The sequence below is a fragment of the Marinococcus sp. LNHM4E3-1 genome (genome assembly GCF_056034405.1).
Window position 1 is genome coordinate 173,015 of record NZ_JBQLID010000006.1, and the last position, 46,489, is coordinate 219,503.

Annotated in this window: 49 protein-coding genes (1 of these 49 only partly in view); 31 read left to right on the top strand and 18 right to left on the bottom strand. The window is 46.5% G+C overall.

From position 1 onward, the window contains the following. Window positions 1-850, top strand: the 3' portion of a protein-coding gene (gene fabF / locus ACTRXI_RS08660) for a beta-ketoacyl-ACP synthase II (protein ID WP_474262032.1). It extends 395 nt beyond the left edge of the window; the window shows 850 of its 1,245 coding nt (coding positions 396-1,245); the start codon falls outside the window, past its left edge; it ends in the stop codon at window positions 848-850. 38 nt (window positions 851-888) lie between these two features. Here fabF and ACTRXI_RS08665 read toward each other — a convergent pair whose 3' ends face one another. The 5 genes from ACTRXI_RS08665 to ACTRXI_RS08685 form a co-directional block, all read right to left on the bottom strand. Next, on the bottom strand, window positions 889-3,444 hold the full coding sequence (locus ACTRXI_RS08665) for a CBS domain-containing protein (protein WP_474262033.1): 2,556 nt from the start codon (window positions 3,442-3,444) through the stop codon (window positions 889-891). A gap of 13 nt (window positions 3,445-3,457) precedes the next feature. Next, window positions 3,458-3,736 (bottom strand): hypothetical protein, encoded by a 279-nt coding sequence (locus ACTRXI_RS08670; protein ID WP_474262034.1) that lies wholly within the window; start codon window positions 3,734-3,736, stop codon window positions 3,458-3,460. Between the two features lie 83 nt (window positions 3,737-3,819). Further along, entirely contained in the window at window positions 3,820-4,809 is a 990-nt protein-coding gene (trpS, locus tag ACTRXI_RS08675) for a tryptophan--tRNA ligase (RefSeq protein ID WP_474262035.1), read from the bottom strand. A gap of 28 nt (window positions 4,810-4,837) precedes the next feature. Further along, the gene (locus ACTRXI_RS08680) at window positions 4,838-5,014 is read right to left on the bottom strand and encodes a hypothetical protein (RefSeq protein WP_474262036.1); all 177 of its coding nucleotides are present in this window, start codon (window positions 5,012-5,014) and stop codon (window positions 4,838-4,840) included. Between the two features lie 7 nt (window positions 5,015-5,021). Next, window positions 5,022-6,017 carry a sodium:calcium antiporter gene (locus ACTRXI_RS08685; protein ID WP_474262037.1) on the bottom strand — a complete coding sequence of 332 codons (996 nt, stop codon included), beginning with the start codon at window positions 6,015-6,017 and terminating at the stop codon, window positions 5,022-5,024. Between the two features lie 176 nt (window positions 6,018-6,193). Between ACTRXI_RS08685 and ACTRXI_RS08690 the strand changes: the two genes are divergently transcribed. Together ACTRXI_RS08690 and ACTRXI_RS08695 are read left to right on the top strand one after the other, a co-directional pair. Then, window positions 6,194-6,475 carry a YciI family protein gene (locus tag ACTRXI_RS08690; RefSeq protein WP_474262038.1) on the top strand — a complete coding sequence of 94 codons (282 nt, stop codon included), beginning with the start codon at window positions 6,194-6,196 and terminating at the stop codon, window positions 6,473-6,475. A 5-nt stretch (window positions 6,476-6,480) separates the two neighbouring features. Continuing rightward, window positions 6,481-7,356, top strand: coding sequence for an NAD(P)-dependent oxidoreductase (locus ACTRXI_RS08695; protein WP_474262039.1), 876 nt, complete (start codon window positions 6,481-6,483; stop codon window positions 7,354-7,356). 54 nt (window positions 7,357-7,410) lie between these two features. Here the strand turns inward: ACTRXI_RS08695 and ACTRXI_RS08700 are convergent, their stop codons facing one another. Beyond that, window positions 7,411-7,938: an HD domain-containing protein gene (locus tag ACTRXI_RS08700; protein ID WP_474262040.1), complete on the bottom strand. Its 528-nt coding sequence runs from the start codon at window positions 7,936-7,938 to the stop codon at window positions 7,411-7,413. Window positions 7,939-8,260: 322 nt separating this feature from the next. Here ACTRXI_RS08700 and ACTRXI_RS08705 point away from each other — a divergent pair, with 322 nt between their 5' ends. The 7 genes from ACTRXI_RS08705 (at window position 8,261) to pepF (ending at window position 16,837) form a co-directional block, all read left to right on the top strand. Beyond that, entirely contained in the window at window positions 8,261-9,469 is a 1,209-nt protein-coding gene (locus ACTRXI_RS08705; protein WP_474262041.1) for a putative glycoside hydrolase, read from the top strand. Between the two features lie 203 nt (window positions 9,470-9,672). Further along, entirely contained in the window at window positions 9,673-10,245 is a 573-nt protein-coding gene (locus tag ACTRXI_RS08710) for a GNAT family N-acetyltransferase (RefSeq protein WP_091614512.1), read from the top strand. 269 nt (window positions 10,246-10,514) lie between these two features. Then, the gene (aldA, locus tag ACTRXI_RS08715) at window positions 10,515-11,966 is read left to right on the top strand and encodes an aldehyde dehydrogenase (RefSeq protein WP_474262042.1); all 1,452 of its coding nucleotides are present in this window, start codon (window positions 10,515-10,517) and stop codon (window positions 11,964-11,966) included. 381 nt (window positions 11,967-12,347) lie between these two features. Then, window positions 12,348-12,743, top strand: coding sequence for a transcriptional regulator SpxA (gene spxA / locus ACTRXI_RS08720; protein WP_022795164.1), 396 nt, complete (start codon window positions 12,348-12,350; stop codon window positions 12,741-12,743). Window positions 12,744-13,044: 301 nt separating this feature from the next. Beyond that, window positions 13,045-13,707: an adaptor protein MecA gene (gene mecA / locus ACTRXI_RS08725; protein WP_322526415.1), complete on the top strand. Its 663-nt coding sequence runs from the start codon at window positions 13,045-13,047 to the stop codon at window positions 13,705-13,707. Between the two features lie 95 nt (window positions 13,708-13,802). Further along, complete coding sequence (locus tag ACTRXI_RS08730) at window positions 13,803-14,993, top strand: competence protein CoiA (RefSeq protein WP_474262043.1); 1,191 nt, start codon at window positions 13,803-13,805, stop codon at window positions 14,991-14,993. Between the two features lie 29 nt (window positions 14,994-15,022). Next, entirely contained in the window at window positions 15,023-16,837 is a 1,815-nt protein-coding gene (pepF, locus tag ACTRXI_RS08735; protein ID WP_474262044.1) for an oligoendopeptidase F, read from the top strand. A gap of 45 nt (window positions 16,838-16,882) precedes the next feature. On the opposite strand, the gene ACTRXI_RS08740 is transcribed toward pepF, so the two are convergent. The 4 genes from ACTRXI_RS08740 to ACTRXI_RS08755 all read right to left on the bottom strand — a co-directional run bounded on the left by ACTRXI_RS08740 (window position 16,883) and on the right by ACTRXI_RS08755 (window position 19,776). Continuing rightward, window positions 16,883-17,803: a ClpXP adapter SpxH family protein gene (locus tag ACTRXI_RS08740; protein WP_474262045.1), complete on the bottom strand. Its 921-nt coding sequence runs from the start codon at window positions 17,801-17,803 to the stop codon at window positions 16,883-16,885. A 21-nt stretch (window positions 17,804-17,824) separates the two neighbouring features. After that, window positions 17,825-18,211, bottom strand: a complete 387-nt coding sequence (locus tag ACTRXI_RS08745) for a globin domain-containing protein (RefSeq protein ID WP_474262046.1) — start codon at window positions 18,209-18,211, stop codon at window positions 17,825-17,827. Between the two features lie 182 nt (window positions 18,212-18,393). Continuing rightward, window positions 18,394-19,113, bottom strand: a complete 720-nt coding sequence (locus ACTRXI_RS08750) for a lytic transglycosylase domain-containing protein (protein WP_474262047.1) — start codon at window positions 19,111-19,113, stop codon at window positions 18,394-18,396. Between the two features lie 84 nt (window positions 19,114-19,197). Then, window positions 19,198-19,776: a CYTH domain-containing protein gene (locus ACTRXI_RS08755; protein WP_474262048.1), complete on the bottom strand. Its 579-nt coding sequence runs from the start codon at window positions 19,774-19,776 to the stop codon at window positions 19,198-19,200. Between the two features lie 150 nt (window positions 19,777-19,926). Here ACTRXI_RS08755 and ACTRXI_RS08760 point away from each other — a divergent pair, with 150 nt between their 5' ends. The 4 genes from ACTRXI_RS08760 to ACTRXI_RS08775 are packed head-to-tail and all read left to right on the top strand — an operon-like array spanning window position 19,927 to window position 22,692. Next, window positions 19,927-20,304 carry a UPF0738 family protein gene (locus tag ACTRXI_RS08760; protein ID WP_474262049.1) on the top strand — a complete coding sequence of 126 codons (378 nt, stop codon included), beginning with the start codon at window positions 19,927-19,929 and terminating at the stop codon, window positions 20,302-20,304. Between the two features lie 33 nt (window positions 20,305-20,337). Then, entirely contained in the window at window positions 20,338-20,973 is a 636-nt protein-coding gene (gene yjbM, locus ACTRXI_RS08765; protein WP_474262050.1) for a GTP diphosphokinase, read from the top strand. Window positions 20,974-20,996: 23 nt separating this feature from the next. After that, window positions 20,997-21,791 (top strand): NAD kinase, encoded by a 795-nt coding sequence (locus ACTRXI_RS08770; RefSeq protein WP_474262075.1) that lies wholly within the window; start codon window positions 20,997-20,999, stop codon window positions 21,789-21,791. A 4-nt stretch (window positions 21,792-21,795) separates the two neighbouring features. Further along, window positions 21,796-22,692, top strand: coding sequence for an RluA family pseudouridine synthase (locus ACTRXI_RS08775; RefSeq protein WP_474262051.1), 897 nt, complete (start codon window positions 21,796-21,798; stop codon window positions 22,690-22,692). Here the strand turns inward: ACTRXI_RS08775 and prpE are convergent. Beyond that, entirely contained in the window at window positions 22,668-23,405 is a 738-nt protein-coding gene (gene prpE, locus ACTRXI_RS08780) for a bis(5'-nucleosyl)-tetraphosphatase PrpE (protein ID WP_474262052.1), read from the bottom strand. The genes ACTRXI_RS08775 and prpE overlap by 25 nt on opposite strands. A 117-nt stretch (window positions 23,406-23,522) precedes the next feature. Between prpE and fabI the strand changes: the two genes are divergently transcribed. The 5 genes from fabI (at window position 23,523) to ACTRXI_RS08805 (ending at window position 28,072) form a co-directional block, all read left to right on the top strand. Next, on the top strand, window positions 23,523-24,305 hold the full coding sequence (fabI, locus tag ACTRXI_RS08785) for an enoyl-ACP reductase FabI (RefSeq protein ID WP_474262053.1): 783 nt from the start codon (window positions 23,523-23,525) through the stop codon (window positions 24,303-24,305). A 30-nt stretch (window positions 24,306-24,335) separates the two neighbouring features. Beyond that, on the top strand, window positions 24,336-25,172 hold the full coding sequence (glcT, locus tag ACTRXI_RS08790) for a glucose PTS transporter transcription antiterminator GlcT (RefSeq protein ID WP_474262055.1): 837 nt from the start codon (window positions 24,336-24,338) through the stop codon (window positions 25,170-25,172). A gap of 187 nt (window positions 25,173-25,359) precedes the next feature. Beyond that, window positions 25,360-27,396, top strand: a complete 2,037-nt coding sequence (ptsG, locus tag ACTRXI_RS08795; RefSeq protein WP_474262056.1) for a glucose-specific PTS transporter subunit IIBC — start codon at window positions 25,360-25,362, stop codon at window positions 27,394-27,396. 98 nt (window positions 27,397-27,494) lie between these two features. Beyond that, entirely contained in the window at window positions 27,495-27,719 is a 225-nt protein-coding gene (locus ACTRXI_RS08800) for a hypothetical protein (protein ID WP_474262057.1), read from the top strand. 53 nt (window positions 27,720-27,772) lie between these two features. Then, window positions 27,773-28,072 (top strand): HNH endonuclease, encoded by a 300-nt coding sequence (locus ACTRXI_RS08805; protein WP_474262058.1) that lies wholly within the window; start codon window positions 27,773-27,775, stop codon window positions 28,070-28,072. Between the two features lie 10 nt (window positions 28,073-28,082). On the opposite strand, the gene ACTRXI_RS08810 is transcribed toward ACTRXI_RS08805, so the two are convergent. Further along, complete coding sequence (locus ACTRXI_RS08810; RefSeq protein ID WP_474262076.1) at window positions 28,083-28,511, bottom strand: GNAT family N-acetyltransferase; 429 nt, start codon at window positions 28,509-28,511, stop codon at window positions 28,083-28,085. A gap of 19 nt (window positions 28,512-28,530) precedes the next feature. Continuing rightward, the gene (locus ACTRXI_RS08815) at window positions 28,531-29,256 is read right to left on the bottom strand and encodes an alpha/beta hydrolase (protein WP_474262059.1); all 726 of its coding nucleotides are present in this window, start codon (window positions 29,254-29,256) and stop codon (window positions 28,531-28,533) included. Between the two features lie 127 nt (window positions 29,257-29,383). On the opposite strand from ACTRXI_RS08815, the gene ACTRXI_RS08820 reads away from it, so the two are divergent. The 3 genes from ACTRXI_RS08820 to hemG all read left to right on the top strand — a co-directional run bounded on the left by ACTRXI_RS08820 (window position 29,384) and on the right by hemG (window position 31,978). Then, a complete protein-coding gene (locus ACTRXI_RS08820; RefSeq protein WP_022795240.1) occupies window positions 29,384-29,938 on the top strand; it encodes a phosphatidylglycerophosphatase A family protein in 555 nt (184 codons plus the stop codon). 144 nt (window positions 29,939-30,082) lie between these two features. Beyond that, the gene (locus ACTRXI_RS08825; RefSeq protein ID WP_022795241.1) at window positions 30,083-30,268 is read left to right on the top strand and encodes a hypothetical protein; all 186 of its coding nucleotides are present in this window, start codon (window positions 30,083-30,085) and stop codon (window positions 30,266-30,268) included. A 324-nt stretch (window positions 30,269-30,592) separates the two neighbouring features. Then, a complete protein-coding gene (gene hemG / locus ACTRXI_RS08830) occupies window positions 30,593-31,978 on the top strand; it encodes a protoporphyrinogen oxidase (protein ID WP_474262060.1) in 1,386 nt (461 codons plus the stop codon). 36 nt (window positions 31,979-32,014) lie between these two features. Here hemG and ACTRXI_RS08835 read toward each other — a convergent pair whose 3' ends face one another. Then, window positions 32,015-32,482: an NUDIX hydrolase gene (locus ACTRXI_RS08835; RefSeq protein ID WP_474262061.1), complete on the bottom strand. Its 468-nt coding sequence runs from the start codon at window positions 32,480-32,482 to the stop codon at window positions 32,015-32,017. A 238-nt stretch (window positions 32,483-32,720) separates the two neighbouring features. Between ACTRXI_RS08835 and ACTRXI_RS08840 the strand changes: the two genes are divergently transcribed. From ACTRXI_RS08840 to ACTRXI_RS08850, 3 genes are all read left to right on the top strand, one after another. Beyond that, window positions 32,721-33,143, top strand: a complete 423-nt coding sequence (locus ACTRXI_RS08840; protein ID WP_474262062.1) for a universal stress protein — start codon at window positions 32,721-32,723, stop codon at window positions 33,141-33,143. A gap of 164 nt (window positions 33,144-33,307) precedes the next feature. Next, window positions 33,308-34,783: a Na+/H+ antiporter NhaC family protein gene (locus ACTRXI_RS08845; protein ID WP_474262063.1), complete on the top strand. Its 1,476-nt coding sequence runs from the start codon at window positions 33,308-33,310 to the stop codon at window positions 34,781-34,783. A gap of 282 nt (window positions 34,784-35,065) precedes the next feature. Next, on the top strand, window positions 35,066-35,728 hold the full coding sequence (locus tag ACTRXI_RS08850) for a type 1 glutamine amidotransferase domain-containing protein (RefSeq protein WP_474262064.1): 663 nt from the start codon (window positions 35,066-35,068) through the stop codon (window positions 35,726-35,728). Window positions 35,729-35,803: 75 nt separating this feature from the next. Here ACTRXI_RS08850 and ACTRXI_RS08855 read toward each other — a convergent pair whose 3' ends face one another. Continuing rightward, window positions 35,804-37,183 carry a Glu/Leu/Phe/Val family dehydrogenase gene (locus tag ACTRXI_RS08855; protein ID WP_474262065.1) on the bottom strand — a complete coding sequence of 460 codons (1,380 nt, stop codon included), beginning with the start codon at window positions 37,181-37,183 and terminating at the stop codon, window positions 35,804-35,806. 206 nt (window positions 37,184-37,389) lie between these two features. Here ACTRXI_RS08855 and ACTRXI_RS08860 point away from each other — a divergent pair, with 206 nt between their 5' ends. Next, the gene (locus tag ACTRXI_RS08860; protein WP_474262066.1) at window positions 37,390-38,502 is read left to right on the top strand and encodes an NADH:flavin oxidoreductase; all 1,113 of its coding nucleotides are present in this window, start codon (window positions 37,390-37,392) and stop codon (window positions 38,500-38,502) included. Between the two features lie 129 nt (window positions 38,503-38,631). Further along, complete coding sequence (locus ACTRXI_RS08865; RefSeq protein WP_474262067.1) at window positions 38,632-39,864, top strand: YeeE/YedE family protein; 1,233 nt, start codon at window positions 38,632-38,634, stop codon at window positions 39,862-39,864. Window positions 39,865-39,916: 52 nt separating this feature from the next. Here the strand turns inward: ACTRXI_RS08865 and fumC are convergent, their stop codons facing one another. Beyond that, entirely contained in the window at window positions 39,917-41,305 is a 1,389-nt protein-coding gene (gene fumC / locus ACTRXI_RS08870; protein ID WP_474262068.1) for a class II fumarate hydratase, read from the bottom strand. A gap of 209 nt (window positions 41,306-41,514) precedes the next feature. Here fumC and ACTRXI_RS08875 point away from each other — a divergent pair, with 209 nt between their 5' ends. Together ACTRXI_RS08875 and ACTRXI_RS08880 are read left to right on the top strand one after the other, a co-directional pair. Next, the gene (locus ACTRXI_RS08875) at window positions 41,515-42,366 is read left to right on the top strand and encodes a 50S ribosomal protein L11 methyltransferase (protein ID WP_474262069.1); all 852 of its coding nucleotides are present in this window, start codon (window positions 41,515-41,517) and stop codon (window positions 42,364-42,366) included. Beyond that, entirely contained in the window at window positions 42,363-43,331 is a 969-nt protein-coding gene (locus ACTRXI_RS08880; RefSeq protein WP_474262070.1) for a 2-hydroxyacid dehydrogenase, read from the top strand. Before ACTRXI_RS08875 ends, ACTRXI_RS08880 begins: the two co-directional genes overlap by 4 nt. Before the next feature lie 48 nt (window positions 43,332-43,379). Here ACTRXI_RS08880 and ACTRXI_RS08885 read toward each other — a convergent pair whose 3' ends face one another. Then, entirely contained in the window at window positions 43,380-44,744 is a 1,365-nt protein-coding gene (locus tag ACTRXI_RS08885) for an alanine/glycine:cation symporter family protein (protein WP_474262077.1), read from the bottom strand. Window positions 44,745-44,994: 250 nt separating this feature from the next. Here ACTRXI_RS08885 and ACTRXI_RS08890 point away from each other — a divergent pair, with 250 nt between their 5' ends. Beyond that, window positions 44,995-45,297 carry a hypothetical protein gene (locus tag ACTRXI_RS08890; RefSeq protein ID WP_322527282.1) on the top strand — a complete coding sequence of 101 codons (303 nt, stop codon included), beginning with the start codon at window positions 44,995-44,997 and terminating at the stop codon, window positions 45,295-45,297. Between the two features lie 138 nt (window positions 45,298-45,435). Here ACTRXI_RS08890 and ACTRXI_RS08895 read toward each other — a convergent pair whose 3' ends face one another. After that, window positions 45,436-45,822 carry a sulfurtransferase gene (locus ACTRXI_RS08895; RefSeq protein ID WP_474262071.1) on the bottom strand — a complete coding sequence of 129 codons (387 nt, stop codon included), beginning with the start codon at window positions 45,820-45,822 and terminating at the stop codon, window positions 45,436-45,438. Window positions 45,823-46,039: 217 nt separating this feature from the next. Between ACTRXI_RS08895 and ACTRXI_RS08900 the strand changes: the two genes are divergently transcribed. Then, the gene (locus ACTRXI_RS08900) at window positions 46,040-46,375 is read left to right on the top strand and encodes a metal-sulfur cluster assembly factor (RefSeq protein ID WP_022794038.1); all 336 of its coding nucleotides are present in this window, start codon (window positions 46,040-46,042) and stop codon (window positions 46,373-46,375) included. The last annotated feature ends 114 nt before the right edge of the window (window positions 46,376-46,489 follow it).

Genomic DNA, 46,489 nt, shown 5'->3' on the forward strand with positions numbered 1-46,489 from the left:
CCCGTTCTTTGTACCGATGATGATCCCGGACATGGCTTCCGGCCAGGTGTCCATTTATACAGGGGCCAAAGGAGTGAATTCCTGTACGGTTACGGCCTGTGCCACAGGCTCTAACTCGATTGGAGACGCATATAAAGTGATTCAGCGCGGTGATGCCGATGCCATGATTACAGGCGGCACAGAAGCTCCGATTACAAAAATGGCGATTGCAGGCTTTAGCTCGGCCAAGGCAATTACGATGAATGAAGACCCAAATACGGCGTCCCGTCCGTTTGATAAAAACCGGGACGGATTTGTAATGGGCGAGGGAGCGGGCATACTGATGCTTGAAAGCCTGGAGTCCGCCGAAGCGAGGGGCGCGGAAATTTATGCTGAAATCGTCGGATACGGTTCTACCGGAGATGCGTATCATCTGACAGCTCCGGCTCCGGACGGCGAAGGCGCTCAGCGCTCCATGCAGATGGCTATGGACGATGCAGGGCTTACAGCAGAAGACATTCAGTACATTAACGCTCACGGTACCAGCACGCAATACAATGATAAATTTGAAACGACAGCTGTACGAAAGGTATTTCAGGATCATGCGGACAGTGTATGGATGAGTTCAACAAAATCGATGACTGGTCACCTGCTCGGGGCAACCGGAGGTATTGAAGCTATATTCAGTATTCTTTCTTTAAAGGATAATGTAGTGCCGCCGACTATTAACCTGCACGAGCCGGATCCGGAATGTGATCTCGATTATGTTCCAAACGAAGCCCGGAAAGGTGATATTCAAGCCGTTTTAAGCAATACCTTTGGATTTGGCGGACATAACGCTACCCTGGCATTTAAAAAATGGCAGTCATAAAAAAAGTCTGGGCGCGTTGGCCCAGACTTTTTTTGCATTTAGGACTGATAGCTGTGAATAAGGGATTCAGCATAATCCAGTGCTTCTCGGGATGAATTGATTTCTTCGTTAATAATGCCTTTTTCGGTTTCGCTTATAATGAATTTATAAAGCGGCCCGGGGCGGAGGCCGAGACGTTGAAGTTCAGCGCCGGAAACCCACGGTGGCAGGTCCTGCCATTTGTCCTGGTATTGTCTGAGCAAAGCCGCTTTTCCCGGCTGCCCGGCGCTGTACTCAAGGCAGTAAGCAGCAATTTCAACAGAAAGAGGAGACACATGGGCAGCAGTGCGGTGAAAATCACCGGGTCTTTCGATAGAGACGTCCCAGCTTTCATCGAGCAGGTGGTGCACGTGCCGCACGAGCTGTTTATCCTGCTTCCGCACGGCGACCCGCTCGGCAGAAAGCACCCGGCCGCTTTCCTGCAGAAATAATGGCAGCAGGGTCATAAACAAAGATGATTGGAGCCCGGTAATATAAGGCAGCAGTCGCTCGGCTGTATCGTCCCATACGGCACCAGGGAGAAATGCCGATAAAACGTCAAGCTTCTGGAGACGATAAAACAACTGGGCAGGAGGCATTTCTGCAGTCAGACGCTGAAATTCAGCGAGTATTCTATCTGTAGACAGGGCATGAATCGCGTTAACCGCCTGCGCAATAAACGCTTCTGTTTCATGATCCATCGCAAATCCAAAACGGTGTTCAAAGCGGACGGCACGGAGAATACGGGTCGGGTCCTCCACAAAGCTCAAATTGTGCAGCACCCGGATGGCTCCCCGTTTTAAATCCTCAAGTCCTGAAAAGTGGTCGATGAGATCCCCAAACTCTTCGGGATGAAGGGCAAGGGCCATGGCATTGATCGTAAAATCCCTTCGGAACAGATCTTCTTTCAATGTAGAGCTCTCCACGTCTGGCAGAGATCCGGGTTTTTCATAAAATTCGGTCCGGGAGCTTGCGATATCCATTTTTAATCCGTCCGGCCAGATGATCGTAGCAGTGCCAAATGCTTCGTGCTTGTGGAGTTCTCCGTTCCATTTGGAGGCAATGTCTGAAGCAAAGGCTATGCCGTCACCTTCAACGGCAATGTCGATATCCTCATTTTCCTTTTGCAAAATAATATCGCGAACGACTCCACCAATCAGATATGTGCGCAAATGCTGGCGGGCGCCTTCTTCTCCGACAGCCCGAAGCCACTGCTGGATGGAATCCGGCAAAGTCGTGCGCATGCTTTCTTCCATATTGACGGTTTCTGATGCAGTGGAGTCTTCACGAAGCCGGGCAATGATATCGCTGCGCGAGACGAGACCGATTAATGCACCGCGGTGATCAATAATGGGAAGCCGGCCAACGTTATGGTGGACCATCTGCTGCTGCAGTTCTTCAAACCGGTGATAGGGGGAGGCGGTATGAAGGTTGGAGCTCATGTAGCCTTTGACAGGGGCGTGCCCGAGCTGATGATGCATGGCTTTATCAATGTCGCGCCGGGAAATAATGCCGACTAATTCATACTGGTCGTTTACTACCGGAAAGCCGCTGTGGCCGTAACGAAGAACCATATCTTCCGCTTCCCTGATTGTCGTTTCCGGCTTCAGTGTTTTTACCGGCCGGCTCATCAGCTCTTCAGCCGTAATGGAGCGGCCGACTGCAGATTGAAGCTGTGATTTGATCTGGTCGTAAACGTCGTCGAGCAGCTGATCCTTGATAGTGGCCGACCCGGCCCGGGAATGCCCGCCTCCGCCGAACGGGGCTAAAATGTCCGGGAGGTGAATGCGGTCGGTGGCCGAGCGCCCGATAACAAATATTTTGCCCTGTGCTCTGGTTAAAGTAATGACAGCGCTCGCACCGGTCGTTTCTATTAAATTGGAGGTAACGGTGTTCAAGCCGCCGATATGCTTGTCGCCGGAATCAAATTTTGTAATCAACAGCTGAAGCCCTTCGCGCTCAATGACCTCTGCTGCCCCGAGGTAAGCTCGCAGAGCATACTGCTGATCCGGAGAAAGCGACTCCTCCATGTATTGGCCGACGGTATCTAAATTCATGCCCTGCTCCATTAAAAATACAGCAGCCTGCAGATCCCGAAGCGTTGTACTCGGATAAACGAGCGACCCGGTATCAGTGTAAAGCCCGAGAGCAAAAAGGGTAGCTTCGACCGGAGTAAGGGAAAGCTGGCGCTGCATCAATTCTTCAATGAGGATAGTGACAGCGGCGCCTGTTGGTTCAATCCGGGCATCAATGGCCGCTTCTGTGGAATCAGGCGCTTCCTTATTTGTGTGGTGATCATAAATGATCCAGTACGGAGCTGAGGAAAAGGTAAGGCCGTCCCTGGCCCGATCCGGCTCGGAGACATCGGTTAAAATTACCGTATGCAAATTATCCCAATCGATATGCCGGGAAGAAACAAACGGGAATTCATCCTTGAAAAGAGCGAGGTACTCGTTGACTTCCTCGGACTGGTCGTCCTGCAAAACGAGGCGGGCCTCCGGATAAAGTCTGGAAGCAGCTACAGCAGAAGCGAGGGCGTCAAAGTCCATATGGCGGTGCGTTAAAATTACATCCATGGCAGCTGCCTCCTTAGTCATTATTTTTCACATGCATTAAATGGTTGTGGAAGTGATTGAGAGCCATAGTGAGAATGGCTTCGGGGCGCGTCTGATCGGCCTCCATGTTCACTTCATCAAAATACCGGGTGATATCTTCAAGCTGGTCTTTCTGTTCTTTGTATAAGTGCACCTGCAGAACCCGGGTTTCGTTCGCAAGCTCCCGGGCAAGCTGATTGATTGAATGCTGCAGCTGTTCAGACTCCTTCAGCAGTTCACGCAGCTGTTTTTGCTTTTCTTCTCGTACAGTCACTTGCGACCCTCCATGTGCTGGATGTGTTTTCCCTATACTAATACCCGGGAAGAAAAAAATAAAAGCTCCCGACTTGGGAGCTCCTACCGTTTTTTTCGTTCAAGCCCCATGGCACGCTCTGCTTTTGCGAGCATTTTTGAGGAAGCCTGACGGGCTGTTTCTGCGCCTTTGTCCAGGATGTCATCGAGTTCTGAAGAGTTCATCAGCTCCGAATGGCGCTCCTGAAGTGGTACGAGAATATCAGCAACGGCGGCGCCGGTTTCTTCTTTAAGAGAGCCGTAGCTTTCTTGGCTGAGCTTTTGTTCTGCCTCTTCGATACTGATGTTTTTAGAAATGGCGTAAATTGTGAGGAGGTTGCTTACTCCAGGTTTGCTTTCAGGATCGTAGCGGATCTCGCGTCCGGAATCAGTCACAGCGCTCTTCATCTTCTTCATGATCGTCTTTTCATCATCAAGCATGGAAATAAAAGCCTTTTGATTGGAGTCGGATTTGCTCATTTTTTTCTCTGGATTTTGAAGAGACATAATCCGCGCTCCGCTGCCCGCTATTTTTGTTTCCGGGACGGTGAATATATCGTTGTACTGTTGATTAAACCGTTCCGCGAGCGTCCGCGTCAGTTCGAGGTGCTGCTTCTGGTCTTCTCCGACAGGAACAATATCTGTGCCATATAAAAGGATGTCCGCAGCCATCAGCGGCGGGTAAGTCAAAAGAGCACCGGGAACACCGGAGCGGCCCTCTGCCTTATCTTTAAACTGGGTCATGCGCTCAAGCTCCCCAATATAGGCAATGCATTGCAGCATCCAGCCAAGCTGGGCGTGAGCAGGAACCTCCGATTGAACAAAAATAGTTGCTTTTTCCGGATCAAGTCCGGCAGCGATGTATAAAGCCGCGAGACTCCGGGTGTTGTGCTGAAGCTCCTGCTTATTTTGAGGCACTGTAATAGCGTGCTGGTTCACAATACAAAAAAAGCTTCGGTAGTCTTTCTGTAAATCCACAAAGTGTTTTATCGCCCCTAAATAGTTACCGATGGTGGGCGTGCCGCTCGGCTGAACACCGGAAAAAACGGTTTTCATAAGTATACATCCTTTCGTTGTCAAAAACTTATTTCTGCCGGCTTTTATACTTAAGGACAAGCACGGCGGCCCATTCAAGCACGAGTAAGATAAAAAGCAGAAGTCCCGGCCAGGAGGGGAAGTCTGACAATCTCACCTGAAGGACAAGTGCTGCTGCCCACAAGAAAGCTGTAACGGCCATCCAAAAACGTATCTGATCTGTCATAGCTTCATCACCACTCTGACCCGAGGCCAATAAAAGTTAAATAGGAAGCAATAAAATAAACGACGACAAGAGTGATGGAGGGCCAAAGATAAATGGCCGGTGTTTTTCGTTTACTGCCCCGGAGAACAGCGTAAAATACTATGGCTGCGAGCAGCGTAATGCCGAGAGAAGTCACCAGATTCGTCCGGCTTGCTGCGGAAATGATCGGTTCGCCTCTATAGAAAATATCGCTCAGGGCAAGCAGAGTCAAATTGAAGAGGTTGCTGCCCAAAATGGACCCCAGGGCCAGATTATAGTTTCTCAGCTTCATTGCTACAAAAACAGAAACGGCTTCGGGGAGGGACGTCGAAGCAGCGATTAAAAAACTTCCGATAAAGCTCGACCCGAGTCCGGTGATAACAGCGATCCTGTCACCGGTGGTAGTTAGAACAGTACCGGCAGCGAGCGTAAATAAAGCAGCGATTATAAATCCCGTACCAGCCTGTCGCAGTGAGAGATCGGGCTTTGGCACGTCCTGTTCTTCTTCGTCAGGAATCACGCCTTCGTTCTGGCGGTTTGCCCAGACAATTCCTACCGCATAGAACACCAGAAGGATAAGCGCATCAACACCGACGCCAAAAACGCTCCAGGAAAGCTGGAGGAGAAAAGCCGCCCCCGTGACAAAAGCAAGCACGGCCCCCAGCCCGGCAGTATATGTATGACCAGGGGAGACGCGGTTGAACAGCTGCTTGCGCCGATAAAAAATATCAAATACAGCAATGATAAGAATGTTAAATAAGTTACTCCCAAGCACGTTGCCCACTGCAATGTCCGGGTTATCCAAAAACACAGCCGTTAAGCTGGTGGTAACTTCGGGCAGGGAAGTGGCCCCGGCCAACAAAAGGGTGCCGACCATCATACCGCCAAGCGAAGATTTTTCACTAATGATGTCAGAGTATGAAGACAGCTTGGTGGCTGCGATAACTGTAAACACCGCTGCCAAAAGAAAGAATAAAAAGACCAACGATGGTGTCCCCTCTCACAAACGATAATTTCAGCATAAAACGCTTTAGAACAGGGTTAGTGTATCGTAACTTACCCCGAAGGTCAAAAGGAAGCCGTGTGAAAACCCCTTCATCTATGTAAATATTGGATAACAACGACTATAATAAAGTAGAAAGAATTCAAAGGAGGGCTACAATGAAGATATTTGCCGTATTTCTTACAATGAAGGATGAAGAAAAATCACAAAAGTTCCGCTCGCAGCACTTGAAATTTCTCGAGGATGAAGAGCTGAACGGAAATGTGATTGCTTATGGACGTTTTGTCGATGGTACCGGCGGCTTAATCATGTACCGCGGAGAAGAAGAGGAAGCCGTCCGGGAAATTGTAGAACAGGATCCTTACATACAGCTTGGTGCCCGGGATTATCATATGCATGAGTGGGATATGAAATCACATGTCTGGACGAAGGGAGAATAATACTTATGAAAAAAGCTGCTTTTATCGGACTTGGAAACATGGGCATGCCAATGGCTGTGAATATTTTGAATAAAGGATTTGACGTCTACGGGATTAATAAAGGAAATGAAAAGGAAGACCGCTTTCAGGAAGCAGGAGGTACTGTCGGTATTACACCGGCAGAGGCAGCTGGACAGATGGATATCGTTATGACCTGCCTGCCGAAGCCAGAGCATGTAGAAGAAATGATGCTCGGTGAAAACGGCGTTATTACAAATGCCTCACCAGGACTTCTTGTAATTGATTTCAGTACCGTGTCTGCAGAGCTTCATGAAAAGATTGAAGCAGAGGCAGCGCAAAAGGGTGTAGACTATCTGGATGCTCCGGTTAGCGGGGGAACGACAGGAGCAGAAGCTGGAACACTTGCTGTGATGGTGGGTGGAAGCAAAGAGGCCTTTGAAAAAGCCAGACCGATTTTTGAAGCGGTAGGAAAAAATATTACGTATGCCGGCAGTATTGGCAAAGGTACGAAGGTGAAGTTGATTAATCAGTATATGGTCGGTATGCATACTGCAGCGGTAAGCGAAGGATTAACGATGGCGGAAAAAGCAGGAGTTGATCTGGAAATGCTTCATTCCGTTATCACAAATAGTATGGGGCAGAGCAAAATCTACGACCGGCACTATACGGAATTCATTCAGGAAAACAAAGAGGAACCCGGATTTGCTCTGGAACTGCTTTTAAAGGATCTTGGTCTGGCTAATGAAATGAGTAATCGTGTAGGAGTAATTCCAAAGGCAGGAAAGGAAGTTTTATCCTTATTCGAAGAGGCGGATCGCGAAGGGTTTGGAGAAAAAGACATGAGCAGCCTTTTTTACTACGTGAAAAACAACAAAAAATAAAAAATATGTAGACACGGAACCTGCCTTCCTTCATGAAGGCGGGTTCTTTACGTTTTACGAATGCATAGTTTCAGCAACGGCCTGCTCAACGCGTTCGTCGAGGGAATGCAGTCGGGTGAATGCATCTTCATCAGTAATAGTCCGGTAGTGATGGCGTCCGGATGGCTCTTCATCGAGTTCATCTGCATCGGCAACTACCTGCTGCAGCGGCGTTCGCTGAATATTGGCAGCCGGGAGATACGAATCAGTATGAAGTAAAACAGCCATACTGACTTCCTTTGCCCTCGAAGGTTCTTCGCCGAGCCGGATTAAGAGCTTGTGCGCCCGTTCTGCTCCTTTGATAGCGTGAATATCGTTCGTCTGATATTCTTCGAAGTCCCATTTTCCGTTTTTGTAAAAAAGATAATGGCCCATATCGTGCAGAAAACCGGCTTTTACTGCTAAATCAACATCTACATTTCGTTCTCTGGCAAGCTCTAATGCTATATCAGCCACGCGAATGGCATGGGCAAGTCCGGAACGGCGGACATATTTTTGAGTAATAGGGTGTTTGTAAATATCAATCATCGTCACTCTGCTCATTGGTGCTCCTCCTTTATAGATTATTTTGCAAAAGGGGCCCCGGCCAATAAAGGCTGAGGACCCTGTGAAAGTCTCGCAATTTTTAAAGATATTTTTAACATTATAATAACTATGCGACTGGAATGCAAGGGAAATGAAAGATTAACTAACATTCAATTATCATTTTGAATATAAATTTTAATTAATAAAAAAATAGCGGAAAATAAAAAATATGGTTGGTAACATGTGTATTTAAACGTATAATTAAACTAAGAAAAATATTCCATTAAATAGTGACTATTAGAGTGTATTTTTTAAAAAAAATAATGAAGGCAGGGACAATATGAAAAAAAAGTTGGGTATTTGGGCCTTAACTGCTGCATTGACTGCTACATCGGGATTAACTGCAGCGGAGGCAAACGCGGAAGAAGGAAACGGGAACGATCTGGCATCAATGACGACTGGTGGACATACATTAACGCTTGAAGGCAGCATGCCGCGATTTACATATGATTCCGGTCTTAATTTCAGCTATCCAGAGGAAGGGGTCAAAGGGATATATGTTACTGGTCACTCGGCCGGAGGCGACAGAATGGATAAATTAATTGACCTTATTGATTCGACGGAATTGAACGCTATGGTAATAGATATTAAAGATGATCACGGCAACTTAACATTCAATGTACCGGAAGGATCAAATCTGCCTGATATAGGAAAAAATATGATCAAGGATCCCGAAGCGCTAATGAAAAAATTGGAAGAGCACGATATATACCCAATCGCACGCATTACAGCTTTTAAAGATAATGTACTTGCTAAAAAGCATCCGGAATACTCCTACCAGACAAGTAACGGGGATACATGGTCGAATGGAAGCGGCCATATGTTTACAAACCCGTTTATGAAAGAAGTATGGGATTACAATCTTCAAATAGCGGAAGAAGCAGCCAGGCTCGGCTTCCAGGACATCCAGTTCGATTATATCCGGTTCCCTGAAGGATTTGAAAGGAGAGATGACCAGCTCACTTATTCCACAGGGGACTATGACAGCGGCGACGACAACGTGCAGGAAAGAGTAGATGCTGTTACGGATTTTGTCGCCTACTCTGAAGAGGCGCTTCAAACAAAATACAATGTAAATGTATCGGCGGATATCTTCGGCTATTCTGCGACTCAGGAACGGGCCCCGGGCATCGGACAGGACTTTCGGTTAATCTCTGAAAATGTAGATGTCATCAGCTCCATGATTTACCCAAGCCATTGGGGAAGCGGTTATTTTAATATCGATAAGCCGGATACAAAGCCGTACGAGGTTATCGATGCTTATGCGAAGGCAGAGACGAAGATTTTATCGGATCTTGATGAACAACCGATAACCCGGCCCTGGATTCAGGACTTTACAGCAAGCTATTTAGGAAGCGGTAATTATCTGCAGTACGGAAGCACCGAGGTGGAGGCGCAGATTCAGGCGCTGCAGGATAATGGTATTGAAGAGTATCTGCTGTGGGACGCCCAGAACTCTTATTCCAAAGGTACAGATTATACGCCGTAAAAAACAAAACCAAAGGAGCGGGAGTCAAAAACCGCTCCTTTTTGCTGTATGCAAAGCTGAGAAAGAGCAAATGCAACCACAACCCTCCGGGAAGTCAATATCCCGTAAAGAGCGCGCTTAAGCGTCTTAAATAAGTGCTGAAGGCACTTACTATATACAGAATTTCGCGTTATAATATATGTAACACAAATTTGGGGGTCATTATGTCTAAACTAAACTGGTACGAAAAATTGAACCAATACTTTCCAGTTGAAGAAATGAAATCGAAAAAACACATGGAAGTGCTGCTGGATGAAAAAGGTGATATTTACCATAAAGATGAAGGACCTCTTCATGTTATGATGTATGTAGAGACAGAGGAATTTGTTTTTATCGATTATTTGTTGGTATCGAAAGAAGCAAGAGGGGAAGGACTCGGTCAGAAATTACTTGATAGCCTGAAAAGTAAGAATAAACCGATTATTCTGGAAGTGGAGCCTCTCGATTATGAAGAGAGTGATACAACAAAACGGTTCCGTTTTTATGAAAGAGCCGGCTTTCGTCAGGCGAAATCCATTGGCTACAGCAGAATCTCTCTGGCAACCAATGAAGTGAATACGCTCGAAATTTTATATTGGTCGCCGGACGATGCGTCGGAAGAAGTTATCTATGAAAAAATGAAGCATACGTATAAAAACATTCATACGTATAAAGACGAAGAGATCTACGGAAAAGCCTATCAGGACGTTACGGAAGTTCTTACGTATGATGACAAAGACGAATTGAAGAACGCTTAGAAAGGAGGGCGAAGAGGTTATGAAAAACGCAGTTGCAAAAAAACGCAGGAAAATGAAAAGAGAAGTACTCCGGGACATGCTTAAAAAAAACCTCAAGGGCCTGAATAAAGAAAAATCGCCCGAAAAGGGCGTTCCGACTCCTTCAAGACACTCCGCTTAATACATTGCATGCGCAGTTCAGACGGGCTGCGCTTTTTTATGCTGGAAGGTTTAAAAGTTAAATTAAGGTGGAACACTCTAACCTGTGAAGAAAAATTGGAGGGTTCCTGATGCAAACACATCAATTGTACATTAACGGAGAATACGTAAACGCTTCTAGTGATGAATATATTGAAATTGAAAATCCGGCAACGGAAGAAACTATTTCACGAACGGTAAAAGCGACAAAAGAGGACGTGGATAAAGCTGTTGCTGCCGCCTCTGCTGCTCAAAAAGGGTGGGAGCTGACACCAAATATCGAACGCGGAAAAATTGTCCGTGCTCTCGGAGATAAAATTGAAGAAAACAGAGACCGGTTTATTGACCTTCTTCAAGAAGAGCAGGGAAAAGATTACGGATTGGCGAGCGGTGAAGTGGATCTTGCCATTGACTATTTCCGCTACATGTCCGAATGGGCAAGAAGAATAGAAGGAGAAATTCTGCCAAGTGACCGGGAAAATGAGAATATTTTCATTTACAAAAAACCTATCGGCGTTGTAGGCGGTATTGTGCCATGGAATTTTCCCGTGTTTATCCTGGCCAGAAAAGTAGCAACAGCTCTTGTCACCGGCTGTACGATTGTGCTGAAGCCAAGCCAGCAGACACCAAATACAGCTGTTGAATTCACAAAGCTCATCGATGAAATGGATGAAGTACCAAAAGGGGTTTATAACCTGATTACAGGTACAGGTTCAGAAATAGGAAACGCTCTGGCTTCGCATGAAGATGTAGATATGGTAACAATGACTGGCAGCGTAACTGCGGGAACAAAAGTTATGGAAGCTGCGGCGCAGAACATTACAAAAGTTAATCTCGAACTCGGCGGAAAAGCACCGGCTATTGTAACAGCGAACGCAGATATTGATACTGCGGTGAAGCATATTACAACCTCCAGACTTGCCAATAATGGCCAGGCCTGTACGAACGCAGAGCGGGTGTATGTGCATGAAAGTATTGCTGAAGAATTCACCAAACGACTGCAGGAAGCATTTGAACAAAAAACAATGGGCGATCCGCGCGCATCCAAAAATGCTGACGTTGGCCCTCTTGTAAGCAAAGACCGCCTCGATGAAGTGCATGCGATGGTGGAAAATGCTAAAAAAGACGGAGCGAAGGTAGTAGCTGGCGGTGAACCAGGCGATCAGAATAATGGTTATTTTTACAAACCAACAGTAATCAGCAACGCCCGGCATGAGATGGAAATTATGCAGGAAGAAATATTTGGTCCGGTTATTCCTATCGATACGTTCCAAACGCTTGATGAAGCAATAGAGAAAGGCAACGATACCGTATTCGGTCTTTCTTCCTCCGTTTACAGTGAAGATATGAACGAAATTATGAGAGTGGTAAACGAACTGCGCTTTGGCGAAACGTACGTTAATCGGGAGAATTTCGAAGCTGTGCAGGGCTATCACGCCGGTTTCCGGAAATCCGGACTTGGCGGCGCCGATGGCAAGCACGGAGTGGAAGACTTTTTAGCCACTCACGTTGTTTATATGCAGTACAATAACGAAAAAAATTAAAGAAATTTGGCTGGAGGGTGAACCTCCAGCCATTTTCTAACGTATACATAATAAGGGCGGAAACAATTATATGAGTTGTTGAAAAACAAAGCAGGTAATTGAGAATCGTTCATTTAATGTAAAAAGTGAACAGTTTAAATGAATTGTCACAAAACGTTAACAAATTGTGCGCTCAGAAAGTTTCAAAACCATGATGAAGAGGAATAAATAAAGTATTGTTGAATTAAAGTCCAAAATTACAATCATTCACAAACCAGTTAAAACCTCTTTTCAAATTAGAATAATTATTGTATAATAATCTTGTGACTAAAAAGCAGAGAATATTATACGTTGTTTTCGCCCATTTTACTCCCATAGTTGGGGAAGGAGAGATTTGTTAACATGGTGACATTGCTTACATCTCCAAGTTGTACATCCTGTCGGAAAGCGAAAGCATGGTTGGACGAACATGAGATTGCTTATAATGAAAGAAACATTTTTGCGGAGCCATTAACAGTGGATGAAGTAAAAGAGATTGTGCGTCTGACGGAGGACGGCACTGATGAAATCGTTTCCCGTCGTTCGAAGGTGTTTCAGGAATTAGACGTGGAAATGGAAAACCTTCCACTGCAGCGCCTGTTCCAATTAATCAGCGAACATCCCGGTCTATTAAGACGGCCGATCATTTATGATGATAAACGTTTACAGGTGGGCTACAATGAAGCTGAAATTCGTCGTTTCCTTCCAAGAAAAGTTCGTACTTTTAACTTGATGGAAGCGCAAAAAATGGTAAACTAAAAAGAAAGAAAAATTTCGGCGCCGGTCGGAATTTTTCTTCTTTTTATAATTACGCTTTGTTTTGCTAAAATGAGTTTCTTTCCTTGACATGAGTGTGATTTTATCTGAAAATATAAAACCAAACCAGTGTTAAATTATTGATGCTCCGCTCCCTCAACGAACGTTGCATCCTGGGATGAGCACAACTCACAAAGGGTCCTGTACAGTGCTATGATTAAAAGGATTACTATATGTTATTGTTAGGGTATAGTATTTCATAGTAAGTAGAAGACCGACCCTAGCTTGAGGAGGGAGAAAAATAGTGGAAATCGAAAGAATCAACGAGTCGACAGTGAAGTTTTACATTACGTACACGGATATCGAAGACCGTGGTTTCGACCGGGATGAGATTTGGTATAACCGTGAACGTGGAGAAGAATTATTCTTTGATATGATCAACGAAGCTCACGACTTAGAAAACTTTGAAATAGAAGGACCTTTATGGATTCAGGTACAGGCACTCGATCAGGGCATGGAAATCGTAGTTACCAGAGGACAGGTTACCGATGGAAATGTGAAGCTGGAAATTCCGGTATCAGAAAACAAAGAGGAACCTCCGGTGGACGATAACATTGTGGATATGCTTGATGAACAATACCGTTCGTCCAAATCAGACAGAAATGGCTCACTTGAGTCGGAAGACCTGGAAATTGTTATTTCCTTCCAGGATATGGAAGACTTAATCAGTTTGAGTAAGGCCTTCCATGTATCGGATGTCCACAACGAAGTATACTTCTTTGAAAATCGGTATTATCTTTATTTAGTATTTGATCAGCGTTATACAGAGGATGAACAGGACAACATGGTAAGTCATGTGCTGGAGTACGGAAATGAATCTGACCTGTCCATTTTCCGTATACGTGAGTACGGTACGACAATTGCATCTGAATATGGTCTTCAAACCTTCAATGAAAACTTCTCATAAGTGTGTGTATCTCTAAAAGGCTGGCGTGTGACGCTAGCCTTTTTATTTTATAAAAAATCCCCGTGTTACACCCCCTCCTGGAAAGGCTGATACTCATGTTTAATGCCCTCATTGCGAACGGCCGGGCGGTTTCAAGCCTGGATCCCACTATTTATCCCCCTTACTATTGCCCGGACTGCGGGCACGAAGTGCATCTGCGTAACAAATCAAATACCCGTCCTCATTTTGTTCACTCCCGGCGTGCAGACTGCCGCCTGCTTGGTGGAGAATCCGAAGAGCATACTGAAGGGAAAGCTCTGCTCGCCAGCTGGCTTAAAGAACAGAATCTTTCTCCCGTTATTGAGAAACAGTTACCTCAGGAAGGGAGAAGGGCAGACGTATTCGTTCAGTGGAGAAGACAAAACGTAGCACTCGAGATACAGAGGAGTGCGATTGATTCCCCGCAGCTTTTGACGAGAAGCCGAACATATACAGAAAAAGGAATCCTTCCACTTTGGTTTTTTGCTCCTAAATTAGTGCAACGAAAAAATGCCGGGCGCTGGTTTTGGAATGAAGCGGTGTGGTCTTCCATATTCTCCGGATATTTTAATGCAGTACCTGTGCTGATGCCATCCTCCCGGGAGCTTTTAATCGTGCAGCCATTATTTGAAGCTTCGCCCAAGCGTATCGTAGCCCATGCCTTAAGATTGCCGGTAGCCGACATAAAGCTGGATTATTTTTTCGCCCCTGCACAGCTGTCATTCAGCTTTATTGATAAAATACTGGCGCATAAAAATAGTTGGCGCTTTTCGTCTTATCAATTTTCCGGGTGCGAAAAGTATTGGGACAGCCTGGAGATATATACCCGGCACCTCTCTCATATTAGTAGGCATCCTGCGGACCTGGGCTGGCCGACGCCGTATTGTTACGTTTTCCGCGGACCGCCGCTCTTGTGGCAGACCCTGCTGTTTTACCGGATTATTCGCCAAAAAAGTGATACATTAAACAATATTTTAATTTTAGTGCAAAAAGATCCACTGATTGCTCCGTTAATACGTTCTGGTCTGCGTGCAGAGGTTTACCTGCGTCAGGCAGTCTGGCATTTTTTGCAGTGGCTGAAGGTTCGGAAGACGGTTTATTTTCATCACGGGCACTGGTATTTGAAGAAAGATCTGCTGCCTGAAGCATTGGCGGAAACGGGATGGTCGCAGGATCAAAGCATCGCTGGAATATTTACGGCTTATATCAAAAAGCTTGAAGCAGAAAAACGATTCATTGGAACAACTGGAAATAGTTCGATACAATAGGAGAGAAAGATAAAGGGAGGTGCGTTCCATTGAGTTCATCTGCTGTAGAACAACTGCCAAAACGCGAAGAAATCAGTGAACAGTATAAATGGAATTTAGAGGATATTTTTTCAAGCAATGAAGAATGGGAAGAAGAATTTAAACACATTCAAAGTATGATTCCGGCAATCGAGTCATATAAAGGGCGCCTCGGAGATTCGGGTCATATGCTGTATGAAGCCCTGCAGCAGCAGGATAAAATTACAGAGCGGTTCAGCCGTTTATTTGTTTATGCGCATATGCGTTATGATCAGAATACAAACGAATCGCTGTATCAGGGAATGGAGGACCGTGCAAGAAGACTGGCCAGCCAGCTCGGACAGGCAACGGCTTTTCTCGTGCCTGAAATCCTGACTATTCCTGAAAAAACGATTAAAGCATTTTATGAGGAAGAGCCGGAGCTCCGGTTATACGAACACGCCCTTGATGCGATCAATAAAGAACGTCCGCATGTTTTGACAGAATCAGAAGAAGCACTGCTCGCCCAGGCTTCTGAAGTGATGGCTGTGCCGGGCAACACTTTTGGCATGCTCAATAATGCTGATCTGGAGTTTCCGTCCATAAAGGATGAGAACGGAAATGATGCCCAGGTGACCCACGGGCGTCTGCTTAACTTTTTGGAAAGTGACAACCGTCGTGTGCGGGAAGAAGCTTTTAAGGCTGTCTACAGCACATACAGCAGGTTTAAAAATACCATTTCAAGCACGCTTGGCGGACAGGTGAAAAAGAATACGTTTAATGCAAGTATTCGTAAGTACCGTTCAGCCAGAGAAGCTGCGCTAAGCAATAATCATATTCCGGAAAAGGTTTATGACCAGCTTGTTTCGACCGTTCATGATTACCTGCCGCTGCTCCACCGTTACGTAAAGCTGCGTAAGCAGGTGCTTGAACTTGATGAGATTCATAACTATGACCTGTATACCCCGCTTGTTAAAGATATTGATATGAAAATGACGTACGAGGAAGCAAAAGAAACCGTTCTCGAAGCACTGCAGCCGCTGGGAAAAGAATATACAGAAACGATTGCCGGCGGATTTGAAAAAGGCTGGGTGGACGTTTATGAAAACGTTGGGAAACGGAGTGGAGCCTATTCCTCCGGGGCATATGGAACAATGCCATACATTTTGATGAACTGGCAGGACAGTATAAACAATGTGTATACGCTGGCCCATGAACTCGGGCATTCAATGCACAGCTATCTGACTCATCAAAATCAGCCGTACCCTTATGCTGATTACACCATCTTCGTGGCGGAGGTAGCTTCTACTGTCAATGAAGCACTGCTTACCCGTCATTTACTGACAAAAACGACAAGCAAAACAGAAAAAGCGTATTTATTGAATCAGTACCTCGAAGGCTTCCGGGGCACGGTTTTCCGCCAGACGATGTTTGCTGAGTTTGAACAGTTAATTCATGAAAAGGCAGAAGCAGGGGAAGCACTGACTCCGGATCTGCTGAATGCTCTTTATTATGAGTTGAATGAACAGTATTTCGGGCCTCATATGACACTCGATGATGATATTGCGCTGGAATGGGCAAGAATCCCTCATTTTTATATGAACTTTTATGTATATCAGTATGCCACCGGCTACAGCGCTGCTGCTGCTTTGTCCCAACAGATCACAGAGGAAGGGGAGCCTGCAGTGGAGCGCTACCTGCAGTTTCTGAAATCCGGCAGTTCGGATTATCCAATCGAGGTTCTGAAAAAAGCAGGGGTCGATATGACTACCTCCAAGCCGATTGAACTGGCCATGAAGTCGTTTGAAGATACCTTGAATGAACTGGAAGAACTGCTGCTTCAATAAAAAAATCCGCGGAGATGTAAAGCATCTCCGCGGATTTTTATTTTTTTAGGTAAAGGAAGGTACATACTCCCAGTAGGCCCCATTCTTTAGTGGGACATGCTTCATCTTTCTCATCAGCAGAAGCTGCTTCAGCTGCTTTTCAGCCTCTTTTTCACTCCAGTCGAATACAACAGAAACTTCTTTCGTCGTAATTCGCGGATAGCGGGAGAGAAACTTTTCAAGCGTTAATGAGTGAGAAGGCTCCGGCACATGTCCTAGCATGTCGGAGAGGATTTCTTCGTAAACCTGGTAGGGATACAGCCCGGAAACCTTCAGTCCTCCATCCTCAACATGATCGTTAAAGAAAACGAATGTTGGCGCCTGATCGACCTCCATTTCACGGGAGGTCCTGATATCACAATTCAGGGCTTTCCGGGTACAGGCAGAATGTATATCGCGCTGAAATTCTTCAATGTCCAGTCCGGTCGCTTCCGCGATCTGGACAAGCGTTTGTTCCGTGGAGATGTCCCGGCCGTGCAGAAATAAATTCTCTCTGATATTCCGAAAAAAAACCGAAGCCAGCTGCTTTCCCTGCATTTCCGCTGCTTTCATGGCTAGTGCAGGAATGTAGGCAGAAGGAGCAGAGTGCTTCAGCCACACGCTTCCATCTGCCGGCATGCCGGTCCGGGTGGCCACTTCCTCATAAAACAGGGCCATTTCTTTTTTCATCTCTTCTTTCACTGGCTTTTGTGTCTCTTCACTCCAGCATTCAATGTTTGAAGTGAGCAGAAGCTTTGGCGTGAAATAGTGGCCGTATTCAATGAGCAGCTTTTTTAATACAGGTTCAAATGCCCAGCACTCCGGACACAATGGATCCATAAAAATATATAATTCAAGCGGCTTTTTCGATAAATGTGTGTCGGTAGACTGCGGCAGACTGCAGGAACCGGAACTGTCATCACAAAAAGAAAAATGCTCGTTGCCCATGACCAGTTCACGCTCCTTTCGTTATGAATTTTCTTCGGTAGTATTTATCATGTGCTGTGCTGTCACCACAAGCCGCTGAAACATTTCCTGTCTAACGTCATTGTCGAGGTTGATTTCTTCCATCGCTTCATCCATGCATAACAGCCAGGCTTTCGCTCGTGTTTCCGTAATTGGAAACGGGAGATGGCGGGCCCGCAGACGTGGGTGGCCGTGTTTTTCTGTATACAAAGGCGGACCGCCTAAAAATTGTGTCATAAACTGCTTTTGTTTACGGGCGGTTTCTGTAAGGTCCTCCGGAAAAATAGGAGCCAAATCCGGATGATCGCCAACCTTTCTGTAAAACGTATCAATAAGTTCAGAAAGTTTTTCTTCGCCAAGCTTATCAAAGCTGGATTTAAAACCTGTCATTGTAAACCTCCGGAACAACGTTTTAACGTTTATGCTTACAAAGACAGAGCAATAGCGCCAAACGCAATTATTATATTTCAGTTTTTATTCTAGCAATGAGACCCGGCAACCGCAAATATTTTGAATGGCAAATGGCTGCCGGGGCAAAAAAACAACCCCGAAGACGGGATTGTTTTTTCAGGCTATACAAGATCCTGATAGTTGGCAAGCACATTTGGTACGTATTTTTGGGTTTCTTTAAACGGTGGAATACCATCATATTTATCAACATTACCCGGGCCGGCATTATAAGCGGCAAGGGCAAGCGTTTTATTGCCATTGTATTTATCGAGCATGTCTCTTAAATAGCGAATACCTCCGTCAAGGTTTTGTTCAGGGTCCATCGGGTCTTTTACTTTCAGCATAGAAGCAGTGCCCGGCATCAGCTGCATCAGCCCCATAGCGCCCGCATGGCTTTTAGCGTTTGGATTAAAGCCGGATTCCTGCTTTACCAGTGCGCGGACAAGTTTACTGTCTACCCCGTATTTTTCCGATAAACGCTCAATCGTCTGCACAACGCCCGAACCTGAAGTCTGTTTAGATGAAGAAGGATTTTCAGAGGCAGCAGCGGTTTCCTTTTTTACTTCCTTTGCGGCAGACTCAGCCGGATTACTGGATGCTTCGTCACCCAAATGACTGAAATAGCTGCTTGCGCTCACCGGGTTTAAGAACAACGAAGAAGAGACCGGACTGAAGCCGCTGCTGTTCTGTTCGGCCATGATAGCCTGGGTTGATTTCAAAGAATCGTATAAAAAAGAACCGAAACGGCCGGCAGCAGAAGCTGTCTGCGAAGGAACGGACGGCTGGCTGCTTCCGGCAGCTGCATTGGTTGAAGATGGGAAAAGAGAGGAAGAAATCGTCAAAAAAATTCACCCCACTAATAAAATTCAGATAAGAAAAATATACCAGTATTTCAAATGAAGAACAATGCGCGGATGTTACTGTTTTTAATCCTGCTGCCGGCTGCGTTGGAAAAGTCGTTCAATTTTGTTCGGTGTGCTGCGGAGAGGAAATTGATGTTTGTCTGCCAGTTCATTCATCCAGGCATAAACCTCTTTTTCACTCGGTCCTTCTATTTCGAGCTCATAATCTGTGATCCCTAAATAATGACTCCGGTCAAAAAAGATTTCTCCTGTACGAAAGGTCTGGGAGGCCCGGTAGGTGGTCAGTGTGCCTACACTTTCAACGCGCACGGAACCAATCAGTGCCTGAAGACGTCCGGAGACGTCACCGGCAGGCAGTGTTCCGGCTGTGATAGCCTCCTGAGCCTCCTGTGCTGTGACAGTCTGATTCCATTCAGTGAGTCCTTCCGGAGCCGGCTCTTTCAATGTCAGGGTGTATGAGTCGCCCCGCTCGCGTATACGCAAAGCGGATTTGCGGGAACGAAGGTCGAAGCTGTCAGTATCAAAATATGTATTTTTTTGCGAAGAAAAATCATTTTCCTGAATCGCGAAGTCAGCTGTAAGAGAGGCAAACTCCTGCTCCGTCAAAAGGTTCTTCGCTTCAATTTCCTGTTCTTTCGCCACGGAGAATCATCCTTTCTAATACCGAATTACTGGAAAAACGCTATGCATTATCTTATCATATGGTTTGCGCTCTGTCTGTTTACATAAGTTATGATAAAATTAGATACAGATAAGAAACGTATACTTGCCCTGTTTTGGAGGAATTATGACATGCAGCATATATTGACTGTGAATCATTACGAAGAAGACAATGACTCATTAATGATGTATCCGGTGGAAGAATGGCCGGAAAAAGAATGGCAGAAATTAAGCGACGGCGGACAGATGCTCGCAGATTCCGATGCTCTCACGCTTGTTTATGTACTGGATATGGAGGACGAATTTGTGCAGCTCCGTATTCCAAAAAGAGTATGGCCCCTTTTGAAAAAGGCTTACGATAATGGAAAGCATGTCTATGTAAAAAGCGGAAGTGCCCTGCATTTAGAAAACTTTCATGAAGAAATTGAATATTTAATGGATAATGTGCCTGGAAACGGGAATTACGGTACTGAAATGGTATCTGCATTTGAAGAAGCATTCAACGTATAACCTCATAATAATGTAAATGAGTGGTGGTAAACCATGAGTAACTGGCAGACGTTTCTTTCGCCATACATGCAGGCGGTAGAGGAAATAAAGGTGAAATTAAAAGGATTAAGAGAGCAGTACCAGATGTCTTCACAGCACACTCCGATTGAGTTTGTTACCGGGAGGGTCAAGCCGGTAACGAGCATTCTTGATAAAGCCCAGCGCAAAGATATTCCGCTCGATGAAATCGACACGAAAATGCAGGACATTGCCGGTATTCGTATCGTCTGCCAATTTGTCGGTGACATTGATACCATTGTGGATTTGATGCGGACAAGACAGGATTTTGAGGTTTTGGAGGAGCGGGATTACATTAAGGAAAAAAAAGAGAGTGGCTACCGATCTTTTCACATGGTCGTTTCCTATCCTGTGCATACGATTGACGGCCGCAAAGACGTGCTTACAGAAATTCAGGTGCGGACAATGGCGATGAATTTCTGGGCGACTATTGAACATTCTTTAAACTACAAGTACAGCGGTGAAATTCCGGAGGATATTAAGCACCGGCTGCAGCGCGCTGCAGAAGCTGCATTTCAGCTCGATGAAGAAATGTCTAAAATAAAAGGCGAGGTACGGGAAGCGCAGCGTATCTATATGCAAAATAGGGAAAGTGAGGGTCCAAATACATGAGTATCCCGTCCACCGATGAAAACATGCGATACAACGTTACGTCCCGCGGAGACGACACCTCCAACGAAATCAGGGACAAAGTGCTTTCCTATCTGAATGAATTCGGCCTGATCCATGACGAAGTCCATCCTGATATTGTGATCACTGTGGGGGGCGACGGCACGCTGCTGCAGGCGTTCCATCATTATTATGAATCACTTGAAGATGTATGCTTTGTAGGTATACATACCGGTCACCTCGGTTTTTATGCAGACTGGCAGCCGGAAGAAGTGGAAAAGCTGGTGATTCATCTTGCAAAAACGCCCTTCCAGGTAGTGGAGTACCCGCTGCTTGAAGTAATTGTCCGCTATAATGAACATACGAGGTTCGAACGGTACTTAGCCTTAAATGAATGCATGGTAAAAACGCTCGAAGGGTCTCTCGTATGCAATGTAGATATTAAAGGCGATCATTTTGAAACGTTTCGCGGAGACGGCCTATGTATTTCCACGCCTTCCGGAAGCACGGCGTATAACAAATCTCTGGGCGGGGCGATTCTGCACCCTTCCTTATCAAGTATTCAAATATCTGAAATGGCAAGCATTAATAACCGGGTTTACCGGACGATCGGCTCGCCTTTAATTCTGCCGCAGCACCATACCTGTCTTCTGCGCCCGGTGAATGATGTGGACATGCAGATTACTATTGACCATATCACTCTTGTCGACCAGGGGATTGAGTCCATTCAGTACCGGGTGGCAGAAGAAAAAGTGCGATTCGCCCGCTTCCGTCCGTTTCCTTTCTGGAAGCGCGTGAAAGAATCGTTTATCGGAGAATAAAAGGATGCGGACAATTACATGGAGCGTGCCTGCCGGGGCAGAAAACCTGGAGGTAAAAAGATTTTTGAGCCAGTACAAAGATGTCTCACGGAGAGTATGGAAAAAAGTAGATACACTCCCCATGTATATAAATGGGAAAGTAAGCCGGGGAAATGACCGGTTAAGCGCCGGGGATGAGCTGCAGATAAGCATCCCGTCAGGAACCGTTCCTGCTCATTTTAAAGAGTCCCAGGAGCAGCTGGAAGTGCTCTATGAAGATAAAGACGTTATAGTAATCAACAAGCCTGCGGGCCTGCCAACCATTCCCGGAAGAGCAGCAGGAGAGGAGTCACTGGCAGGGAGACTGGCTGGTTATCTGCGAAACAAGGGCATACAGTCTGCCATTCATCCTGTTTCAAGGCTCGACCGCGGAACAAGCGGTATCGTTCCTTTTGCCCGTCATGCATATGCCCACTCCCGCATGGAAAAACATATGAATGCCGGAGCGAAAGAGTATATCGGGATCGTTGAAGGCAGATGGCCGAGGGCATTCACGCGTATAGATATTCCGATCCGCCCGAGTACGACCAGTCTGGTGGAACAGGTGGCAGCACCGGACGGAAAAAGAGCTGTGACAACCGCAGAGGTGATTGAAATACTGCCTGAACACACAGTCTTAAAGTTTGGGCTGGAAACCGGCCGGACGCATCAGATCCGGGTGCATGCTTCTGCGTCCGGTTTTCCACTTGCCGGTGATACGCTGTATGGAAATAGAAATGAATACTTGAACAGGCAGGCATTGCACGCCTGCCGTCTGACTTTCTTTCATCCGGTACAGGAAACAATGATCAACATTACGGCTCCGCACCCTGAAGATATTAATGATTTTCTGGCTGCTCATCGGCTGAAGGTATTTAAGTGATCCGGCTGCAGCGGCAGAGTGGAAGGGACCTCAACGAATTCATGTTCCGGGTAACGGTAGGCGGTAAGCTTGTTTCCAAATGAACAGCCTGTATCAATATTTAAAGTCCGGCCGACGAGCCGGGCTTTCCATACAGGGGTGTGGCCGTAAATGATGAAAGGCCTGCCGCGGTAAGCGGGAGCCCAGTCTATACGCTCAGGTTCGCGCCTGGCGTTTAGCTTTGTCGGGCCGTACAAAACTACATTCCGGGTTCTGCGGTCCGTTCGGCCGATCAGACTTTCCTGCATGCCGCCATGGGAAGCAAGAGCGTTTCCGTTGTCGAACAGCTGGTACAGCGGTGCCTGCTCAAACAAGTCCATAAACTTCTGCTTTATCTCCTGCCGCTCACCCGGGAGAAGTGCTTCCCACTCCTGGATGGTTTTTTCAAGCCCGTGACCTACCTGGACCGGGCGCCCCAAAAACCAGCGGTACAGTTTGTCACAATGGTTTCCAGGCAGATACAGGGCGTTTCCGCTTTTAACCATTTGCTCTGTTATACGGATGACATCTATAGAATTTGGCCCGCGGTCTGTGATGTCGCCAACGATTACAAGCTGACGGCCGCCGGGGTGCATGTAATTTTGATTATGATCATAGCCGAGTACTGAAAGCATTTCGGTCATTTCGTACGCACAGCCGTGAATGTCGCTGATAAAGTCAAAGTGTCTGTTCACTCAGACCTCTCCCTTCTGAAAAAATATAACGGCTGTTGGACAGCCTGGCGGTTCAATGATATAAAGGTAAAGAAATTATTTGATATTGATACAATCATATCTAAAGGAGAGACAACGATGCAATTATCACTTGAAGGAAAAACATTTGTCGTGATGGGTGTTGCCAATAAAAGAAGCATAGCCTGGGGAGCAGCGGAAAGCCTGGCAGAGGCAGGAGCTGATTTAGTATTTACATACGGACAGCAGCGCACTGAAAAAAGTGTCAGAAAATTGGCGGATTCGCTGGATCAGAAAGAACCACTCGTCGTTCAGTGTGATGTCACCAACGACGAGCAGATCCGCGAATGCTTTGCAAAAATTAAAGAAGAAGCGGGAACCATTCACGGCGTCGTTCATTCCCTGGCTTATGCGAAAAGAGAAGAGCTCGAGGGCGAATACTTAAATGCTACGCGTGAAGGATTTTTACTGGCCCAGGAAATCAGTGCATATTCCTTCACTGCAGTTGCAAAGGCTGTAAAAGAGTTTGATTTAATGTCAGAAGGAGGCTCTTTTGTTACGATGAGCTACCTTGGGGCAGAGCGGATCGTGAAAAATTATAACGTCATGGGCGTAGCGAAAGCTTCTCTGGAGGCAAGTACGCGTTATTTGGCAAACGATTTGGGTGCAGACGACATTAGAGTCAATGCAATCTCGGCCGGTCCGATTCGTACGCTGGCAGCTAAAGGTGTTTCCGGTTTTAACGACACCATCAAGGCGATGGAGGAGCATGCCCCTCTGCGGCGTACAGTTACCCAAAAAGAGGTCGGGGACACCACTGCCTTTCTGATGAGCGGAATGTCGAGTGGAATTACAGGGGAAGTTATCCATGTCGACGGAGGCTATCACGCATACGGCATGTAAATCAGATCTGCAGGAACATGGTGGTGAAAGATGAAAGTAATTAAAGGGTTAAACAATAACGTTGTGATTGCAGAACACGAGGACTACGGGGAAGTTATTCTTACCGGGCGGGGCATCGGTTTTTCCAAGCGCCCGGGAGACCTCATTGATGCTGGAGCGCCGGAAAAGTTTTTCATATTGAAAAATGAAAATGAACAGACGCAGTACCGACAGTTAATCGAGCACATCGATGAGACGTTTATCGCCTGTATTACAGAAATTCTGCAGGTGCTTGAAGCAGAGTGGGCGGAAACGTTCGAAGAACACATTCATGTGGCGTTAACGGATCACCTCAGCTTTGCACTTGAGAGAACAAAAAAAGGTCTCACAATCAGCAACCCGTTTTTAAAAGAAACCCAGCTTGCTTATGAAAAAGAATACCGTGCGGCCGGATGGATCATTGATGAAATTGAACAATGGACAGGGGTGCGGCTTCCAGAAGAAGAAAAAGGGTTTATTGCCCTGCACCTGCACGGGGCAGTAACGAGAACACCGCTTGACCAGGTGAACGCTTATACGCGGCTTGTAAAAGATATGACAGTAATGGTGGAGCGGGCTCTCGATATTCAGCTGTCACCGGAAGATTTAGATCACCGCCGGCTGTTCCGTCATCTGCAGCAGGCTGTCGCAAGGGTAAGAAACGGTGAGTTCGAAGAGGCGTCTGAGCCATTAAAAAAAATGTTGCAGGCAGAGTACCCCTTCTGCTATAATTTGTCCTGGAAGCTCATACGAACGATGCAGCGTGCTTTGCAGACGACGATACCAGAAGGCGAAGCCGTTTATTTAACCATTCATCTGCAAAGGCTTTCATCGAAACGAAATAATTGATCTAGTGTTCCGTGTTACTGGTAAAGCAGGCATGAGAGAATGCTGATCGCGTTTGAACCAAAGGGAGAAGACCCAGCTTCTTTTCTCTTTGTGACCTCGCGATTAGTGTATCTCTCATGCCTTTTTTTATGCACTGAGACCTGTGGTCAATGATGAGTCTTCCAAAAAATAATTAGGAGAGATACATATGTGGAAACAGTCATTTGGAGTACTTCAACGTATCGGGCGCGCCCTGATGCTTCCGGTTGCCCTTCTTCCAGCGGCCGGTCTGCTTCTTGCTATCGGTACCGCCATGCAGGAAGAGCAAATGATCGAATTGCTGCCATTTCTGACTTCTGCTCCAGCAGAATTAATTGCCGAGCTGATGTCGGAAGCCGGTGGGGTAGTATTTGATAATTTAGCGGTATTATTTGCAGTCGGTGTAGCGCTCGGTCTGGCAGGAGACGGAGTAGCAGCTCTTGCAGCACTGATCGGGTTTATGATTATAAACGTTACGATGAGCGTGCTATTAAGTGTTAATACAGATATGCTTGAAGAGCCGGGCTACGCGTCAGTGCTTGGTATTCCCACACTTCAGACAGGGGTGTTTGGGGGAATAATTGCCGGTATATTAGGAGCAGTGATGTACCAGCGCTTTTATAATATTAATCTGCCAACTTACTTAGGATTTTTCGCAGGGAAAAGATTTGTACCGATTGCTACCGCTGTGGGCGGTCTGGTTATCGGTGCTGCTTTGACCCTGGCATGGCCCCCGATTCAGAGCGGATTGAATTCCCTGTCGCTCTATGTGACAGAATCAAACCAAACGCTTTCCGCATTTATTTTCGGCGTAATGGAACGTTCACTCGTACCATTCGGCCTGCATCACATTTTCTATTCCCCGTTCTGGTTCGAATTTGGAAGCTATGTGAACGATGCAGGAGAAACGGTCAATGGAGATCAGCGGATTTTCTTTGAACAGATGAAAGACGGAGTGCCTTTTACTGCCGGAACGTTCATGACAGGGAAATTCCCATTCATGATGTTCGGTCTGCCGGCTGCGGCTCTCGCAATTTACCACTGCGCCCGTCCGGAAAATAAAAAGATGGTCGCAGGTATTATGGGTTCAGCGGCATTAACTTCATTTCTGACAGGTATTACCGAGCCGCTTGAGTTCAGCTTCTTGTTTGTAGCACCGCTTTTGTTTGCGATTCACGCGATTTTTGCCGGATTTTCTTTTATGATTATGCAGCTGCTTGATGTCAAAATTGGCATGACCTTCTCCGGAGGCGTTATCGACTTTATGCTCTTCGGCATCGTGCCAAACCGGACGGAATGGTGGCTCGTTATTCCGGTGGGCCTATGCTTTGCGTTAATTTATTACTTCGGATTCCGGTTTGCTATTCAAAAATTCAACCTGATGACTCCGGGGCGTGAAGCAGCCACAGAAGGAGCCGCTGGAATGTCTGGTGCAGCTTCTGACGATGAACTGCCAAGAGAAATCATTGCTGCGTTTGGCGGCCAGGAAAACTTAAAGCACCTGGACGCCTGCATTACAAGACTTCGGATCACAGTCAATGAAAAAGATAAAGTGAATAAAGATCAGCTTAAAGCACTGGGTGCTTCCGGCGTAATGGAAGTCGGCAATAACGTTCAGGCGATTTTTGGTCCTAAATCAGATGCGATTAAGTCCCAGATGCAGGACGTTATTGCTGGAAAAACGCCTGAACCAATAGCAGAAAAAGAAACGGCTGCTACTGCAATGAACACTGCTTCTGCTGAAGATATCCAGGCCATGTCCATTACAAGTCCAGCCTCCGGACGGCTGATCCGTATCGATGAAGTGGAGGATGAAGTGTTTTCCGGAAAAATGATGGGAGACGGATTTGCAATTGTGCCGGAAGAAGGCATCTTTCATGCGCCTGCCGACGGCACTATTACTACAGTGTTCCCGACGAAACACGCTGTAGGGATGCAGACCGATGAAGGTACAGAGATTCTCATTCACATCGGTCTGGATACGGTTAATATGAAAGGTGAAGGCTTCGAAGTCTTTGTGACAGAAAACGATAAGGTGAAGCAGGGAGATGTACTAGTTAAAGCTGACCTTGAGAAAATCCGTCAGGAAGCAGCTTCTACAACTACACCCGTAGTGTTCACCAATCTGGATAAAGAATATACTGTCAGTGTAGAGAGTGGAAAAACGGTTCGGGCAGAGGAAGACGGTATTATTACGATTAAATAACCGTTTCCGGTGCTTAATATATGGAAAAAAGGGTAAAGAATACTAGTGATCATTTTTTCTTCAATCCATCATTGTAAACAGTGGAGGAGGGTCTGAGCATGGCACTGGTAGTTCCATATATTAATGCATCGGCTGTTAATTATGCCAACCGTCAACAGCCGCCGGTGAAGCCGGGAGTACGCCGTATTCAGCGGGTGCAGCCCGTAGAGCCGAAAAGATATTCGAGTGAGCAGCAGGACGTCTATCGGTCACTCGAAAAAAGGTATGAGCGTATTTTAGAAGAAGAAAATAAAAAAGGGCGGCGCATTCATACGCTTGCCTGAGAGAGCTGCCTTCCGGCAGTTCTCTTTTTATTACGGACTAGGAGGAGAAGTGATTGAAACAGAGAAAATCGGTGGGGACGTGCGAGCTTTGCGGACGGGAGGAAGTCGAACGCACAGTGCACCATCTGGTGCCAAAGGATGAAGGAGGGACACACGGGGCAACTGCCTGGCTGTGTAAAGCCTGTCACCGGCAGATACATGCTTTATACAGTAACAAAGAGCTGGCCGTAAGGCTGAACACTATTGAACAGCTGCGGGCTGATGAAAAAATTTGGCGGTTTATTAAATGGATACGAAAGCAGCGGGGAGAAAAAAGGGTGAAAGTACGACGATCGAAAACGAAAAAAAGGTGAGCAGAGATGCTCACCAGCTAAGCGACTTTTTCATTTCTACATGAGGGATGCCGGCATCCATAAACTCACCGGACGTGACTTCGTACCCGAGGGATTGATAAAACCCGGAAGCATATTTTTGTGCATTGAGCTTCATGACAGGCTTTTCCATTTCCAGTGCTTTATATTCCATGGCCTGCATCAGCAGCCGGCCGCTTCCGGTCCCGCGGAAGGAGGAATAAATACATACACGTTCCGCTTTAGCATAGTCTTCTTCAAACCGGAGCCGGGATGCTCCAATTGCCCGTTCGCCGTCATATACGACGAAATGGACAGCTTCTTCTTCAAATTCATCAATTTCTTCTTCCTCGGGCACATTCTGTTCCTCGACGAAAACGTCAAAACGGACCCGGAAGGCATCTTCGAGCTGCTGTCTGTTACTTACTTCATATACTTCAATCATAAAACGCAGTCCTTTCTCAATCCAGTTCGATATCAAACATGTAAGCAAGCGAATGAAGCACGTCCTGCTCCCATACCTTCCATAAATGACCGCCTTCGAGCTCTTTGTAATAATAATGGGATGCTTTAACAGAAAGATATTCATACAAATCACGGTTCGGTTTCAGAAAATCTTCGACCGTACCAGCTGTCGTGTCTACTTCCTGTTCTTCAGTTCCAATGGTATGGTACAACGTAAAGGAAGGCCAGTCCTCTGAGTTTTTCAGAGCATTGAATACCGTTTCGTTAACAAGCGGTGAATGCATCACAACCCGCTGAAAAATGTTAGGATAGCGAAGAGAAGCCATTAAAGAAACTGTACCTCCGAGGGAATCGCCAAGCAGCGTCCTCGCTTCAGGTGAAGGCTCAGTGTGATACTCTTTTTCCATAAACGGAAGGAGTTCTGAGGCCATAAATTGAAGATAATCATTATGGCCCTCTTCATCGGGATGGTACCAGTTTCTGCGCTGGCGCACAGAAGGATAAGGAACTCCTACGATTACCGTGTCGGGGGCTCCTTCCTCCATCGCCTGTTCGGCATAGCGGACTAAATGGCCGAGCCGGAAGTAATCCTTACCGTCCTGGGCGATGATTAAATGATATGTAGACATAGGAGTGAATCCATCCGGGGTGTAGATACGTAAATCAAATGAGTGATCCAATATTTCGCTGTGAAATGTGACATCCTGCTGGGTACCGTCCATGACGTTTCACAATCCTTTCATAGGGAAATAGTATTAGTGAAGTCCCTTATTGTTGCAATAGCTATTGTAACATAATTTTAAGGGCTTTTATGTATTCCGGATTGCACTCGACAAAGGAGGCAGCAATATGACTAAAGAAAAAGTATCAAGTGAAAAAGTAGAAAAAGCAGCAAGGGATATGCTCGAGGAGCGCGGAGTTTCCCTTCAGGACATTGCAGATATCGTATATAATATGCAGGCAAAATACGCACCAAATCTGACGATGGATGACTGCCTGGAAAGCGTGGATGCTGTATTGTATAAAAGGGAAATTCAGCATGCTATCTTAGTGGGCGTGGAAATCGACAAACTGGCCGAAAATAACCAGTTGTCTGAGCCTCTGCAGTCACTGGTTGATACGGATGAAGGCTTGTTTGGTATTGACGAGACGGTGGCGCTTGGTTCGGTATTTGGGTTCGGAAGTATAGCCGTTACGACATTTGGATATTTGGATAAAGCCAAAGATGGTATTATTAACGAATTGGACACAAGTGAAGACAAAGTGCACACGTTTTTAGATGACCTGGTCGCAAGCATCGCATCGAGCGCTTCCGCACGTCTTGCACACCGTATGCGTGATAAGGAAGAAGAGCGCACGAGCAGGCAGATTAAACACCGGGAAGATGAAGAGTTGATTGGCTGAAAGAAATCATAAGTAACCCCGCAGTTTTTTTGCTGCGGGGTTTTTGTGTGGATAACTCATTGTACTTAACAAATAAAACAATTGGGAGTACAATATGTAGAGAAAAAGCAAACTTAAATATATGATAAAGGAGTAGAAATTCTAGTGCAGGAAACCAAACCGCGTTGGATATACTGGAAAAAAACCTTTCATTCAAAATTTCAGGCCGGCTGCCTCAAAGCAAAGCTTGAAGAAAACTGGCACAACGGATACGAACTGGGACCGCTCGTAGAAATAAGAAAGCTGCGCTCCAATAAATATGTGGTGCGATATACGTACGATGAAGCTTAAAGCTAAAACATACAGCTTTATAAAAAATAGATTAAATAAGAAAAGGTAAGAGCCGTTTTATGTCCCGGGACGTAAAACGGCTTTTAGTTATGAGGAGTTATTCGGTGCTTTCTTTCCAATGTTTTTCCGTTTAATTTTCCTATAATCATTTCTCCTATCAAAAATAGCAGGTCTCAGCTTGATACCATTACCTGTTCCTGTCTCTTTGTAAACATTTGTAAACGAATGCATGAAATTATTATATATATTTGCATCAAATAAAGAACGGCGGCATAATTTTAGATATAGCAAAAAATTGTTAGAATGCAGAAAAGAGGAAGACGAATGAAACGTATTACCGTAGTAGGCGGGGGAATTACAGGGCTTACCATTCTGTATTACCTGCAGAAATGGAAATTGGAAAGCGGCAGCAATATTGAATTGACGCTTGTGGAAAAAGAAGAAAAAGCAGGCGGTAAAATACGAACCGTCCATCATGAAGATTTTATTATGGAAACCGGGGCTGATTCTGTTGTAGCAAGGCACAGCGCAGTGCTTCCGTTAGTCAAAGAAGTGGGACTCGAAAAAGAAATGGTGTATAACAGCACCGGAGTGTCTTACCTGTATGTAAAAGATCAGCTTTATCCGCTCCCGAAGGATGCAGTCTTTGGTATTCCATCGGGACCAGGGTCGCTTTTAAAAAGTCCGCTTATTTCCTGGAAAGGAAAGGTTCAGGCACTTGGAGATTACGTAAAAAAGAATAAGAACTTCACGAAAGAAAGCTCAGTGGGGGAGTTCCTCGAATCCTTCCTGGGTCGTGAACTGGTGAAAAATCAAATTGCACCGGTTTTGTCCGGCGTGTACTCGGGGGATATTTACTCACTTACCATGGCATCGACCCTTCCGTACCTCGTGGATTATAAAAACGATTTTGGAAGTATTATGCGGGGGATTGCGAAAAACAAAAAAACGTTTGGAGCGGGGGTGGGGAAAAAATTCATTTCCTTCCGGAATGGTTTGTCTTCGCTGCCGGAGGCGCTGCTTTCGAAATTAACCGAATCAGAGGTGTTGTTTGGACGGCAGGTGGAGCACATTAAAAAGAAAGATGAAGCGTATCAGGTGAAGCTCGACAACGGAGAAAGCCTGGAGACAGATGCCATAGTTATAGCTGCACCGCACCGGACTGCAGCACGTATACTGCAGGATGAAGAGATGACAAAAATATTTAACGAGTTCCAGAGTTCGTCTCTTTTAAGTGTGTATGCTGGTTTTTCCCTGCCGCCGGACAGTCTGCCGCGGGACGGGACGGGATTTATCGTTTCTGAGAACAGCGATCTTGAATGTAATGCATGCACATGGAGCAACCGGAAATGGATTCATACTTCGAAAGGCGAAAATGTGCTGGTGCGTTTATTTTACAAAAGCTCCAAGCCTGCGTATCAACGAATGCAGGAAGGAGGAGAAGAGCAGATAAAGCAGACAGCGCTAAATGACCTTAAGAAAAGCCTTCATATTGAACAGGAGCCGGTAAGGCTGGAAGTAACAGACTGGGAACAGCTGATGCCAAATTATCACATCGGGCACCAGTCAGCTGTCGGAGAGCTTGAAAGGCTGCTGAAAGAAAAGTTTCCAGGCGTTTACGTGGCTGGTGCTTCGTATTACGGGGTTGGTATCGGCGCCTGCATTCAAAACGGGATAAATACTGCAGAAGCCCTGTACCACAGTATTTAAAAGCACGCCTCTTCCAGCCGGAAAAGGCATGCTTCTTTACATATCAATTGAATGCCTGCTGCGCAGATACTCCTTCATAACCGTTTGCTGGCCGTCTACGATTGTTTCAGGGAGAGCTGCAGGATCCAAAAAAGCCACCGAGGCTGACTCGTTGGGATCGGGTTGAATAGTACCTTCCAAATGATCAGCGGTGTAGGCAATAATCACACAGTAAAAAGGGTCACCGTTCGGTGCAATCACAAACGTACCCTCACCGGAGTAAACATTAAACAGTCGGAGGCCGTGGGCGTGGAGACCTGTTTCTTCCAGGGTCTCACGGACTGCTGTTTCTTCGGCAGCCTCCCCGAGCTCCATTAAGCCTCCGGGAAAGCTCCAGCTGCCCGGGGGATTGGTTCTTTCCTGCAGCAAAATACGGCCTTCATCGTTTTCTGCAATAACAACAGCTCCCACGAGAATCACTGTTTCTTTTCCAACGAGCCGCCTTAGGTTTTCTACATACCCCACATGAAACTCCCTCTCTGTAGTGTTTTCTCTACCATATCATGAAAATATGGGAAGGAGAAAAGCAGTATCAATATTCATACGTAAAAATATGGTATGTTAAAGTGAAAGAATAAATAAAGCATGGATATGAATAAATTTAGCCAGTATTACAGGACAAATGCCGTATAAACTAGCTGAAAATCGGGAACAGTAAATTAAAAGCATGAAATTGAGAGCAAAGTAACAGGGGGATGCTTGTATGTTTAAACGACTGTTAATTGCAGTAGACGGTTCCGATCACTCTGCCCGTGCGGTGGAAAAAGCAATTGAAAGCATTGCGCCGGAGCTTTCCGAAGTCTATGTAGAGGTCGTCTACGCGACTACCTCTTCGCAGCCGAAATCGAGCAGGCTGAGTGAGCATGAATTATACATTCAGCAGCAGAATGAAGAAGAAATTCTGCAGCCGGCGGTCGAACGACTCAGCGCAGAAGGAATAAGAGCAGAAAAAGTGGTGCTCCACGGGGATCCGGCAGCGGCTATTAGTGAATATGCCAACGAATACGAATTTGATTGTGTTGTTGTGGGAAGCAGAGGACTGAATCCGTTGCAGAAAATGGTTATTGGCAGCGTCAGCAGAAAAATTGTGGAGCAGATCCGTCACCCTGTGCTTGTCGTAAAATAAACGTGCCTTAATAAAATACTGTTAAAAAGCTGCCATTTTTGCGGGCAGCTTTATTATTATTTGCAAAATTCTTTTCAAGGCGTACGTTTGTCCATTACAAACAGGCACAGGAGTGGTAGAATGGTTTTCGTGCTGAATAAATATTATACATAGGAGTTTTCTACATGGCAGAACAAGAAGAAAAGTTAGAGAGAGCCGTAGGGGCAAAATCTATCGAAAATTTGGATTTCAGGCTTGGGGCTTTTGGAGCTGCAGTGCCGTTGTTGTTTTTCGTAGTCTGGGCGATTACTACCAGTGTTCTTCAGCTTTCCTCTGAGATTGGGCTGGTACTGGGGGCAGTCATCGGACTGACCCTTGGCATGCTGTTTTGTAAAAGCCGGTGGGCTGACTACGCCCAGGGCCTGTTTGACGGTCTGGCGCAGCCGATTGGCGTCATCGCCATGGTGGCCTGGTTTTATGCGGGGATGTTTGCACAGGTGCTCCAGGTAGGCGGTTTGGTAGAAGGGCTTGTCTGGACAGGGATAGCAACAGGTGTAACAGGCGGCCTGTTCACCGCAGTAACATTTCTGCTTGCTGCAGTCTTTTCTACAGCAGTCGGCACCGGCTACGGTACGACCGTGGCGTTTTGTACACTGATGTTTCCAGCCGGCGTAGCTACAGGGGCAGATCCGGTACTGCTGTTTGCTGCGATACTTGCCGGTGCAGTATTTGGCGACAATCTTGCGCCGGTTTCTGATACGACAATCGTTTCCGCAACGACGCAGAATGCAGATGTGCCGGGTGTAGTAAGAAGCCGGTTCAAGTACGCGATCGCTGCAGCCATTCCAAGTGCAGTATTGTTTGCAGTCTTCGGCGGAGGAGACGGCGGTGCAGTCTCCGGCGTTTCTTCGGCAAACGTGGTGGAAGACGTTTCGCCGGGTGGTCTGATCATGCTTCTTCCGTTTCTGCTCGTGCTTATATTGGCATTATCCGGCCAGCATTTAATTACTTCATTAACATGGGGAATTGTATCTGCCATTCCGTTAATCGTCATTTCCGGTCTGGGTTCATTTTCGGATATTATTCGTTTTAACCCTGAAGCAGATGCGGTAGTCGAAGGGGCGTTAATCGATGGTATCACCGGGTATGTGAATATGGCTATTTTGATATTATTAATTGTGGCGGCAGCTTATTTGATGAGACTCGGCGGAACTATGCAGGCGATTACCAACGGCCTGGTTCGCTGGATTAAAAATTCTGTACGCCGGGCAGAGCTGTCGATGTGGGGGATTGTAGCTCTGTTGAACAGTTCCATTACCATTAACACGGCTGCAGAAATTGCAGCGGCTCCGTTTGTGCGGGATATCGGGGAAAAGTACGGGATTCACCGTTACCGCCGGGCGAACCTGCTTGATGCGGTAACATCGGCACTCGGCTACATTTTCCCGTGGGGAGCTCCGGTGCTTCTTGGCTGGTCGACGATCCAGACGATGCAGGAGCAGTACAACTGGCTGCCAGTGGTCGAGCCTACTGCAGTATTTCCTTTCGTCTTTCAGGGGTGGTTTCTCGTCTTAATCATGCTGCTCGCAGCGATTACCGGATGGGGGCGCCGCTATGAAGGAAAGAACGGGGAAGAACTCCGCGAACGCCCTTCGGAATAAACCAAAAGCGTGCTGCTTCGGCAGTGCGCTTTGTTTTGTTTGAAGGAAAATTTTCCTTCTGCTTCTCATCTGGATGGGGATCGCGGTTATCTTTTTAACAGGAACCCAGCTGCTGCAGTGGAATGGTTGAGCGTGAGCAGTTTACTTTGCATGGCTGCCGGATGTAGTTAGAATAGGTTCTGCAACAGCTTAAAGGATGTTTGAAAAGATGAAAGAGGAAAAGCATCTTTACATTCCTTTATGCTAAATCAGAAAGTAATTGTGGAAAGGGTGACCACCGTCATGGCAAAAAACGTTTTAATGGTTGTAACAAGTCATTCCAAAGTGAACAATGAAGCAAAAACAGGCATATGGCTTTCCGAATTTGCGGAAGCATATATTGAATTTCAAAACAAAGGCTACAACGTTACTATCGCAAGTGTAGACGGCGGTAAGCCGCCGATTGATGAAGGAAGCGTGCAGCAGGAAACGCGCCAGGAAATTCTTGATGCAGAAAAATATCTTGAAGAAACAGTGAAGGTGGATACTGTTTCTGCTTCAGATTTTGATGCCATTTTTATTCCTGGAGGGCACGGAGCGATGTTTGACCTGCCGGAAAGTCAAAAAGTCCAGGATCTGATCCGTGAATTTTATGAAGCGGACAAATACGTGGCTTCGGTCTGCCACGGACCGGCGGCGCTGGTTAACGTTACTCTTTCAAACGGAGAACCGCTTGTTTCCGGCAAAAGGGTAAATGCTTTCACAGACGCGGAGGAAGAAGATACAGGACTCACGGCTCACATGCCGTTCCTGCTTGAGAGCCGTCTGCGTGAGCTTGGAGCCGAATTCGTTACGGCACCGAACTGGACTGAACACGTGGAATCCGATGGCCTCCTGATCACCGGCCAAAACCCACAGTCAACAGAAGCCGTAGCTAAAGAATTTGTGCAAAAACTGGGCAGCTAATGCTGACTGAAAAAAGAGCCCCGGCCCTTCCAACTGCGTTGGAGGCCGGGGCTTTTTGTTTATATAAGACTGGTGTTAATATAATTTTCCGCGAATATGAAGCATCGTACAGAGTGACATGATGGAATGAATATAGCAGTTCTGGCGAAGAGCAAATGGGTCGCCGAAAAATTCCGGCAGCACGCGGTCCATCGTTTCTTTCATTTTGTCGTATAAAATCTTTGTAACCTGTTCTTCAGAATAATACAGCGTTTCCCGTCCCTGCAGCCATTCGGAATAAGATACGATAACACCGCCGGCGTTGGCAAGGATGTCAGGGATGATGACGACACCCTGTTCAGCTAAAATGGCATCGGCTTCGGTGGTAATAGGAGAGTTGGCGCCTTCTATAAGAATAGAGGCTTTAACGTCCTGCACATTGTCTTTATGAATGACACCACCGAGAGCGGCGAAAAATAAAGCATCTACTTCGAGATAAAGAACATCGTCACGGTCCCGCACATCAGCGCTAATGCCAAGTTCATGGATTTCCTCATCAGTGGTGGGAAGATCGCCATCATGATCGTTGGAAAAATCGAGCAGAGCAGGTACGTCGAGTCCGTCTTCATTGTAAAGAGTGACGTTCTGGTCACTTACAGATACGACTTTCGTATCAAGGTAGTCGCAGTTATATGCCTGCATCGCGGTGACCGAGCCTACATTTCCGAAGCCCTGTACAGCGATGGAAAGCGGCCGCCCGTAAAATTCAAGCGCAGTTTTGAAAAATTTATTTTCCGAAGTCTGGAATTCGTCGCGCCGGTTTTTCAGAAAGTCATGCAGCAGGTATCGTAAAGTGAAATAAACTCCTTTCCCGGTGGCTTCTCTTCTGCCAAGGGAACCGCTGTTTTTAACACTTTTTCCTGTGAAGCTTCCACGGTAAGGAATGCCCGGGTTAATATTTTTGTATTCAGCCATCATCCAGTCCATCTCCCTGGCACCTGAGCCGGCGTCGGGAGCGGGGATATCTTTATCCGGCCCAATTACGTCGTTGAAGTACTGCACGTATTTTTTGCAAACGAGGTTTAATTCCTTTTTGCTGAACTCCTTTGGATTAATACTGATGCCGCCCTTGCCACCGCCAAATGGTACGTCATGGAGGGCATTTTTAATAGTCATAAGAGAAGCAAGGGAGGATACTTCGTCTTCATCGACGCTTTCGTGAAAACGGATACCGCCTTTGTAAGGCCCCATAGTGTCGTTGTGCTGGACACGGTACGCCTCCAAACGTACTACTTCGCCGTTTTGAAGAGGAACACGAAGAAACGATTTGTGTACATGGTTGGGGGTAGAAAGGATGGAAATAAGAGAGGAAAAGGCCGTTTCACGAGCCTGGCCTTCGTAATCGGGCAGAAAGGTCTCATCCTGCATCAGTGCATCGAGCGATTCCTGAATGATTTTTGTCGCTTTATCTGACATGATATGTCCTCCTTAAGGTATTTGGGCCTATGTAAGTATTCTAGTACAGAATACCACTTTTCAGGAGACTGCAAACGGATTCGTGGAAATTAACACCAAAAAAGTATCGTCCTTGAGCGGATAAGTTGCGTTTGGGAAAATGATGCGTGCATACTGATTTTTGGATACTACTTATAATTTGTGGCAGGAGAAAGGAAGTCGTAATAATGACAGAGGAAATATCTAACCAGCAAGCGGCAACTCCTTTATTTGAACCCTTTCAAATAAAAGATCTGCATCTTGAAAACAGAACAGTAATGGCGCCGATGACAAGAGGATTTTCGCCGGGAGGCGTACCAAACGAAGACGTGGTAGCCTATTACCGGCGCCGGGCTGAAAATAATGTAGGACTGATTGTGACAGAAGGAACCGGTATTAATCACCCTGCGAGTGTGGAAGACCCGGGTGTACCGGCCTTTTACGGTGAAAAAGCCCTCGAAGGATGGGAAAGGGTGGTAGAGGCAGTGCATGAAGCAGGAGGAAAAATCATTCCCCAGCTCTGGCACGTAGGCATGACACGACCGGTAGGAGCAGAGCCGAACTCTGAGGCTATGCCGATTGGACCTTCCGGTTTAGCTTTAAGCGGGGAAGCTGTATCAAAGCCGCTGACAGTGGAAGAAATTGATGAGCTGGTGCAGGCTTATGCAGACGCTGCAGCAGCGGCGAAGCGTATTGGCTTTGATGGCATTGAAATCCACGGCGCCCATGGATATCTGATTGACCAGTTTTTCTGGGAGCAGACCAATAAGCGTACGGATCAGTACGGCGGAAATTTTGTTGAACGGACAAGGTTTGCCGTTGAAGTAATCGAAGCATGCCGCCGGGCTGTAGGTGAAGATTTCCCTATCTTCTTCCGGTTTTCGCAGTGGAAAATGTCTGACTTTGAAGCAAAGCTTGCAGACACAGCAGACGAACTGGTCCAGTTCCTGGAGCCGCTGTCTAAAGCAGGCGTAGACGTCTTTCACTGCTCAACCCGCCGCTTCTGGGAGCCGGAATTTGACGGTTCTTCATTAAATCTTGCCGGCTGGACGAAATATTTAACCGGTAAGCCTTCTGTAACGGTAGGGTCTGTAGGGCTGAATGGTGTTTTCACAAGCTTTGATAAAGCAGAAAACGATGATATTCAGGAATTAGTCAACCGGCTCGAAAACGATGAATTTGACCTGGTCGCAGTTGGGCGTCCGCTGTTAACGGATCCGGCATGGGCCAAAAAGATGCAGGAGGGCCGAACGGATGACCTGGTGCCGTTCACCAAAGACGCATTAAGCGAGCTGTATTAAATTCTATTATAAGTAAATCATGGACTCTCCGGCCACTGCCGGGGAGTTTTTTTCTATAAGATGTGTGAATCATTAAGGTAAGGGAAAAGAAGAATAGGGTTCTAATACAGGTCCAGTCAGGAGAAATTAATGAAAAAAATGAACACTGCGGCAGAAACGTCTGTTTTAAATAATCCACAAAATATTGTTTCGATAGTATGCTTATTGGTCATTCTTGCGCTTTCCCTCGTGTCTTACCAGATATCAGGCTGGCAGTATGTCATTCTGCTCTGGATTGGTTTTTTTCTTGGATTTTCCCTTTTCCACGCCCGCTTCGGTTTTTCGGCAGTCTACCGGCAGATTATCGAAAAAGGCAATACAGAAATGCTGCGGGCTCACATGCTGATGCTTATTCTCGTATCAACTTTTTCAGCTGCTATTTTTATTATCAGTCCGGCTTTGTTTGGGACAGTCCCAATACCGGCGCTTTCCGCTGTGAGTGTTGGATTGATAGCAGGAGCGTTCATTTTTGGCTTTGGCATGGAAATAGGCAGCGGCCTTGCCCCATCTTCATTTTACGAAGCAGAGGGCGGCAGGACTGCTTTAATTTGCACGTTGGCCGGCTTTATGACGGGGGCAGTGGCAGGGGCAGCCCATTTTGGTTTTTGGAACACCTCTCTTCCTTCGTTTGATCCAGTCTCGTTGGCGGTGGATACGGGAATCGGTTACATATGGGCGTGGGCGATTCAAATTGTTTTTCTCGGAATGATTGCTTTTGGCTCGTATGTGCACAAAAAACGAACTAGGCCTCCGGCACTCCCGCCGCTGCCTTCCGCCGCAAGCTGGAGCCGGATTATTTTCGGCTCCTGGCCGCTGTGGGTGGGTGCTGTTATTCTTGCAGTATTAAATGCTCTCATCTTTCTCGTGCAGGGGGAGCCCTGGAAGCTGACAGCTTCTTTTTCCTTATGGGGATCGAAGATAGTGCAGGCTCTTGGAATGAACGTGAGCGAATGGACATACTGGTTTGAACAGGATCAGTTTGTTGCCCTTCATCAATCGGTGCTGATGGATTCCATGAGCATTATTAATTTCGGTGTCATCCTGGGCACTGTAGTAACTCTGGCCATGAACCGACAAATCCGGTTTTCGAGGATCCCTCTTCGGGTTGCTTTAATCGCCCTGATTGGGGGAGGGCTGATGGGATACGGGGCAAGTATCTCGTTCGGTGCCAACATTGGGGCATATTTTAGCGGTATCGCCTCATTCAGCCTCCATGCGTGGATATGGCTAGTCATGGCCGTGCTTGGTGTGTACACTGCCTACTATATCAGTCACCGGCTGCCGTTGTATCATTACGAAGAAGGAAAACGCACGGATAAATAATAATAGCCTCCCAGGCTGTGATTGGCCTGGGAGGCTATTGGTTTATCATTGTTTATTCACTTGGGGAAACCATTTTCGCTGGATCGACGATCAATTCAAACTCTTCTTCATTTAACATGCCGCTTTCAAGCACGGCTTCCTTCAGTGTCTGTCCGTTAGCATGGGCGGACTTGGCAATTTTAGCCGCGTTTTCGTACCCAATGTGAGGGTTCAGCGCTGTGACGAGCATCAGAGAATTACGGAGATGCGCATCAATGCGTTCCTGATTTTCTTCAATGCCGACTGCACATTTATCATTAAAGGAAACGAGCGCATCAGCGAGCAGGTAGCTTGACTGCAGGAAATTATAAACAATAACCGGCTTAAACACGTTGAGTTCAAAATTACCCTGGCTGGCAGCAAAACCGATCGTAGCATCGTTGCCCATTACCTGTGCTGAAACCATAGTCAATGCTTCACTCTGGGTTGGGTTTACCTTTCCAGGCATAATAGAGCTTCCCGGTTCATTCGCAGGTATGGAAATTTCGCCAATACCACAGCGGGGACCGCTTGCAAGCCAGCGGACGTCGTTTGCAATTTTCATGGCGTCTGCTGCGAGGGCTTTTAATGCTCCGTGCGCATATGAAATTTCATCGTGGCTGGTAAGGGCGTGAAACTTGTTTGGGGCAGAGCGGAAGGATTTGCCGGTATAGGCACTAATTTCTTCGGCTACATATTCACCGAATTTTGGGTGGGCATTAATGCCTGTACCGACAGCTGTTCCGCCGATTGCAAGGTCTTTCACGTGATCAATGCTTTCTGTAATCATTTCAGCTGAACGCTCAAGCATCCGGTGCCAGCCGCTGACCTCCTGGCCGAGCGTAAGCGGAGTGGCATCCTGAAGATGCGTGCGGCCAATTTTAATTACATTTTCAAATGCATTCATTTTGTTCTCCAGGGTCGCACGAAGCGCTTCCACGGCAGGAAGAAGCTGATCTTCCACCTTTTGCACGGCAGCTACGTGCATCGCCGTAGGAAAGGTATCGTTTGAGCTCTGGGAACGGTTGACATCGTCGTTTGGATGCACGCTCAGAGAAGACCCTTTGTCTTCAAGCAGCTGGGAAGCGCGGCGGGCCACTACTTCGTTCATATTCATATTGGACTGGGTACCGCTTCCGGTCTGCCAGACTACGAGCGGAAAATGGTCGTCGAGTTTCCCGGAAAGAACCTCGTCGCACGCTTCGACGATAGCGTCGGCCTTTTCCGCTTCAAGCTTGTCCAGGCGTTTGTTTGCAAGAGCCGCAGAACGTTTTAAAATGGCGAACGCATATACGACGTCGATCGGCATAGTTTCCTGGCCGATTTTAAAGTTTTCCAGGCTGCGCTGGGTCTGCGCGCCCCAATGCTTGTCTTTCGGTACGTGCATGTCTCCAAGTGTATCTTTTTCTACGCGATAGTCCATCGATAGGTCGACCTCCTACTAGTATCAATAAGGTAATAGAGTAAGCACTCTTCCTCTAGATTAAAGAACATTTTTAAAAAAAGAAAGGCTTTTCAAAGGAGAAATACCAATTTCATCGTCTCGGGAGACAAACAGAAACGAGACAGGAAAAATAGATGTTGTATAAACAGTAGTTTTGCTATAATTTTTACGAAAAGGAGGCAGCTGGTATGTGGTACTCACTGGAAGTCCCGTCGGGGAATAACGAAGCATGGAGCCTGAGGCTCTATGAGCATGATATTTATACATTTTATATTGATGAAGCCATAGAGACAAGGAAGGATGAAGACGGATATACATACGAATTCAGCAGTGGGGAAAAAAGCAGATTATATGTTTACACGGAAAATGTTTCTAAAAAAGAGTTAAGCCGGATGCTTGAAGTACACACACATGATTTGCACGATTGGGAGCCACCGGAGTGGAAAGAGTCTTCCTACGAAAACGTCAGACTGGCAGACGGATGGGAACTTGTGTATCCCCCGTTTCAGGAAAAGCAGGGAGAACGGGAATTACGTCTTGATCCGCAGGGAGCGTTTGGGACAGGCATCCATGAAACCACAAGGGACGCTCTCGAATGTATTGTCACCTGTACGGAAGGGTTGAGGGCTGCAGACATTGGCGCGGGAAGCGGGGTGCTGTCGATTGCTCTTGCAAAAAAAGGCATGCAGGTGGATGCCTATGATATGGAGCCGGTAACGCGGGAGATAGAACAGCAGGCAGCGTTAAACAGAGTAGAAAATCGAATTAAGGTATACGAACAGGACGTAGTTGGCCCAGTCTTTCCATACGAAGCATACGATATAGCCATCATCAATATTGGGGCGGATATTGCGGTGCACTGGCTCGAACGGGCTGGTTCCATAGAGGTTCTTCCTCAGCAGGTTGTAGTATCCGGACTGGTGGACTGGTCAGTGGAGCGGGTGAAAAAAGCATTTTGGGTTAAAAATTATACGGATGCCTGGTACAAACAGACGAATGAATGGCACACTATATTATTTCAAAGGAGAGGCTCAGAATGACAAAACCACATGTTTTTATTACGAGGCCAATGCCCAACTGGCTGTTGGAAAAGCTTGAAAAGGAAGCTACGCTGGATGTATGGAATAAAAACGAATCGGTGCCGGAAGAGGAATTAGTCCGGAGAACAGCGGAAGCAGACGGTTTATTCTGTACCGTATCGGAGCCTGTGACAAGAAACGTTATTGAACAGGCACCGCGGTTGAAAGTAATAGCGACGATGGCAGTGGGATATAATAACATTGATCTGGAAGCGGCAGAAGAACAGAAAGTTAAAGTGGCCCACACTCCGGGTGTACTGACAGAAACAACCGCGGATCTCACCTTTGCTTTATTGATGGCCGCAGCTCGGAGGCTGCCGGAAGCCATGGATACTATCCGGAAAAATGAATGGGGGTCCTGGGCGCCGTTTGCATTTACGGGACAGGATATTTACGGTGCCACCCTTGGGATTATCGGCATGGGACGTATTGGAGAAGCTGTGGCTAAGCGGGCTGGTGGTTTTGATATGAACATACTTTATCATAATCGCTCGCGGAAGCGGGAAGCAGAAGAGCGAACTGGTGCTTTATACGCTGAGCTGGATGAACTTTTGGGAGAGGCTGACTTTATGTGCGTGCTCGCTCCAGCCACACCCGAAACAGAAAAGCTGATCAACGCGGAAGCTTTTCGTAAAATGAAAAAAACAGCTGTATTTATTAACACCTCGAGAGGGACAACTGTGGATGAGGAGGCACTGGTGAATGCGCTTCGGGAGGGAGAAATTTTCAGCGCCGGTCTGGATGTCTTTGAGAACGAACCTATTAGTGCAGACCATCCGCTTCTCAGCCTGTCCAACGTTGTGGCACTCCCACATATCGGCAGTGCCAGTGAAAAAACACGCCGGCGTATGGCGGATATGACTGCAGACCATATTTTACAGGGCCTCCATGGACTGCCGTTAACGCATGAAGTGCCTGGAAAATAAAAAGCATCTCGCGAGCCTGAAACGGGCGCGCGAGATGCTTTAGTTGTATTATGACTTGTTCCAGGTTGCTGTGCCATTTTTTTCTTCCTTCATTCGTTTGCGGAAGCGAACCGTTTCCGCGGTGATGACTCCGGAAAGCCCCAGAAGAGCGATCAGGTTTGGAGCTGCCATCAAGCCGTTCATCGTGTCTGCAAGCGACCAGACAATTCCGAACTGGACTACAGCACCAAAGAATACAGCGATAACGAAAATGACGCGGTAGGCAAAAACAGCTTTATACGTTTTGAAAAGGTAATAAATACAGCGTTCTCCGTAGTAGGACCAGCCCAAAATAGTAGAATAGGCGAAGAAAATCAGCCCTACAGAAACAATAATGCTTCCAGCCGGTCCTAAAAAGTGTTCAAATGTGGCGGCAGTCAGCGGTGCCCCGTCTAAGTCACCACTTACAAAGCTTTGGCCCATCACAAGAGAAATACCGGTAATGGAACAGATAATGATTGTATCAATAAAAACCTGGGTCATGGAGACAAGAGCCTGCCGGCCCGGATAGTCGGTACGGGCTGCGGCGGCTGCAATTGGTGCAGACCCAAGGCCTGCTTCGTTGGAGAAAACCCCGCGGGCCACCCCGTACTGAATTACAACCCCTACAGCCCCGCCGGCTGCAGCCTGACCGGTAAATGCATCGGAAACGATTGAACCGACCGCGGCTGGAACGAGATCCAGGTTGCCAAAAATAACAATCAGGCCACCGACGACATAGAAGACAGCCATAATTGGTACAATAAATGAAACTACCCGGCCAATGGATTTGATGCCGCCAAGTATAACAACCCCGGTTAAAATACTGAGCACAACACCAGTGATCCAGGTAGGCACGTTCCAGTTGGAGTCCAGCACATCGGCAACGGAGTTGGATTGAACGGTGTTGCCGATCCCAAATGCAGCAATCGCAGCAAATACGGCAAACAGGACGGCCAACCATTTCCATCCGAGCCCTTTTTCTATGTAATACATCGGCCCTCCGGCCATGCGGCCCCGTTCATCCTGAACCCGGTACTTAACAGCCAGAATAGCTTCTCCGTATTTTGTAGCCATCCCGAAGAGCGCACTGATCCACATCCAGAAGACTGCGCCAGGGCCGCCAATTACTACTGCTGTAGCAACACCGGCGATGTTACCGGTTCCGACCGTGGCTGCCAGAGCGGTCATGAGCGATTGGAAATGGGAAATATCCCCCTCTGATTTTTTGTCCTGCTTGGAAAAGGCAAGCTTTAAGGCATAAGGAAGAGTAGAAAATTGCAAAAATCCTAAACGAACTGTTAAAAAGATACCTGTTCCCAAAATAAGAATTAAAAATGGCGGGCCCCACACAATACCGCTGATGGTGGTTAGTAATTCTTCAACGCTGTTCATAAAACCTGACATATGTAACAACTCCTTTCCATAATGTAACTGTACATAAGATGTTATAAAGACGTGAACAGTTTGTTAGAAAAGTTTACTATAAAAATAATAAATTGGGTACATGTTTTGTAAAAATTATGAAAAATTCCGGAGAAGAAGATCATCAATTTCTATAAAAGATTTAAAATATGATGTTTTAGGGAGAAAAGATTCGGGCATTCGTATAGGTAGACGTAATCGGATGAAGGAGGACTAGACAATGAAAAAATTAAAAGTAGACGAAGTTTTTACAGATGACAAGGAACAGCTCCATTATACGGACGGTGAATTAGAGGTTCGTGATGATAACGGAGAGGATTGGGAAGTGAAGCTCTACGGAGTCGATAATCAGCGTTTCTTCACAGATGCTTTAAAAAATAACGAAAAGAAGCATTTAACATTCGAAACCGATAAAGGAAGCATGTACGGCCTCGTATCGGTGGAAGCACTTGACAATGCAGGTGTGGCTAATGAAGACGTAGTAACGCTTGTTGGAACCGGTCCGTTAAACGGTTTTTCGTAAGACAGAATGATAAATATCAGTAAATAACGGTCCAGGCTCTACAGCCTGGACTGTTTTTTAATTATAAGAAAAAAAGGTTTAAAAGACTGAAGCATAAAGCAGGCAGCCGCTAATCCGGCTGCCTGCTTTATGTAAATATTATGAACCGCTGCATGGGAGTTTCACTGGCGGATAGCCCTGTTCGCCTCTTCGCACTACAGCGTAGCCGGTCACGGTAAAGCCGTTTTTCAACAGCAGCCGGGTGCTGAGATTTCGTGAAACCTTATCAGGAGCTACGAGAAATACTTCTTTTTTCGGTACGGTCTGTAAATGTCTTTTTAAATACGGATACGGAAGGGCGAATGCACCGTTTATCGGGTTACGGTCTGATTCCTGGTATTCACGGACGTCCAGAATGTGGGCCGTGGTCTCCTGACTTTGAGGAAGGGAAGAACAAGGAACGCGTAAAACAGGCATCCAGCGTTTAAATGCCGGTATCATAACGAGAACAATAACAACTATAGTAATAATAAGCCAAAAAAGCATCAACGCACTCCTCATTCCTTTCTTATAGCGATTCATATTCTATATTTTTTTACGAACAGATTCAAGAACTTTGCTTACGCTTTTTACACTTACCCTATTAATGATTGCCTATAACAGCTTCATGCTATTAATTCTTCCTATGAAATTCAAGCATATTGGTTTCAGGGGAACGCAATTTTTGATAAGGTTAATACAGAAAGTAGGAGGTGAAGCTTCCATGCCAGAAACAGAAGAAAAAAGAGAATTGGAAGAACGAGTTTGGGCGGAACTGGAAAATGTAATTGATCCGGAGCTCGGTATTGATATCGTAAACCTGGGACTTGTGTATACAGTAACAGTCGATGACGACAGACAGGCGAATATCGAAATGACTCTGACCGCAATGGGCTGTCCACTTGCAGGCACAATCGTTAACGATATTAATTTCGCCATGAATGATTTGAAGGAATACGGAGAAATCAGTGAAGTGGACGTGGACATCGTTTGGAATCCACCTTGGAGTAAAGACAAAATGTCCCGTTACGCAAAAATCGCCTTAGGTATTCCGGATTGATAAAAGGGAAGCCGGCTGGATAAACCAGCCGGCTTCTCAGATTGTTGAGAAACAAAATAAAAGCGTCATGTTTGTTCGTGGATCGTTCGATCCACGTTCTTTTTTGGCTGGTGC

Bases quoted from the DNA above. Each gene is read 5' to 3' on its own strand.
- glcT (WP_474262055.1), top strand. From the start codon at position 24,336: ATGAAAGTAATTAAAGGGTTAAACAATAACGTTGTGATTGCAGAACAC.
- hemG (WP_474262060.1), top strand. From the start codon at position 30,593: ATGAAACGTATTACCGTAGTAGGCGGGGGAATTACAGGGCTTACCATT.
- ACTRXI_RS08885 (WP_474262077.1), bottom strand. From the start codon at position 44,744: ATGAACAGCGTTGAAGAATTACTAACCACCATCAGCGGTATTGTGTGG.
- ACTRXI_RS08815 (WP_474262059.1), bottom strand. From the start codon at position 29,256: ATGGACGGTACCCAGCAGGATGTCACATTTCACAGCGAAATATTGGAT.
- fabI (WP_474262053.1), top strand. From the start codon at position 23,523: ATGCAATTATCACTTGAAGGAAAAACATTTGTCGTGATGGGTGTTGCC.
- ACTRXI_RS08840 (WP_474262062.1), top strand. From the start codon at position 32,721: ATGTTTAAACGACTGTTAATTGCAGTAGACGGTTCCGATCACTCTGCC.
- ACTRXI_RS08820 (WP_022795240.1), top strand. From the start codon at position 29,384: ATGACTAAAGAAAAAGTATCAAGTGAAAAAGTAGAAAAAGCAGCAAGG.
- ACTRXI_RS08895 (WP_474262071.1), bottom strand. From the start codon at position 45,822: ATGCTTTTTTGGCTTATTATTACTATAGTTGTTATTGTTCTCGTTATG.
- ACTRXI_RS08860 (WP_474262066.1), top strand. From the start codon at position 37,390: ATGACAGAGGAAATATCTAACCAGCAAGCGGCAACTCCTTTATTTGAA.
- fumC (WP_474262068.1), bottom strand. From the start codon at position 41,305: ATGGACTATCGCGTAGAAAAAGATACACTTGGAGACATGCACGTACCG.
- ACTRXI_RS08740 (WP_474262045.1), bottom strand. From the start codon at position 17,803: ATGGGCAACGAGCATTTTTCTTTTTGTGATGACAGTTCCGGTTCCTGC.
- ACTRXI_RS08855 (WP_474262065.1), bottom strand. From the start codon at position 37,183: ATGTCAGATAAAGCGACAAAAATCATTCAGGAATCGCTCGATGCACTG.
- ACTRXI_RS08770 (WP_474262075.1), top strand. From the start codon at position 20,997: ATGCGATACAACGTTACGTCCCGCGGAGACGACACCTCCAACGAAATC.
- ACTRXI_RS08695 (WP_474262039.1), top strand. From the start codon at position 6,481: ATGAAAAAAGCTGCTTTTATCGGACTTGGAAACATGGGCATGCCAATG.
- ACTRXI_RS08690 (WP_474262038.1), top strand. From the start codon at position 6,194: ATGAAGATATTTGCCGTATTTCTTACAATGAAGGATGAAGAAAAATCA.
- ACTRXI_RS08760 (WP_474262049.1), top strand. From the start codon at position 19,927: ATGCAGCATATATTGACTGTGAATCATTACGAAGAAGACAATGACTCA.
- ACTRXI_RS08705 (WP_474262041.1), top strand. From the start codon at position 8,261: ATGAAAAAAAAGTTGGGTATTTGGGCCTTAACTGCTGCATTGACTGCT.
- ACTRXI_RS08875 (WP_474262069.1), top strand. From the start codon at position 41,515: ATGTGGTACTCACTGGAAGTCCCGTCGGGGAATAACGAAGCATGGAGC.
- ACTRXI_RS08865 (WP_474262067.1), top strand. From the start codon at position 38,632: ATGAAAAAAATGAACACTGCGGCAGAAACGTCTGTTTTAAATAATCCA.
- ptsG (WP_474262056.1), top strand. From the start codon at position 25,360: ATGTGGAAACAGTCATTTGGAGTACTTCAACGTATCGGGCGCGCCCTG.
- ACTRXI_RS08730 (WP_474262043.1), top strand. From the start codon at position 13,803: ATGTTTAATGCCCTCATTGCGAACGGCCGGGCGGTTTCAAGCCTGGAT.
- trpS (WP_474262035.1), bottom strand. From the start codon at position 4,809: ATGAAAACCGTTTTTTCCGGTGTTCAGCCGAGCGGCACGCCCACCATC.
- ACTRXI_RS08890 (WP_322527282.1), top strand. From the start codon at position 44,995: ATGAAAAAATTAAAAGTAGACGAAGTTTTTACAGATGACAAGGAACAG.
- ACTRXI_RS08665 (WP_474262033.1), bottom strand. From the start codon at position 3,444: ATGGATGTAATTTTAACGCACCGCCATATGGACTTTGACGCCCTCGCT.
- ACTRXI_RS08710 (WP_091614512.1), top strand. From the start codon at position 9,673: ATGTCTAAACTAAACTGGTACGAAAAATTGAACCAATACTTTCCAGTT.
- ACTRXI_RS08800 (WP_474262057.1), top strand. From the start codon at position 27,495: ATGGCACTGGTAGTTCCATATATTAATGCATCGGCTGTTAATTATGCC.
- ACTRXI_RS08680 (WP_474262036.1), bottom strand. From the start codon at position 5,014: ATGACAGATCAGATACGTTTTTGGATGGCCGTTACAGCTTTCTTGTGG.
- spxA (WP_022795164.1), top strand. From the start codon at position 12,348: ATGGTGACATTGCTTACATCTCCAAGTTGTACATCCTGTCGGAAAGCG.
- ACTRXI_RS08700 (WP_474262040.1), bottom strand. From the start codon at position 7,938: ATGAGCAGAGTGACGATGATTGATATTTACAAACACCCTATTACTCAA.
- ACTRXI_RS08900 (WP_022794038.1), top strand. From the start codon at position 46,040: ATGCCAGAAACAGAAGAAAAAAGAGAATTGGAAGAACGAGTTTGGGCG.
- ACTRXI_RS08745 (WP_474262046.1), bottom strand. From the start codon at position 18,211: ATGACAGGTTTTAAATCCAGCTTTGATAAGCTTGGCGAAGAAAAACTT.
- ACTRXI_RS08850 (WP_474262064.1), top strand. From the start codon at position 35,066: ATGGCAAAAAACGTTTTAATGGTTGTAACAAGTCATTCCAAAGTGAAC.
- ACTRXI_RS08775 (WP_474262051.1), top strand. From the start codon at position 21,796: ATGCGGACAATTACATGGAGCGTGCCTGCCGGGGCAGAAAACCTGGAG.
- aldA (WP_474262042.1), top strand. From the start codon at position 10,515: ATGCAAACACATCAATTGTACATTAACGGAGAATACGTAAACGCTTCT.
- yjbM (WP_474262050.1), top strand. From the start codon at position 20,338: ATGAGTAACTGGCAGACGTTTCTTTCGCCATACATGCAGGCGGTAGAG.
- ACTRXI_RS08845 (WP_474262063.1), top strand. From the start codon at position 33,308: ATGGCAGAACAAGAAGAAAAGTTAGAGAGAGCCGTAGGGGCAAAATCT.
- ACTRXI_RS08880 (WP_474262070.1), top strand. From the start codon at position 42,363: ATGACAAAACCACATGTTTTTATTACGAGGCCAATGCCCAACTGGCTG.